This window comes from Cyanobacteria bacterium QS_8_64_29, from assembly GCA_003022125.1.
In the GTDB taxonomy this organism is placed as follows: Bacteria; Cyanobacteriota; Cyanobacteriia; order Cyanobacteriales; family Rubidibacteraceae; genus QS-8-64-29.
Genome location: PXQH01000063.1, coordinates 1 through 41,099, shown reverse-complemented (window position 1 = coordinate 41,099; position 41,099 = coordinate 1). Strand labels below are relative to the sequence as shown.

43 protein-coding genes and 1 pseudogene are annotated in these 41,099 nt (G+C 65.7%); 20 read left to right on the top strand and 24 right to left on the bottom strand.

What is annotated here, in order from left to right:
- Positions 1-205 (bottom strand): AAA family ATPase (locus BRC58_10290; protein PSP16115.1); only part of this gene is annotated, 205 nt, incomplete at its 3' end.
- Complete coding sequence (locus BRC58_10285; GenBank protein PSP16114.1) at positions 202-684, bottom strand: hypothetical protein; 483 nt, start codon at positions 682-684, stop codon at positions 202-204. The genes BRC58_10285 and BRC58_10290, both read right to left, overlap by 4 nt.
- A 111-nt stretch (positions 685-795) precedes the next feature.
- Between BRC58_10285 and BRC58_10280 the strand changes: the two genes are divergently transcribed.
- Together BRC58_10280 and BRC58_10275 are read left to right on the top strand one after the other, a co-directional pair.
- Positions 796-1,095 carry a hypothetical protein gene (locus BRC58_10280; protein ID PSP16119.1) on the top strand — a complete coding sequence of 100 codons (300 nt, stop codon included), beginning with the start codon at positions 796-798 and terminating at the stop codon, positions 1,093-1,095.
- Positions 1,096-1,303: 208 nt separating this feature from the next.
- Positions 1,304-2,377: an SAM-dependent methyltransferase gene (locus BRC58_10275; GenBank protein PSP16113.1), complete on the top strand. Its 1,074-nt coding sequence runs from the start codon at positions 1,304-1,306 to the stop codon at positions 2,375-2,377.
- Here BRC58_10275 and BRC58_10270 read toward each other — a convergent pair whose 3' ends face one another.
- Complete coding sequence (locus BRC58_10270) at positions 2,378-2,833, bottom strand: TVP38/TMEM64 family protein (GenBank protein ID PSP16118.1); 456 nt, start codon at positions 2,831-2,833, stop codon at positions 2,378-2,380. It abuts the gene before it with no gap.
- 342 nt (positions 2,834-3,175) lie between these two features.
- Positions 3,176-3,847, bottom strand: a complete 672-nt coding sequence (locus BRC58_10265; GenBank protein PSP16112.1) for a plasmid pRiA4b ORF-3 family protein — start codon at positions 3,845-3,847, stop codon at positions 3,176-3,178.
- A 103-nt stretch (positions 3,848-3,950) separates the two neighbouring features.
- On the opposite strand from BRC58_10265, the gene BRC58_10260 reads away from it, so the two are divergent.
- From BRC58_10260 to BRC58_10245, 4 genes are all read left to right on the top strand, one after another.
- Positions 3,951-4,136 carry a hypothetical protein gene (locus BRC58_10260; protein ID PSP16111.1) on the top strand — a complete coding sequence of 62 codons (186 nt, stop codon included), beginning with the start codon at positions 3,951-3,953 and terminating at the stop codon, positions 4,134-4,136.
- Positions 4,136-4,441, top strand: a complete 306-nt coding sequence (locus BRC58_10255; protein PSP16117.1) for a DNA polymerase subunit beta — start codon at positions 4,136-4,138, stop codon at positions 4,439-4,441. Before BRC58_10260 ends, BRC58_10255 begins: the two co-directional genes overlap by 1 nt.
- Entirely contained in the window at positions 4,431-4,787 is a 357-nt protein-coding gene (locus BRC58_10250) for a hypothetical protein (GenBank protein PSP16110.1), read from the top strand. Before BRC58_10255 ends, BRC58_10250 begins: the two co-directional genes overlap by 11 nt.
- 190 nt (positions 4,788-4,977) lie before the next feature.
- The gene (locus tag BRC58_10245) at positions 4,978-5,202 is read left to right on the top strand and encodes a hypothetical protein (GenBank protein PSP16109.1); all 225 of its coding nucleotides are present in this window, start codon (positions 4,978-4,980) and stop codon (positions 5,200-5,202) included.
- On the opposite strand, the gene BRC58_10240 is transcribed toward BRC58_10245, so the two are convergent.
- Positions 5,196-6,281 carry a mechanosensitive ion channel protein MscS gene (locus BRC58_10240; protein PSP16108.1) on the bottom strand — a complete coding sequence of 362 codons (1,086 nt, stop codon included), beginning with the start codon at positions 6,279-6,281 and terminating at the stop codon, positions 5,196-5,198. The genes BRC58_10245 and BRC58_10240 overlap by 7 nt on opposite strands.
- Before the next feature lie 126 nt (positions 6,282-6,407).
- On the opposite strand from BRC58_10240, the gene ilvD reads away from it, so the two are divergent.
- Together ilvD and BRC58_10230 are read left to right on the top strand one after the other, a co-directional pair.
- Complete coding sequence (ilvD, locus tag BRC58_10235; protein ID PSP16107.1) at positions 6,408-8,084, top strand: dihydroxy-acid dehydratase; 1,677 nt, start codon at positions 6,408-6,410, stop codon at positions 8,082-8,084.
- A 19-nt stretch (positions 8,085-8,103) separates the two neighbouring features.
- Positions 8,104-8,680 (top strand): annotated as a pseudogene (locus BRC58_10230) (phosphohydrolase).
- Here BRC58_10230 and prmA read toward each other — a convergent pair.
- Both prmA and BRC58_10220 read right to left on the bottom strand, forming a co-directional pair.
- The gene (prmA, locus tag BRC58_10225; protein ID PSP16106.1) at positions 8,677-9,552 is read right to left on the bottom strand and encodes a 50S ribosomal protein L11 methyltransferase; all 876 of its coding nucleotides are present in this window, start codon (positions 9,550-9,552) and stop codon (positions 8,677-8,679) included. The pseudogene BRC58_10230 and the gene prmA overlap by 4 nt on opposite strands.
- A gap of 8 nt (positions 9,553-9,560) precedes the next feature.
- On the bottom strand, positions 9,561-11,141 hold the full coding sequence (locus tag BRC58_10220; GenBank protein ID PSP16105.1) for a phosphoglycerate dehydrogenase: 1,581 nt from the start codon (positions 11,139-11,141) through the stop codon (positions 9,561-9,563).
- Positions 11,142-11,322: 181 nt separating this feature from the next.
- On the opposite strand from BRC58_10220, the gene BRC58_10215 reads away from it, so the two are divergent.
- The 8 genes from BRC58_10215 to BRC58_10180 all read left to right on the top strand — a co-directional run bounded on the left by BRC58_10215 (position 11,323) and on the right by BRC58_10180 (position 20,700).
- The gene (locus BRC58_10215; GenBank protein ID PSP16104.1) at positions 11,323-11,835 is read left to right on the top strand and encodes a hypothetical protein; all 513 of its coding nucleotides are present in this window, start codon (positions 11,323-11,325) and stop codon (positions 11,833-11,835) included.
- Positions 11,836-11,843: 8 nt separating this feature from the next.
- Positions 11,844-12,623, top strand: coding sequence for a photosystem II S4 domain protein (locus BRC58_10210; GenBank protein ID PSP16103.1), 780 nt, complete (start codon positions 11,844-11,846; stop codon positions 12,621-12,623).
- Between the two features lie 615 nt (positions 12,624-13,238).
- The gene (locus BRC58_10205) at positions 13,239-13,688 is read left to right on the top strand and encodes a hypothetical protein (GenBank protein ID PSP16102.1); all 450 of its coding nucleotides are present in this window, start codon (positions 13,239-13,241) and stop codon (positions 13,686-13,688) included.
- Positions 13,688-15,808 carry a CRISPR-associated endonuclease Cas3'' gene (locus BRC58_10200; protein PSP16101.1) on the top strand — a complete coding sequence of 707 codons (2,121 nt, stop codon included), beginning with the start codon at positions 13,688-13,690 and terminating at the stop codon, positions 15,806-15,808. The genes BRC58_10205 and BRC58_10200 overlap by 1 nt, the downstream gene beginning before the upstream one ends.
- Complete coding sequence (gene csx17, locus BRC58_10195; protein ID PSP16100.1) at positions 15,808-17,952, top strand: type I-U CRISPR-associated protein Csx17; 2,145 nt, start codon at positions 15,808-15,810, stop codon at positions 17,950-17,952. The genes BRC58_10200 and csx17 overlap by 1 nt, the downstream gene beginning before the upstream one ends.
- Entirely contained in the window at positions 17,952-18,896 is a 945-nt protein-coding gene (gene cas7u / locus BRC58_10190; GenBank protein ID PSP16099.1) for a type I-U CRISPR-associated protein Cas7, read from the top strand. The genes csx17 and cas7u overlap by 1 nt, the downstream gene beginning before the upstream one ends.
- Positions 18,893-20,419 (top strand): type I-U CRISPR-associated protein Cas5/Cas6, encoded by a 1,527-nt coding sequence (gene cas5u6u, locus BRC58_10185; protein ID PSP16098.1) that lies wholly within the window; start codon positions 18,893-18,895, stop codon positions 20,417-20,419. Before cas7u ends, cas5u6u begins: the two co-directional genes overlap by 4 nt.
- A gap of 44 nt (positions 20,420-20,463) precedes the next feature.
- Positions 20,464-20,700, top strand: a complete 237-nt coding sequence (locus BRC58_10180; GenBank protein PSP16097.1) for a hypothetical protein — start codon at positions 20,464-20,466, stop codon at positions 20,698-20,700.
- Positions 20,701-20,937: 237 nt separating this feature from the next.
- On the opposite strand, the gene BRC58_10175 is transcribed toward BRC58_10180, so the two are convergent.
- The 5 genes from BRC58_10175 to BRC58_10155 form a co-directional block, all read right to left on the bottom strand.
- Complete coding sequence (locus BRC58_10175) at positions 20,938-21,396, bottom strand: DUF29 domain-containing protein (GenBank protein PSP16096.1); 459 nt, start codon at positions 21,394-21,396, stop codon at positions 20,938-20,940.
- Positions 21,397-21,443: 47 nt separating this feature from the next.
- On the bottom strand, positions 21,444-24,782 hold the full coding sequence (locus tag BRC58_10170) for a nuclease (GenBank protein ID PSP16095.1): 3,339 nt from the start codon (positions 24,780-24,782) through the stop codon (positions 21,444-21,446).
- A gap of 410 nt (positions 24,783-25,192) precedes the next feature.
- Positions 25,193-25,438: a hypothetical protein gene (locus tag BRC58_10165; GenBank protein ID PSP16094.1), complete on the bottom strand. Its 246-nt coding sequence runs from the start codon at positions 25,436-25,438 to the stop codon at positions 25,193-25,195.
- A gap of 60 nt (positions 25,439-25,498) precedes the next feature.
- Positions 25,499-26,980, bottom strand: coding sequence for an FAD-binding oxidoreductase (locus BRC58_10160; protein PSP16093.1), 1,482 nt, complete (start codon positions 26,978-26,980; stop codon positions 25,499-25,501).
- Between the two features lie 43 nt (positions 26,981-27,023).
- Positions 27,024-28,001: a tRNA (adenosine(37)-N6)-dimethylallyltransferase MiaA gene (locus tag BRC58_10155; protein PSP16116.1), complete on the bottom strand. Its 978-nt coding sequence runs from the start codon at positions 27,999-28,001 to the stop codon at positions 27,024-27,026.
- A 157-nt stretch (positions 28,002-28,158) separates the two neighbouring features.
- Between BRC58_10155 and gyrB the strand changes: the two genes are divergently transcribed.
- Positions 28,159-30,090 carry a DNA topoisomerase (ATP-hydrolyzing) subunit B gene (gene gyrB / locus BRC58_10150; protein ID PSP16092.1) on the top strand — a complete coding sequence of 644 codons (1,932 nt, stop codon included), beginning with the start codon at positions 28,159-28,161 and terminating at the stop codon, positions 30,088-30,090.
- On the opposite strand, the gene BRC58_10145 is transcribed toward gyrB, so the two are convergent.
- The gene (locus tag BRC58_10145) at positions 30,087-30,686 is read right to left on the bottom strand and encodes a hypothetical protein (GenBank protein PSP16091.1); all 600 of its coding nucleotides are present in this window, start codon (positions 30,684-30,686) and stop codon (positions 30,087-30,089) included. The two genes, gyrB and BRC58_10145, sit on opposite strands and share 4 nt — an antisense overlap.
- Positions 30,687-30,818: 132 nt before the next feature.
- Here BRC58_10145 and BRC58_10140 point away from each other — a divergent pair, with 132 nt between their 5' ends.
- The 3 genes from BRC58_10140 to BRC58_10130 are packed head-to-tail and all read left to right on the top strand — an operon-like array spanning position 30,819 to position 32,415.
- Complete coding sequence (locus BRC58_10140; protein ID PSP16090.1) at positions 30,819-31,586, top strand: hypothetical protein; 768 nt, start codon at positions 30,819-30,821, stop codon at positions 31,584-31,586.
- Positions 31,587-31,595: 9 nt separating this feature from the next.
- Complete coding sequence (locus BRC58_10135; protein ID PSP16089.1) at positions 31,596-32,273, top strand: NAD(P)-dependent oxidoreductase; 678 nt, start codon at positions 31,596-31,598, stop codon at positions 32,271-32,273.
- A gap of 52 nt (positions 32,274-32,325) precedes the next feature.
- Positions 32,326-32,415, top strand: a complete 90-nt coding sequence (locus BRC58_10130; protein PSP16088.1) for a cytochrome b6-f complex subunit PetN — start codon at positions 32,326-32,328, stop codon at positions 32,413-32,415.
- A gap of 374 nt (positions 32,416-32,789) precedes the next feature.
- Here the strand turns inward: BRC58_10130 and BRC58_10125 are convergent, their stop codons facing one another.
- The 11 genes from BRC58_10125 to BRC58_10075 all read right to left on the bottom strand — a co-directional run.
- The gene (locus tag BRC58_10125) at positions 32,790-33,458 is read right to left on the bottom strand and encodes a hypothetical protein (GenBank protein ID PSP16087.1); all 669 of its coding nucleotides are present in this window, start codon (positions 33,456-33,458) and stop codon (positions 32,790-32,792) included.
- Positions 33,379-34,134, bottom strand: a complete 756-nt coding sequence (locus BRC58_10120) for a hypothetical protein (GenBank protein ID PSP16086.1) — start codon at positions 34,132-34,134, stop codon at positions 33,379-33,381. The genes BRC58_10125 and BRC58_10120 overlap by 80 nt, the downstream gene beginning before the upstream one ends.
- A 305-nt stretch (positions 34,135-34,439) precedes the next feature.
- On the bottom strand, positions 34,440-34,841 hold the full coding sequence (locus BRC58_10115; GenBank protein ID PSP16085.1) for a hypothetical protein: 402 nt from the start codon (positions 34,839-34,841) through the stop codon (positions 34,440-34,442).
- A 517-nt stretch (positions 34,842-35,358) separates the two neighbouring features.
- Complete coding sequence (locus BRC58_10110) at positions 35,359-35,817, bottom strand: hypothetical protein (GenBank protein ID PSP16084.1); 459 nt, start codon at positions 35,815-35,817, stop codon at positions 35,359-35,361.
- Between the two features lie 82 nt (positions 35,818-35,899).
- A complete protein-coding gene (locus tag BRC58_10105) occupies positions 35,900-36,442 on the bottom strand; it encodes a hypothetical protein (GenBank protein PSP16083.1) in 543 nt (180 codons plus the stop codon).
- Between the two features lie 439 nt (positions 36,443-36,881).
- Positions 36,882-37,262 (bottom strand): hypothetical protein, encoded by a 381-nt coding sequence (locus BRC58_10100; GenBank protein ID PSP16082.1) that lies wholly within the window; start codon positions 37,260-37,262, stop codon positions 36,882-36,884.
- A gap of 61 nt (positions 37,263-37,323) precedes the next feature.
- On the bottom strand, positions 37,324-38,559 hold the full coding sequence (locus BRC58_10095) for an S-layer protein (GenBank protein ID PSP16081.1): 1,236 nt from the start codon (positions 38,557-38,559) through the stop codon (positions 37,324-37,326).
- Positions 38,560-38,957: 398 nt separating this feature from the next.
- Positions 38,958-39,236, bottom strand: a complete 279-nt coding sequence (locus tag BRC58_10090; GenBank protein ID PSP16080.1) for a hypothetical protein — start codon at positions 39,234-39,236, stop codon at positions 38,958-38,960.
- On the bottom strand, positions 39,167-40,537 hold the full coding sequence (locus BRC58_10085; GenBank protein ID PSP16079.1) for a hypothetical protein: 1,371 nt from the start codon (positions 40,535-40,537) through the stop codon (positions 39,167-39,169). The genes BRC58_10090 and BRC58_10085 overlap by 70 nt, the downstream gene beginning before the upstream one ends.
- Before the next feature lie 40 nt (positions 40,538-40,577).
- Complete coding sequence (locus BRC58_10080; GenBank protein ID PSP16078.1) at positions 40,578-40,868, bottom strand: hypothetical protein; 291 nt, start codon at positions 40,866-40,868, stop codon at positions 40,578-40,580.
- A 146-nt stretch (positions 40,869-41,014) separates the two neighbouring features.
- On the bottom strand, positions 41,015-41,099 hold an 85-nt coding region (locus BRC58_10075), incomplete at its 5' end, for an IS5/IS1182 family transposase (GenBank protein ID PSP16077.1).

Here is a 41,099-nt window from a genome sequence, read left to right as displayed (position 1 = left end):
GCGCCTGCGTGGTGCGGGCAATGACCTCGGCGAGGGTGGTTTTGCCCGTTCCGGGCGGGCCGTAGAAAATCAGTGAGGTCAGTCGATCGGCCTCGATGGCCCGCCGCAGCAGCCGCCCCGGACCGATGATGTGCTGCTGCCCGGCAAACTCCTCCAGCGTCTGGGGGCGCAGGCGCGCCGCTAGGGGCTCGGATCGGGCACTCATGGCGCTTCGGCTAGCGCCCTAGGCTGCGTCTGCCGCGGCAGGTAGAGTGAGTGGCGCGGGCAGCCGCGCTGTGTCAGGCCCAGACAGCTAAGCGGCCCGGCCGCCTGCAGCAGCGCCGTTACCTGCCGGTCGCGGCCGTTGAGGTCCCCGCGGTTGCCCCAAGCAACGACAGTGGGGGCGGCGCGGCGGTGGCTGGCTGCCAGGTAAGCATCGTTATTTGGCCCTACCGGCGAGCGCACCCAGTGCAACCGCTCGGGGTGGGGGCTGCTGTAGGCAAACAGGTTGGTGACCTCGAGCGCGCCGTAGCCCCAATCCCGGGCAAACTGCAGGCAGCGCCGGATGGTGGGGTTGTCGCGCTCGGCATTGGCGGTGCTGGGGTTAAGCATGATCACGTGCAGGCGCGGCTGCCTCTCGTCCCAGGCGCGCTCCAACCAGTAGCGGTACGCCCCGCTGGCGTCCCAGGTCGCCGCTCGCCGCATGCGCTTAGGGTCCTGCGCGAAGTGCCCTTACGCTAACAACAGCGGAGCCGCCGCGATCGCGCGGTACGATAGCAAGCAAAGGCGTGCCGAGTTCTAGGGGTCACCATGGCCATGACGCTAGCGGCGTTCAAGCAGCTCACCGAGTGCCCGAGCTCGCTGCCCAAGCCGCTGCAGGCGCTCTGGTACGACCGGCAAGGCGACTGGGACACGGCCCATCAAATCGTCCAGAACGCTCCTGGGGCCGATAACGCCTGGGTGCACGCCCACCTGCACCGCGAGGAAGGGGATCTGGGCAACGCTCGCTTCTGGTACGGCCGCAGCGGCCGGTCCATGAGCCAAGCCAGCCTGGAGCAAGAGTGGGAGCAAATCGCCGGCGCCCTGCTCGATAAGGTGCCCACGCCAACGGCCTAACCGCACCCGAGCTGCCATGGATGCCGCTCGGCGCGTTAAGCTCAGCAAGCACCTGCGGCACCGCCCCGAGCGCTCCGGTGCCTGGAAGCGCGCATTCGCGAGGCAGGCTTGCCCCCCATGGGCCGCAACTACGTCCACCTCAGCGCCGAGCAGGCCGCGGCCCAGCGCGTCGGCGCCCGGCGCGGGCAGCTCGAGCTAGCCTCTGCCTATGACTGCCCTATGCTTGACCACCAACCCGGGCCTCGAGAGCGTCGTTGCGGCAGAGTGGCGCGAGCGAGCCCAGGCAGCGGGCTGCCCGCCCGCGACCCCCGAGTGCCGGCCGCTGGGCATTGACGGGCAAGTGGCGATCGCCAGCGAAGCCCCCACCCGCCCCCTGGCTGCCCTGGCGGGGCAGATGCGCACCATCTACCACGTCATGCGGCACTGCCACCAGTTTGAGCTGCCCGCCACCGAGCCGCTGGCGGCCATCCGGCAGCAGCTGCTGCAGCTGACCATCCCCGAGATGCAGGCGGCCGAGCGCTTTCGCATCACCACCCAGCGCAGCGGCGATCACGCCTTTAGCAGCATGGACGTGCAGCGCGAGGCGGGCGCAGCCCTGGTGGAGCGCTACGGCAAGACCGTGGATTTGGAGCACTACGACACCGAAATCCGCGTGGATGCCTTTGATCGCGTCTGCCTGGTGAGCGTGCAACTGACGCGCTCGCCGCTGGATCGGCGCCATCCCCAGCTGTACGCCCCGCGGGTGGCGCTCAAAACCGTGGTGGCGCACGCCATGCTGCGCTTGAGCGGGCTGGCGGCGCCGCAAGGGCGGCTGCTGGATCCCTGCTGCGGCTCGGGGACCCTGCTGCTGGAAGCCGCCCAGCTGATGCCGGCGTGGCGCTGCTACGGCAGTGATCGCGATGCCCGCTGCGTGGCCGGCGCGCGCCAGAACCTGGAAGCGGCTGGGGTGGCCGAGCGCTGCCCCCTGCAGCAGCTGGATGCGCGGGATTTGGCGCGCCACTTCCCGCCGCAGGGCTTCGAGGCCATCGTCACCAACCCGCCCTGGGGCATCCGCCTGGGGCGCAAGATCGATCTGGTGGGGTTCTACCGCAAGTTGCTGACCGGGGCCTGGACGGTTTTGGTGCCGGGCGGGCGGCTGACGCTGCTGGTGGGGCGCAAGCGCGCGGCCTTCAACCGCCTGTTGGACCAGTTGGGCCTGTTTGAGGTCCGCCATGCCCGCGCCATCGAGACCAACGATGTCCACCCGATGCTGTTCGTGCTGGAGCGCCGCGATCGCCCATAGCTAGCGGCGATGGGAGCCGCGGTGGGTCCCTTGGCGCATTGGGAGCAACACGGGCAAGAGCGCGATCGCGGCAAGCAGGCTCAGTGCAAGCCCAAACGGCCACAGCTTACCGCCCTGCAGGGCCCGCTCGCCGGTGGCACCCAGCCAACTGCCCGCGATCGTTCCGGGCAGAATGCCCAGAACCGTGCCCAGCGTATAGGTAATCCAGTGGATGGGAGTGAGCCCGAATAGGTAGTTGGCGAGGTTGAACGGAACCAGCGGCAGAAAGCGTATGCCGATGGTAAACCGCAGGGGCATGTGCCGTACCGCTCGCTCGAAGCGGGCCATGGCCGCATCGCGCCTCGCGCGTTGCAGCGCCCGCTCGGGCAGCACGTAGCGGGCGAGTCCGAAAGCGGCCAGTGCGCCTGAGGTCACGCCCAGCAGCGAAAGCAGCGTTCCCCCCACCGGGCCGTACATCACCCCGCTGCCGATGGTGAGCGCGATGCCGGGCACTCCGGCCACGGTCAGGACGGCGTAGGCCAGCGGAATAGCAGGACCGGATAGGGCGCCGTACTGCTGCAGCTGCGCGACGACGAACTCGGGCTCGAGCGCTGCCCGCAGCGGGCCGAGCGAGATTGCCGTCAGCGCTGCCAGCAGCGCGAATCCGATCCAAGCCCGGTACCCCAGCCGCGCGGGGAACCGCCGCCGGAGCGCAAACAACTTCGGGCGCCGTAGCCGTCGCAATCGCCGTATCGCCCTAAGAACGCCTTCGCCGAGGCGCGCGATCTGCTGGGACGCTCCCAGTTTAGCGGCGGCGGGCTAGCGCCACTGTCGCGCCGAGCGAGACGAACTCGAGCGCTGCTTTTGGGGGCCCTTGCGCAGCTGCCTCCGGATGCGCTGCAACTTCGCCTCGATGGCGTCGGCATCCATGACCTCGGGCTGGAACTCGTTGCCGCCGTACCACTCCAGAAACTCGTCCCGATCGGGGTGGTTGGGATCGCTCACGGCTTCCAGAAAAGCCTCGAATCCCGGGGGGCCGCCAATGTCTTCCGGGGGTGCCCGCCGGGCGCCATCGACCAAAACGGGGTACTCGGTGCCGGCCTCGGGCGTTAGGGCTTGCTCAATGGCGAGCCCGTGCACCCACTCGTCGCCCAAGTCGTAAACGTAGGCAAATTGCTCGACGCCGCGCTGGAGTAGCTGGTTCAGGCGGAGGTTGGCGCTGCTGTAGAGGCGATCGCCGCCCAAAGTCTCGCCGGCTTCCTCGGGCGGGGCGTAGCGGCAGCCGTCAACCTCAAACTGGTACAGGTGGCAATCTTGCCAGTCGAAAATAGCCTGAATGACGCCGTGCAGGCGGTGCAGCGTCAAGTCGCTCGGGACCTGCACCCGGCGCCAGATGGCCGGTTCCAGCTCGACCAGGGCGATATAAAGCTGGACGACTTGCTCGGGGGAACCTGCCATTTCGCCAGCGCGAGAGCGCGTTGCTGCCAGCATCCTAGCAAGGCCGGTGCGGGCAGATGGAACGGGATCCTTGGGGGATGGGCCCTACACCGCACTAACCTTCGGCGCGTGGACGCCAAGCAACTGGCAAGCCGCCATGGCAAATCGGGCCGATCGCGAGCAATTCCTGCAAGCCTTGCAAGCGCTGGGATGGGCGAGGGAGATGCCGCGCCCGGTCGCGCAATTGAATGAGCAGTTCGCCGATTCGCAGTGCCCGGAGCAGAAGATCCGGTCCAACCTGGCCAGCCTCGGATACGATGCTGATGCGGAGGTGAACCCGTGATTCCGCTTCTCGAACGCCATCGAGAGCAACTGGCTGAGTTGTGCCGGCGATACCACGTCGCCCAGCTGGAAGTCTTCGGCTCCGCCGCTGAGGGCGAGGCCGACGCTGATGCGCGCGATATCGACCTGCTGGTCGAGTTCGCCGATGCGCCCAATATGGGCCCGGCCGATCGGTACTTTGGCTTGCTGGCCGAATTGCAAACCCTACTGAACCGGCCCGTCGACCTCGTCTGCGCCGACGCTATGCGGAACCCCTACTTCATCCGCGAGGTTAACCGCAGCCGGAGCCCGCTCTATGCCGCATAGCTCTGCCAAGCTTTTGCAGGACATCCTCGACGCCGGCCGGGCTAGCCGCCAGTTCGTCGCCGATCGCACCCTGGCCGATTATCGCGACGATCTGATGCTCCGCTCTGCCGTCGAGCGCCAGTTCGAGATTGTCGGCGAGGCCATGAATCGCCTCGATCGGCTCGACCCCGATAGGCTCCAGCGCATCGAAGGCCACCAGAAGATCGTTGCTTTTCGCAACATCATTGTCCACGGCTACGACGCGCTAGACAATGCCATCGTCTGGCAAGTCATCACCGACTATCTGCCCACGCTGCTAGCCCAGGCCGAGCAACTGCTGCAGGAGGTGGAGGCTGACAGCCAATGATTCGCGCTCGACACACAGCCAAGCCCATCCCCTGTGTTATTCGCCAAGGAGAGGACAGTGGTTCCTTCGCCGAATCGCAGCGGCTAGAGCAGAAAATCCGGTCCAACCTGGCCAGCCTCGGGCACGATGCTGATGCGGAGGTAAACCCGCGATCGCGCTGCTCGAACGCCATCGCGAGCAACTGGCCGAGTTGTGCCAGCGATATCGCATCGCTCGGCTGCAAGTCTTCGGTTCTGCAGCCGAGCGCCAGGCCGACGCTGATGCGCGCGATATCGACCTACTGGCCGAGTTCGCCGATGTGCCAAACATAGGTCCGGTCGAATCGGAGCAAAATAGCCTCGTCCAGCACTCGGTCGGTACTAAAGGGCGGCGCTTCGCGCCATTGCGACTGGCACTCCTAGCACCGGCTTACTGAGCCGACGAGGCGATCGGCTGCGGGGCGCTGCCGTTGAGGTAGAGCACCTGGGTGGGGTAGGCAAATTCGATGCCGCGCGCGTCGAAAGCCTGCTTGAGCGCGAGGTTGATCTGCTGCTGGGCGTCCATGTAGGCGCCGTAGTCGCTGCTGGTGAGGTAGTAGACCGTCTCGAACGTCAGGCTGAAGTCGCCGTAGGCTTTGAAGTGGCAGCGCTCGAAGCGGACGTTGTCGGTTTGCGCCAGGATCTGCTGCATGAGCTCAGGGATCTCGCGCAGGCGCTCCAGCGGCGTTTCGTAGGTAACGCCGATGCTAAAGGCAATGCAGCGCTCCTCCATGCGCCGGTAGTTCTGGATGCGCGAGCTGAGCAAATCGGTATTGGCCATGACCAGCTCTTCGCCGCCCAAGCTGCGCAAGCGCGTGGTCTTGATGCCAATGCGCTCTACCGTGCCGATCGCCTCGCCCACAATAATGAAATCGCCCAGCTGAAACGGGCGATCCAGCAGGATGGAGACGTAGGCAAACAGGTCCTGCAGCACGCCCTGGGCCGCCAGCGCGATCGCCAGGCCCCCCACGCCCAACCCGGCGACCAGCGCCGAGACATTGAGGCCCAAATTGGCCAGCAAAAAGATGGCGCCCACCACCCACAGCAGCCCGCGCAAGACCGGAACGGCCGTATCCAGCAGCTGCTGCCGGCCGGCATCGGTCTCGCCGGTGGCCCAGTAGGTGCGCAGCAAGCCATCCAGCAGGCTGACGATAGCGTCGATGCCCCAAAAGGTCACCGCCACTAGCGCAATAACATCGATCGCCCGCGCCAGCGCCGGGTGCAGCGCCAGGCTGCGGACCGCCAAATACAGCACGCCCACATAGCCCAGCGGCAGCAGTGCGCGCCGCAGCGGGCGCCGCAAGGCCTGCTCGAAGGGCAAACCCGCTCGCGCCGCCCACCGGCTCAGCCCGCCCAGCACCGGGCCGCGCACCAGCCAATTGAGCGCCAGGAGGCCAACGACCGCAACCGCCAGCACCAGCAGGTAATCGGCAATGCGGTTGCCCAGGACTTGGGCTTGCAGTGCCTCAGGGAGCATGGCGACCTCTCAAGCGGCCCGTGCGGTTACCGCCGGCGATGCTACCAAATCGGGCCAGCTGGCGCTCCCGGCGGCGCCGCAACGTCGCATAATGGGAGCCACGATGGCCGGGCAAGAATAGCGCCGATGGCAGACAACCGCAGGAGCCAAACCGTCACCCAGGGGATGCAGCGCACGCCCAACCGGGCCATGCTGCGCGCCACGGGCTTTGGTGATCGCGACTTTGACAAGCCCATTGTGGGGGTGGCCAACGGCCACAGCACCGTCACCCCCTGCAACATGGGGCTCAACGCCCTGGCCGAGCGGGCGCAAGCCGGCATTGCCGCTGCCAACGGTATGCCCCAGACCTTCGGCACCATCACCGTCAGCGACGGCATCTCCATGGGGACCCCCGGCATGAAGTACTCGCTGGTCTCGCGCGAGGTCATTGCCGACTCCATCGAGACCGTCTGCCGCGCCCAGAGCATGGATGGCGTGCTCGCCATTGGGGCCTGCGACAAAAACATGCCCGGGGCCATGCTGGCCATCGCGCGCCTCAACATCCCGGCCATTTTTGTCTACGGCGGCACCATCAAGCCCGGGCACTACAACGGCGAGGACCTGACCATCGTCAGCGCTTTTGAGGCAGTGGGCAAGCACAGCGCCGGCCGCATCGATGGCGAGGAGCTAGCGGCCATCGAGCGCAACGCCTGCCCCGGCGCCGGGGCCTGCGGCGGCATGTTTACCGCCAACACCATGTCCTCGGCCATTGAGGCCATGGGGCTGAGCCTGCCCTACTCCTCCACCATGGCGGCCGAGGATGCCGAGAAAGCCGACAGCGCCGAGCGCGCCGCCCGCACCCTCTGCCACGCCATCGAGCAGCAAATCCTGCCCAGCCAGCTGCTGACGCGCAAGGCCTTTGAGAACGCCATCGCGCTGGTGATGGCGGTGGGCGGCTCCACCAACGCCGTGCTGCACCTGCTGGCGATTGCGCGGACCGCCGGGGTCGAGCTCACCATCGACGACTTCGAGACCATCCGCCGGCAAGTCCCGGTGCTGTGCGACCTCAAGCCCTCGGGGCGCTACGTCATCACCGAGCTGCACCAGGTGGGTGGCGCGCCGCAGGTGATGAAAATGCTGCTGGCGCGCGGGCTGTTCCACGGCGATGCGCTCACCATCACCGGCGAGACCATGGACCAGGTCCTGGCCGATGTTCCCGAGGCGCCGCCGGCGGACCAGGCCATCATCCGTCCCTGGTCGCAGTGCCTCTACCCGCAGGGACATCTGGCTGTGCTCAAAGGCAACCTGGCCCCCGAGGGCGCGGTGGCCAAAGTCAGCGGCATCAAGCAGCGCCAGATTGCGGGCCCGGCGCGCCCGTTCGATTCGGAGGAAGCTTGCCTGGAGGCCATCCTGGCCGGCGACATCCAGGCCGGCGATATTGTCGTCATCCGCTACGAAGGGCCCAAGGGCGGCCCGGGCATGCGCGAGATGCTGGCCCCCACCTCGGCCATCATCGGGGCCGGGCTGGGCGATGCCGTGGGCCTGATCACCGACGGGCGCTTCTCCGGCGGCACCTACGGCATGGTGGTGGGCCACGTCGCCCCCGAGGCGGCGGTAGGCGGCCCCATCGGCCTGGTGGAGCCCGGCGATCGCATCGCCATCGATGCCGACACCCAAACCCTGCAGCTGCAGGTCTCGGATGCGGAGCTGGAGCGCCGCCGCGCCCAGTGGCAGCCGCCGCAACAGGACGGCGTGGGCGGCGTGCTGGCCAAATACGCCCGGCTGGCCAGCTCCAGCAGCCAGGGGGCCATCACCGAGGTGTGAGCGAGGCAGCCATGAGCGCCTGGAGCGATCACTTGAGCGCGGCGTTTGCCTACGCCCACCACTCCACCGCGACCAGCGGCGCAAGGGGAGCGACATTCCCTACATCGCCCACCTGATGGCGGTCGCCAGCCTGGCGCTGGAGTACGGCGCCAGCGAGGACGACGCGATCCCGGCGCTGCTGCACGATGCCGTCGAGGACCAGGGCGGCGAGCCCACCCTGACCGCCATTCGCGAGCGCTTTGGCGAGGGGGTAGCCGCCACCGTCGCCGCCTGCACCGACTCGCTCGCCACCGGCGGCGACCCGGCCCGGGACTGGCAGCAGCGCAAGCAGGCCTTTGTCGCCCGCATCCCCCACGAGCCGGCCTCGGCCCAGCTGGTGAGCGCCTGCGACAAGCTCCACAACGCCGGCTCGCTGCTGCGCGACTACCGGCAGCAGGGGGAGGCGCTCTGGGACCGCTTCCGCGAGCGCAAGACGGGGACGCTGTGGTACTACCGCGCCCTGACCGATGCCTTATGCCCGCGCGGGGGCCATTCCGGCGCCGCTGCAGGCGGAGCTGGAGGCCACCGTGTCGGCGCTGGAGCAAGCCAGCGCCTAGCCGGTGCGCGCCACCGTCAGCCCGCTCCAGTTCAGCCAGTCCCGGCGGTGCCGGATGCGCCACCCGTGCTGGGCCAGCGCGTCGCGCACCCGCGGCACTTGCTCGCCCAGGATGCCGCTGAGCGCGCCCCAGGTGCCGGCGTGGGCGATCGCATCCAGCTCTGGCAGCAGCTCGATGATGGTGGGGGCCAGGATGTTGCAGGCAATGCCGTCGGCCGGCGCGGCTATGAGCGAGCGCAGCTGCGCCACGCTGCCCTGGGCCACGCGCAGGCGCTCGGGGGCAAGGCCGTTGGCATCGCGATTGGCCTGGGTGGCATTGGCCGCAATCGCGTCGGTATCCACCGCGCAGGCGGACTCGGCCCCCAGCAGCAGGGCCGCAATGGCCAGGATCCCCGAGCCGCAGCCCACATCGGCAAGGGTGCGGCCGCGCAGGTCCTGCTGCTCCAGCAGCTCCAGCGCCAGCTGCGTGGTGGGATGAATGCCCGTGCCAAAAGCTACCCCCGGATCCAGCCGCAGCACAATGCGCTCGGTGGGGGGGGGATCCTGCCACGCGGGGCAAACTAGCAAGCGCTCGCCCACGGCTTGCGGCGCCCAGTACTGCTTCCAGTCGCTGGCCCAGTCCGCCTCGGCCAGCGGCTGCCAGCTCAGCTCCGGCGGCGCCAGATCCAGCGCGGCGGCATCCTGCTGCAGCTGGTGGGTCAGGGCCACCAAATCGCCCTCGCTGGCGTCCGCTTGGGGCAGGTAGGCGCGCACGCACTGCCGCTGCCCCTCGGCCTCGGTGGCCGTGCCGCTGCAGCCCCAGGCCGTCAGCCGCCAGAACGCGCTTTCTTCAAACGCCGGATCGCCGCGCAGCCGGATCTCCCACCAGGCCATGGCCGCGCCTAGAGCTTGACCGTGTAGGCGTCGCTGACCCCCGAGACCTTGGTGATCTCATCCAGCAGGCCTTCCGGCAGCGGGTCGTCGATGCTCAGCACCATAACCGCATCGCCGCGCACGATCTTGCGCCCCACCTGCATGCTGGCGATGTTGACGTTGAAGCTGCCCAACAGCGAGCCGATCTGGCCGATGATGCCGGGCATGTCCCGATGGACCGTAAACAGCATGTAGTTGCTGGGCGGCACGCTCACGGGGAAGCCGTCAATGTTGGTAATGCGGACCTCGCGATCGCTGAGCAGCGCGCCGGTGACCGAGTGATCGCCCTGCGCGCCCCGCGCCTCCAGCCGCAGCGAGCCGGCGTAGTCGTGGGAGGATTCGTCCTTAGTCTCGACCACGCGAATGCCGCGCTCTTTGGCCTCAATGTTGGCGTTGACGTAGTTGACCCGCTCTTGCAGCGCCGGGGTGAGCAGCCCCTTGAGCGCGGCCGTGACGATGGGCTGGCTGCGGTCCTCGGCAATCTCGCCCTCCATGCGCACGTTGAGCAGATCCAGGCGGCCGCCGGCCCGCTGGCCCACCAGCTTGCCCAGGGTCTCGGCCAGGTCCATGTAGGGCTTGATTTTTTCGATGACATCGGGGCTGAGCCCGGGGATGTTGACCGCCGAGCGCGCCGGCAGCCCCAGCAGCACGTCGCGGATCTGCTCAGCCACATCAACGGCCACGTTGGTCTGGGCTTCCTCGGTGGAGGCCCCCAGGTGCGGGGTGAGCACCACTTTGCCTGCCAAATCCCGCAGCGGCGAATCCGCCAGCGGCTCGCTATCGAAGACATCCAGCGCCGCCCCCGCGATGCGATCGTTGCGCAGGGCCTCGGCCAAATCGGCCTCGTTGACGATGCCGCCGCGCGAGCAGTTGATGATGCGGGCGTGGTCTTTCATCTTGCCCAGGGTCTGGGCATCGATGAGGTTGGCGGTTTCGTCGGTTTTGGGGACATGCAGGGTGATGTAGTCCGACTCGGCGAACAAAAACTCCAGATCCACCAGGCGGCACCCCAGCTGCTCGGCGCGCTCGGCAGAGATGAAGGGGTCGTAGCCCAGCAGCCGCATCCCCATGGCCCGCGCCACGTGGGCAACGTGGGCCCCAATTTTGCCCAGGCCCACCACGCCCAGGGTCTTTTTGTAGATCTCGGAGCCCACAAAGCGCTTGCGCTCCCATTCGTGCGCCATGACGGACTGGTGGGCCTCGGGGATGTGGCGCGAGAGCGCCATCATCATGGCCAGGGTGTGCTCGGCCGCCGCCACCGTGTTGCCCTCGGGGGAGTTGACCACCATGACGCCGCGGCGCGTGGCAGCCTCAACGTCAATGTTGTCCACGCCCACGCCAGCGCGGCCCACGATTTTGAGCTGGGTACCGGCATCGAGGATGGCTGCGGTGACCTGGGTGCCGGAGCGCACCATGAGGGCGTCGTAGTCGGGGATGAGCTGGACGAGCTCGTCTTCGGACAGGCCGGTTTTGCAATCGACTTGCGCCACCTGCGACAGGACATCAAGCCCGGACTGGTCGACGCTATCGGAAACGAGCACCTTGGACATGGGCATCAAACATTGAAATCGGCTTGCGCGGGCGGCGCGGGCGACCCCGTTCGTGACGGGCACTGCGCCATTCTCCCACCTTGGGCGGATGCTGGCAGAACGGCCGGCGGCGGCTGCGCGGGCGCGCGAATTGCTACGCTAACAATTATTGCGCCCCATGCGAAGCGCTGCCAGCGCGCCCATGAGCTACCTGATTGCCGTTCTACCCAGCCGGGTCAAAGCCGAGGAAGCCTACGTTGCCCTGGAAAAAGCCGGCCTCCCCACCGAGCAGCTCGCCATTGTGGGCCAGGGCTATCAGAGTGCCGACGAGTTCGGCCTGATTGACCCCAACGAGCCCGCCAAGCGCCAAATCCGGCTGATGGCGCTGTGGCTGGTGCCGTTTGGGTTTGTGGCGGGGGCCACCTTCAACGCCCTCACCGAGATTACGATTTGGGCGCAAGCGGGCGCGCTGGGTAACCGGGTGCTGGGCGGGATGTTGGGCGTGATCGCGGGCGCCATGGGGGCGTTTGTCGCCGGTGGCGGCGCCGGCCTCCTCATCGGCGGTGGCGATGCCCTGCCCTACCGCAACCGCCTCAACGAAGGCAAGTACCTGGTGGTGGTGCGCGGCTCGCAGGCGGCCAGCGAGCAGGCCCGGCGCGTGCTGCAACCGCTGGAGCCGGAGAACTTGCAAGGCTATACCGAACCCGCCTCGTGACGGCCGGTATGCTACCACGCGAGGAACTGCTGCACGGGTCCCAGTGGCCCGATTCGTTGGCGCAGGCGCTGGATGGGGCCGAGCGGGCGCTCAAGATCTGGGAGGTCAGCGTCACGGACTTTCTCTCGCCGCCGGCGTGCGCCGAGATCCAGCAGCGGTTGGAGCGCCTCAGCGACATTCAGACCCTGGCGCGCGGCGGCTTTGCCCAAGCCGAGCGGCAGCGGTTGGGCATCGCCCGCGCCCAAGTTCCGCTGGATGCGGCCCAGGTGCCGCTGGCGGCGCTGGATCTGGGGGGCAACTTCCTGTTCGATACCGCCACCCACCGCGACTTTTTAGAGGCCATTCTGGGGGCCGGCGTCGCGCGCGAGCAAGTGGGCGACATTCTGGTGCTGGGCGAGGGTGGCGCCCAGGTGGTGCTGGCGCCCGAGGGGGTGCCGGTTTTGGAGGCCGAGCTGGGCTACGTGCGATCAGTGCCGGTCAAGGTGCGCCCCATTGGACTAGATGAGCTCAAGGTGCGCCCGCTCCAAACCAAGGAACTGACGGCGGTGGAGCCCTCGCTACGCCTGGATGCGGTAGCATCGGCCGGGTTTGGCCTCTCGCGCCGCAAAACCGCCGCCGCGATCGAGCGGGGCGAGGTCCGCCTCAACTGGCGCGAGGTCACCCAGCCCAGCCAGGCAGTCAGCCCGGGCGATGCGATCGCGCTGCAGGGTAAGGGTCGAGTTGTGGTGGGCGAGGTCTCTACGACTAAAAAGGGCCGCTACCGCATTGCCCTAACGCGCTACCGATGATGAATCGAGTGACTGAGCTACCTCAAAGGGGCCGCACCCGGAGGGTGCGGTGAAACTCGAGTAAGGCAAAGAGGAAAGTGACCGTGAGTGCTTCAAAGGGGCCACGCCCATAGCTAGGCGTGGAGGCGCTTGACTGGTGTAGCCGGAAGCGTCCCCAGCTAAGATTTGCTTCAATAGGGCCGCTGCTATACGGAGCGGAATCGACTCTGACTTAGGCAGATAGAGTTTTATCTAGCTTTTCAGCTATCCCTTAAAGCCGTCAAATCGTCGCTAGGCTCTCTGCATTTAGAGTCGTCAAATCATATTTAGGGACGCTAAAGCTACAGGTTGACGGCCAAACTGCAGCAAAATAGGTTAGTAACGGCTTTGGGAGGCAGCCCAAAGCCGTCGAACTCGATGGAGTCGATATGGAATTGTACCTCAAGGCTACCCCTAGTGAGGGGGCGGAGCTCGAGCTGCAGCTGCATTACCAGGCCCCGCCCTCTGAGGAGTTGCAAGCGTTCAAAGCGGAACTAGCCGGCGAGCGCGAAGCACGCCAGTGCCTCGAGGATCGCCTCAGCAATTGCTGGGAAAAGCTGCGCGCGTGCCAGGCGGCTGCCGATCCGCTTTCTGCGGATGGGGACGCGCTTTGCAATTCGTGGGAGCGCTCTAATGAGCGACTTTGATAGCTGGTTTCGCCGCATAACAGGCAACGAGCGCTTCCCTTACCAGCACCGGCTGGCCACGGCACCAGCGCTGCCTTACCTGCTGGATGTCCCCACCGGTGCTGGCAAGACGGCAGCTGCCATCCTGGCTTGGCTCTGGCGCCGCCGCTATGCCGCGCCTGAAACTCGCGCGCGAACGCCCCGGCGGCTGGTCTACTGCCTGCCCATGCGCACGCTGGTCGAGCAGACTTATCGGGCGGCTGAGCGGTGGTTAAAGGCTGCCGGGCTGCGCGACGAGGTGGGCTTGTATCTGCTGATGGGTGACTCTGTCGCCAACCACTGGGATCTCGAGCCCGAGCGCGACAGCATCCTCATTGGCACTCAGGACCAGCTCATTAGCCGCGCCCTCAACCGCGGCTAATGAGCCGCTACCGCTGGCCGGTGCATTTTGCCCTGCTCAACAATGACTGCCTCTGGGTTATGGATGAAACCCAGCTTATGGGGATTGGGTTGCTCACCACCGCCCAGCTGCAGTGGTTCCGCCACAGCTTCCAAACTTACGGCCCCACGCATTCGCTGTGGATGAGCGCAACGCTGGAGCCCGAACGGCTGCAGACGGTAGATTGCGATACCGATCTGGGGCCAGCCGAGTCGCTCAATGCTGATGACCTGCAGAACGAGCGGCTCGGCGCCCTCGTTAGCGCTCGCAAACCGCTTGCCCAAGCCCAGGTCACTTGCCCGGTCCAGGCCAACGCCCAACGCCGGTACACCCGCGATCTGGCAGCAGAGGTAGCTCAAGTTCACGTGCCAGGGTCGCTAGCGCTGGTGGTTTGCAACCGCGTGGGCCGGGCGCAGCAGGTGTATCAGGCCCTGCAAAAGCAGGATGCCGTCAGTCCCGCCGAGCTGCACCTACTGCACTCGCGCTTTCGGGCGGCGGAGCGCCAGGCGCTCAATGAGCAATTGCTAGGGGAGGAGAGCCCCGCTCCCACGGGGGTCTGGGTGGCGACCCAGGCGGTTGAGGCCGGCGTGGATATCTCGGCCGATCGCTTGTTTACCGAGCTGCCGCCCTGGTCATCGTTCGTGCAGCGGGTGGGGCGTTGCAACCGCCAGGGCACTCAGAACGAGACGGCCGCCGTTTACTGGATTGATGTTGAGGACAAAGCTTCAGCCCCCTACAACGCCCAGGAACTGGCGGAGGGGCGCCGATTGCTACAGCAGCTGACCGAGCAATTTGGCGATGCCGGTCCTGAAAGCTTGGGGCAGGCCAAGACAGCCCTCGAGCCGCTGCAGAGTGCGGTGGAAGGGCTCATTCCGCGCCAGCACGACTTGCTGCAGCTATTCGAGACGGCAACGGACCTGGCCGGTCACGACATCGACATCTCGCCGTTCGTGCGCAACACCGAGGACAGCGACGTTGCCATTGCCTGGCGCAACTGGGAGGACGAAGGCAAGCCCCCGCCTAGCGATCCCACCCGCGCCGACAACAGGGAAGCCCTGCAGTCGGCAGAGCTCTGCCGCGTTCCCATTGGCCAAGCGCGCGAGTTGGTCAAAAAACGCTCTGCTTGGCGCTGGAATGCCATGCAGGGCGAGTGGCAGCGCGCCAACCCGGCCGATCTCTACCCCGGTCTGTCACTGCTGATGGCTTGCTCGTCAGGGGGCTATTCCTCAGAGTTGGGCTTTACGGGCGGCAAGGAGAAACCCGAGCCCGTCTCGCTCGAGACGCTCCTAACCGCCGATCGCGACAGCGGCGATGCGCCCAGCCAGGGCGCCAAGCAGTTCGTCACGCTCCGGCAGCACGCGCAGGATGTCTGCGAGCAGGCCCAACGCTTGTGCGATGCGTTGGCCGCCCTCGATCTGCCCGAGCAGGCCGTAACGCGCGCTGCCCGCTGGCACGATGCCGGCAAGGCCCATCCCCACTTCCAGGCAATGCTGACCCACCAGCGCCCCGATCGCAATTGGACCGACTTTTGGGCCAAATCGGACCACCAGCGGGGCGAGAACCAGTACGCCATGCCCTCCGACCGCCGCGGGTTCCGCCACGAGCTCGCCAGCGCGCTGCTGGCACTCCAGCAGGATGGTGACTTCCTAGTGGCCTACCTGGTGGCCTGCCACCACGGCAAGGTCCGCACGGCCATCCAGCCGCGCCCCAACGAACGGCCGCCGCCAAGCAAAGCTGCCCGATTGCACACTCTCCGACAGTATGCTTTGAACCCCAAAGATCGAGGTATTGAGGAGCCGCCCCCAGACGAGACAGCCGAGCGGTATGCCCTGGGCATTCACGAAGGTGACTGGGTGCTGGGCAAACCGTTCCCGGTGCTGGATCTGGGCGACGGCCTGCGCGTGCCGCCGCAAGCGCTCTCGCTCGCTTGCATGGAGCTGGGCGAGAGCGAGATGGGTCCTTCGTGGGCGGCACAGGCTGGCAAGCTGTTTTCGCCGGCGGGGTACGGGCCATTCCGGCTGGCATTTTTGGAAACCTTGGTCCGCGTCGCTGACTGGCACGGCTCGGCCCAGGGCGGCTGCACCCCACAGGTGGAGAACTGATGCCCGACATTGCCCTACCCGGCTGCAAGACCCAGCCCCTGTCTGACTACCTCAAAGGTTTGGGCGTTTTTCGCCTGCTGGCCGAGCAGCAGGACCCCCAGGCCCGGGCGTTCTGGCAGGACCGCGCGTTGGTCGTTCGCACCCAGCTCGAGCGCCCGGATTTAGAGCAGTTCCTACTCCACCACTACCGCCCAACCCCACTGATTGCACCTTGGAATGGCAGCAGTGGTTTCTATCCCAAAGACAACAAAAAGACACTGGCTGCCTTTGAGGGGGCGGCAACCGAGCGGTTGCAGGGCTACCAACGCGCCATTGCCGCGGCGCGCGAGCAGGTAGCGGCCCTAGGCCTAACTGCCAAGCCCAACCAGGCGCAAAAAGAGCGGTTGCTGGTGCATCTGCGCGCCAACCTGCCCTATGAGGCTGTCCCCTGGCTCGATACCTGCGTGGCAATCTCGGACTCGGACGATGCCACTGGGGTGTCGTTGAACTTTCCGCGCCTGATGGGCACGGGGGGCAACGACGGCAACTTCGATTTCAGCCGTACCTTCCAGCAGCAGCTGCTGTTACTGCTCGATCCGGACTCGGGTGAGCCCACGGCCGAAGCGGAGGCGCTCCTACCGCCGGCGCTGTTCGACACCGTCCGACCGGCTACGCTGTTTGCCGGCAAGATCGGCCAGTTCAATCCCATTGCAGCTGGGGGTGCCAACGCTGCCCCCGGCTTCCAAGCCGGCGCGCGGGTCAACCCGTGGGACTACGTGCTGATGGTGGAAGGAGCGTTGCTGTTCAACGCCAGCGCCACGCGCCGTTACGAGCGCGCCCAAGCGGGCAGTGCTGCTTACCCGTTTATGGTGAATCTGTCCAATGTGGGCTATGGCAGTGCGACCGAGCAGGAGCAAGCCACGGCTCGAGCTGAGCTATGGGTGCCAACTTGGTCCCAACCTGCCGAGCTGCTGGAATTGCGATCACTGTTTGCCGAGGGCCGGGCCAAGGTGGGGCAGCGGGCCACCCGGACGGGGGTCGATTTTGCCCGCGCTATTGCCACGCTAGGCGTCAGCCGCGGCCTGGAGGCCTTCGAGCGCTACAGCTTTCAGCAGCGCAACGGCCTATCCTACTTTGCCGTGCCGCTAGGCCAGTTCCGGACGCGCCAGCGCCCATCAGTCAATCAGTTGGTTGAGCTCGATGGCTGGTTGCAGCAGCTTCAGCGCCATCGCAGCAGTGCCCCAGCCTCAGTGCGGCGCGCGCAGCGGCAGCTCGAGACCGCCATTGTTGCTCTCAGCCAAGGCAAAACAACGCTGCTGGCCGTGCTGGTTGCCCTCGGTCAGCTGGATGGGGTCCTCTCGAATGCCCGTCGCAGCTTTGCACTCCCCAACGCGATCACGCCTCTAAGACCGCTGAACGCAACTTGGCTGGATGCGTGCTACCAGCAAACCGCGCCGGCTGAGGCCACAGAGTTCCGACTGGCACATGCCCTCGCCGGTAAGTCCCTGCGCCAGCGGCTGACTCTGGCGCGGCCGCCCGAGCCGCAAGCGCGCTTCTGGCACTGGATGGAGCAGAACGACGGTAAGACCACCTGGCAGGCTGGATCCCTAGCTGACAATTTGGTAGCGCTCCTGCAGCGCGAGGCCATTGAAGCCGAGCAACAAGCAGCGGGAACGGCCAGCGCGTTCGAGCCCAAGCCGCCGTTTGCCTCACCCAGCGACATCGCCCGCTGGATTGACGGCCAAACCAACGACGCCCGGTTGACGGCGATCGCGCGGGGGCTTTCCCTAATCGACCTGCCGCGCCGTTACTTCCGGCCCGACCGAGCGGAGGTAGCGCAGGCCTCGGCGCTGCCGGCCACTTACGCGCTTGCGGCCCCCGTCCACCGCCACGTGCTCGATCGCCAAAACGAGCTAACGCTGCCGCGCGTGCCGCAGCTACTGGCACGCCTGGCAGCTGGCGATAGCGCAACGGCTACCCGGCTGGCAGGGCAGCGCTTGCACGCCAGCGGCTTGCGTCCGGCCGTCCGCCAAGCCTACGAGCCGCCCGAGCGCACCCACCGGATTGCGGCGGCGCTGGCCTTTCCGCTGTCGGAAGGCAGCATCCAGAACGTTTTGCAACGCGTACAACGACCGCCCGAGGAAGAACAGGAGGAACCGGCCTGATGGATCTGAGCCCGCTCAAAACCGAACCGCGTTTGCTGATCGAGGCCGATCTGGCCCCGCTGCAAGGGCATACCTTCCAACCCACGGGTTTCCCCGACTTGGGCGCTGCGACCTACCAACTGCCTGATGGCACCGAAATGCTGCTGTTGGAATCAGCCCAGAGCGTGGCCAACCGGCTGGAGAACGCAGCTTGGGACGAAGCGGCCGAGGAAGTCGTGGAACCGCTGCGCGGCATTCCCTACGTCGCCGTCGAGCGCGACGGTCGGGTGTTGACCAACTCGCTGCTGGAAGCCCACCGGCTCAACTCAGCCTACATCCTCAGTACAAGCTTTTTTGACCAGCTGCAGCAAGAGCTCAACGCGCTCGATGATGGCCCGGTCAACTTCCAGCAGCTGGCCCGCGTGCTGGCCAAATACGACCTCAACTGCTTGCTGCACGGCGTCTTTCTGGCCAACAGCAAGTTAGCAGGCGGTCGGTTCAAGCTCTCGCGCGCCCTATCTGGGTTCGAGGCCTACAACGCCGAATTCGTCCCGGCCGGCGGCGTTAAAAACGACCGCGTCGATCCCTCGGGTAAGGAACGAGGCGGTGCCCAGCAGGGGGGTGGCAACATCCCTTACCACCGCGACTACTACACGGCCGAGGCCATCACAGCCTATTTCAACCTCGACCTGAGCCAAATTCGGGGCTATCGCTTGGGCGAGGCCATCGAAGATCTGCTCGTTGCGCTGGCGCTGTGGAAGATCCAGTGCTTTTTGCAACAGGGACTGCGCTTGCGGACGGCCTGCGACCTGCAGTGCAAGCAAGTCACGGTGACGCGCCCCGAGGGCTATACCTTACCGGAGCGGTCCGAGCTGGAAGCGGCACTGCCGTCGCTGGTGCAGCAGGCAGCTCCCTACTTTGCCGATCCCCCGGTTACCCGCGTGAGTGCAAAGTCCGGTTCATGAGCGTCACGCTTGCCATCCGGTTTTTAGCCGGCCAGTTCCACGCCACGCCCTGGAACCACCAAGTCAACGAGGGCGTTGTGGAGTGGCCGCCAGCGTCCTGGCGCCTGCTGCGAACGCTGGTCGCCGTTGCCCACCGCATGCCTGAGCCGCCCCAGCGGGCTTTGCTGGGTGGCTTGGTGGCCAAGCTGGCAACCGCGCTCCCGGCCTACCAGCTCCCACCAACGCAGTCAGCCCACACGCGGCACTACATGCCGCTGGTCAGCGAGGGGGAATGGACCACCACCCAGGTGCTCGATACGTTCCGGGTCATGGCCAAAGGGGCAGCCATGCATGTTTGCTGGCCGGAGCTCGTGCTGGATGCCACCGAGCGCAGCTTGCTGGCGCAGCTGTGCGAGCGGGTCAATTACTTGGGCCGCGCCGAGTCCTGGGCCGAGATGAAGCTGCTGGAGGAAGCGGTTGGCGAGTACCATGCCGTGCCCCGCGAGCGCGCGCCCGAGAGCAGCGACGGAGACACGATTGAGGTCCTAGCGCCGCTGACACCGGAAGGAATGGAAGGTTTTCAGGCGGCGGTTGAGGCCATGCCGCGCCCCAAAGGCAAAAAGCGCAAGTGGCGCGTGCCCACCGACGTGCTCTCGGCACTCGAGGTGGATGTGGGCGAGCTGCATGCGCAAGGTTGGAGCGGCGTGCCCGGCGCGCGTTGGGTGTCCTACTCGGTGGCGGAGCCGGCGCCTCGGCGATCGCCTGCATCGCGGCATGCAGTTAAGGTAGCGCCTAACTTTGCCCGCTACGCGCTGGCAGCCAACGTGTTGCCCAGCCTCAAAGAGGCGGTATCGCTAGGGGAGCGCTTTCGGACCAGCTTGATGAGCCGCAGTGATGGGGCTTTTGTCTTTGCCGGGCGGGAGGCCAATGGCGAAAAATCCCAGAGCAACCACCGGCACGCTTGGTACCTGCCCGAAGATACGGACGGTGACGGCCGCATCGACCATGTGGCCGTCTACGCGGCGCAAGGCTTCTGCCACGAGACCGAGCGCCGGGCGTTGCAACACCTGTCCCAAGTCTGGGGGCGCGAGGGCTTTGACATCCAGACGGTCCTCGTTGCGCTGGGCCAAGCCCATGACTATGGCGCCAATTTGAGCGCTCCGGGCGCCACTGAGGGCCGCTCGCCGGCGGTAGGCACCAGCCGTCTTTGGCAAAGCCTGACGCCCGTGGTGCTGCCGCGGCATCCCAAGAAAAGGCGCGGCGTTTGGGTGGAGACGCCCGAAGCGCAGGTCAGACGCATGCTGGCGCAGTTGGGCAAAGACGAGCCGGTGGCAGTACGTCCCATTGAGCATGGGAAGGCTGTGGGCCATTACCCCTGGTACGCGTTCCAGCGCGATCGCTCCCAAGGGCACGGGTCGCAGGGGCCGCGGCGCGGCTACGGCTTTGAGCTGGCGTTCGAGCGGCCGCAGCAGGGCCCCATTGCCCTCGGCTACGCGGCCCACTTTGGCCTGGGAACGTTCAGACCGGTCGCGGAGCGAACGTAGGCGGGGCAAGCTGGCGCGATGGGGTGGCTGTCACACGGCATGGGATGGCTGATGGGCTCGGATTGCCCAGCTGCGGCGAAGTTAGGCTAATAGGCTGGTTGGAGGGGTTCGCGCAAACGATGGAGGCCGCACGGCGAGCGGCTTGCAGCCGCTTTGCTACGATTGCGGCAACTGCGCTTGCGCCCGTTTGGGTGCCTGCCCGCTTGGGTTCGCGCAACTGGACCTTGAAAATTCCCTATCGTGGGTGGTTTGGCTCTCCGCCGTTCCACCGCTCCGATTAGGAGCGGCCCCATTGAAGCACGCAATCGCGGCCTGAGCGATGCCCAAATCGATGTTCCACCGCTCTTACTAGGAGCAGCCACATTGAAGCGATCCCACCGATCCCAGCGATCCGGCTCAGGCCAAAGGTTCCACCGCTCTTACTAGGAGCGGCCCCATTTATCGAACACAAGAACCAAGCAGTCGTTGGGAGCGCTCGACTGTCCGCGGTTGCCACCAGTCGTGATCGCGGCCAGCGGTTAAGACTGGGGCCAGAAGCGATCATCAAGGGCCTGCTCAATACCGAATGGTGGCTGGGTTGGGAACCAATCTAAGGATAGCCCCGTTTCATCAGCGGCTAGCTCGCGTGCATTCGCATACTCTTCGGGCAGTCGCCGCTCTAGTTCGGGCTTGAGGCTGGAACTGTCGCGCAGCAGGCGGCGAATCTGCTTGCGGCGTTCTCGAATGGTAAGCCGCCAGCTAGGGGTTTGCTGGGTGGGTTGGTACTTCCACTTGAGCAAGTGCCGCAGGAGCAGCTCTAGGTTGCTAGCAAGAGCCTGCTTTTGGCTGCACCCCATATCGGCCAGCTCCTCGATCAGGTTGGATAGATCCAGCGCGTCGAACTCGCGCGCTTTAAGCTGCTCGATGGTTTCATCTAGCCAGCGAGCATAGTCTGTTTCGTAGAGCTGGGCTAGGTTGGGGCTTTGCGCGTTTTGCATGGGCTCGGACCGGCAACTACCGCGATCCTAGCGCCGGCTCACGGGGCTCAATGCGCCCTGGCGTAGTCGCGCAGCCAGCACAAGGTATTGACCGGGCGGATCTGTTCCACGGTGGTGCAGGGCAGATCCAGCAGGGCCGGGTTGGCAATGGTGACCGCCAGGCAGCGGGCGCGCGAGATGGCCACGTTGAGCCGGTTGCGGCTGTAGAGGAACTCCACCTGCCGCGGCAGCTCCTGCGGCGAGGAAGTGGTCATGGAGACCAGCACCACCTCGGCTTCCTGGCCCTGGAAGCGATCCACCGTTCCCACCTGCGCGCCATCAGGCAGGACTCGCTCCAGATGCGAGACCTGGAGGTTGTAGGGTGCGGTGACCAGGATGTCGTTGAGCGTCAGCGGGCGTTGGCTGCCATCGGCATGGCAAACGCGGGCGGTCAGCAGGCAATCGATGAGCCCCTTAATGATGTCGGCTTCGGCCTCGCTTTTTTGCTGGCAGCCACTGTGATGGGCGTCCACAAAGCGCAGGCCGCGCGGCGCCAGGGCCGCTGGGGCATCCGGAGGCAGCACCAGGTGGCGCGTTGCGGTATCGGGGTGCGCTTGCAGCCGCCCCTCGTAAATGGCCGAGGAGACAAAGCAGCAGATCTCGGGGGGCAGGCGCCGCGTCGTGTCCAAAAATACCCCCCGCTCGGGCGGGATGGTGGCGCGCTCGCCCAGCAGGTAGTCCAAGCTGGATTGCCCCGCCTCGCCGGGGTGGGTGCCCTGAATGGGCTGGCCTAGCTGCATGCGATCGCCCACCAGCACCAAATTGCGCCCGGCCGTGCCGGCCGCGACCAGATTGCCCAGCGAGACCTGCCCGGCTTCATCGACAAACAGCGCATCGCAGCTCAGATCGAACTCGGGCCGGGCAAAGAGCCAGGCGGTTCCGGCGATCAGCTGGTGCTCGGTGCCGATCTTTTTGGGCTCGCGGACCGTAGCAATCTGCTCCCTGTTCAAGGCCTGCCGGTCGCTGCTGGCTTTTTGGGCGCCGCAGAAGCTCAGGCCCTCAGCCCGGGCAGCCGCCTCCACCTTGGCCAGCAGGTTGTTAATGGCCTTGTGCGTGGCGGCCATGACCCCCACGCGATCGCCCCGCTGGAGCAGCGCCACAATGGCGCGAGCGGCCGTATGGGTTTTGCCCGTGCCGGGCGGCCCCTGGACGACCAGGTAGCTCGCCTGCAGGCCCAGGGCCAGGTCCCGAACCGCCGCTACCGGATCCGAGCCGGGGGCCACCAGCGGCTGTTGCGGGTCGCAGCCTGCGATGCGCGGCGCCGCGCGGGCCAGAAAGGCCTCCACGGCGGCGTAGCGCCCCGCCCGAGCCGCCGCCGATTGCGCCAAGCGGCCTACTGCCGCCTTGAGCGTCTGAGTTTGGATGGGGCGGCCGGGAATCAGCGACAGGCGCTCGGGGAGCGGGTCGCTGGTTTTGCCGCGCTTGAGCTGCACGCGCCGCTCGGTTTCATTGAGCGCCGCGATCGCGTGCGTGGCGTTCAGGTTGGCGGCGATGGCGGGGCGATCGCCGGGAGCCAGCTTGGTTTCCTGGGCGGGGTAGCGATAGGTCACCAGCACCGAGCGCTGGTGTGCCGCCAGCGGGCAGTCGGCATCCCAGACCAAGCCCGCCAGGCACTCGGGATCGTCAATGAGATCCTCTTCCAGGCTGTTGGCCCGCTCGAACAGGGCCCACCACTGGGGCTTTTCCTCGCGGCGGTGGAACTCGAGCAGGTGGCCGATGAGGGTGCGCGCGCGCTCGGGCAGGTGCGTGGCGCCGGTGCTGACGGCCTGGGCCAGGGTGTCGCTCTCGGTGGGGACCGCCGCGATCACCGCTGGCGGCTCCTGGGCCTCTGCTGCCTGGGCTGGGGGCGGCTCGGGGCGCAAGCTCAGCAGCCAGTCGCGCAGCTGGCCCGTGGAGCGGCAGTCGACCTGGTTGTAGTCGGCAATGTCCCGGAGCTTGGTATCGTCCCTGCTTTGGCGCCAGTGCTCGTACCAGAGGATGCTGTCAACCGCCGTTTCCACGGCATCGCTGCGCTTGTCAGTATAGAACGCCTCCAGCTCTTTGAGGGAGTAGCTGGGCCGCGAGACCGCCAGCCCCTCGCGCACCACCCGGTAGAGATCGACAAACTTGCGCTCGCGCAGCAGCTGGTCCAGTTCCGCTTCGCGGGTGCCGTGGGCTGAGCTCAGGCGCTTGAGCGCCGAGAACTCGTAGTGGGCGTAGTGGTAGATGTGGGCATGGGGGCGCTGCTGCAGGCGCGCGACCAGGCAGTCAATCGTCTGCTCCAGGGCCTGGCGTTCCTGGTCGCGATCGTGGGCCCAGAAGCAGCGGAACTCGGGCGGCTCGAGCGTTTGGTAAACACCAAACAGGTACTCCAGCCCGCCCGGGTAGAAGGGATCGCCCTCAATATCAAAAAACAGATCGCCCGGGTCCGGCGGCGGCAGCCGCTCCAGGCCTTGGCCGGGCGCCACCTCGAGCAGTTGGTAGGTATCTTGGCCGGTTTTGCGCTGGTGGCACTGCAGCGCGGCTTGGCGGCGCAGGCGCGCCAGCGTGCCGGCGCTCATTCCCCGGACTGTTGCCTCTTCGGGGAGGGCGGCGAGCTGGGCCACGGTCGTAACGCCAGCGGCGCGCAATTTGGCGATCTGGCTCTGGCGGATGTCGGCGACGTGGGTGAGGTGGTCTTGCTGCTCCCAAACGGCCTCGCAGTGGCTGTGCCAGTCGCACTGATCGCACATGGGGCAGGGCTCGGGCTGAGAGGGCTGGGCAGCCTGGGGCAGCTGGGCCAGAAAGGCCTCGAAGCGGTCCCGCACGCGGGTGTAGAAGTTCCAGAACTCGGCGCAGCGATAGACCAGATGGCGCTCGTCGCCCAGAACCAGGTGCAGGCGCTGGGGGAGGGTGCCCTGCTCGCTCGCCAGCAGATCGGCATAGGCCGCCAGCTGCAGCAGGTGCTCGGGCTGGGGGTGGCTCGCCAGTTTGATATCGCCGGGCTCGTAGGCGTGGGCGCCCAACGCCGAGGGCTGCTCGATGCGCCAGAGCAGATCCGGCATACCCTGCCACGGGCCCCGCTCCAGCACGGCCTGGGCAATGGCCGGCGTGCCGGCGCGCATGGCTTGCTGCGTGCGGGCCGCTCGCTCGGCAACCCCCCCTGAGGCAGCAATCTCCACCAAGCTGTATTGGACCCGCACCTTGTCCAAGTAGGCCCACTCGTGATCGCGCCCCTGCTGCTGGATGAAGGCCGATTGCGGATCGGGATCGTCCGGACGCAACCCCCCATCGAGCGCGTGCCAGTCGAGGTAGCTCGCGTGGCGGCAGCCCAGAAAGCGCAGCAGGTCTGTGGGCGCGCAGCGGATTTCGCCGCGATCACGATGCATAGCCCCTCCACTGTGCGAGCCACCTCCATGCTGCACGCCACCCCAGCTGGGATCGAGCCGGGCGGGCTGCTGGTACCCCCCAAGGCCCCCAGCAGGCGCTAGGCTGAAAGCAGCCCCGCGCAACTTGCCTTATGTCCCAGCTGCCGTTCGGTCGCACCAGCCTCGCTGTTTTTCTGGCCATCCTCGGGCTCTATGCGGTCTTTAGCGCTGTGGGAATGGCCCTGCGCGACGATGCGCCCGTGCGTGAGGACGTGCAGAACCCCAGCCGGCGATCGCCGGCGGCCATCCAAACCTTTGTCGAGCGATCAATGGCGCAGGGGGTGAGCGCTGCCTTTGGCGGCGAGCCGCAAGCGGGCGAGCTGCCGTTCGCCCAAGCCCTGCGCGCGCCCCTGCTGCAGGATCTGCACCAGCTAGCGCCGGCCGGGGCGCCAGCGGATCGGCCCCCCGAGCTCCAAATCCAGCGCATCGGCGAGCCCCACAAGGTCAAAGCCGGCACCTGGCAAGTCCCATTTGAGGCCCAGCTGGCCTTTGGCAGCGATGCGATCATCCCCCTTGAGCGGCAAGTGACCGTCCGTGCCATCTATCCCATGCAGCTGCCCAAGGCCAAGGATCTCGATCTCGTCGCCGATCGCGCCACCAGCGAGCGCGGCCTGCAAGTAACCGATGTAGCGCCGCTCGCCCAGCGCGCCCGCGAGGAGAGCGCCGCCGCAGGCCTATCAGTACAGCTGGGCGCCTTGGGTCTCGACCCACTGGTGCGCGTGGGCTGCTTCGCCGCAGGTGCGCGGGGTGGGGAAGAGTTTTTCCGAGTTGGCCAGCTGGTTGGGATCGAAGGCCAGGCGCACGCGCCGCATGGTCTCGAGGTCCGCGGCACTGAACATATCCGGCATGAAGCAGTTTTTGTCCGCGCCAATGCCGTGCTCGCCCGAGATGCTGCCGCCAGCCTGGACGCAGCGCTTGAGGATCTCGCGCCCTAGGGTCTCGACCTCCGCGAGCTGGCCCTCGACCGAATTGTCGTAGAGGATCAGCGGGTGCAAGTTGCCATCGCCGGCGTGAAAGACGTTGGCGATGCGGTAGCCAAAGCGCTGGCTCAGGGCTTCAATCTCGCCCAGCACCCAGCTCAGCTGCGTGCGCGGGATAACCCCATCCTGAATGAAGTAGTCCGGGCTGAGGTTGCCGGCCGCGGCAAAGGCGGCTTTGCGCCCCTTCCAGAATTTTTGCTGCGTGGCTGCATCCCAGGCGGTTTGGGTGCTGCGCGCGCCGGCGCGCTCGCACCGATCGGCCACGCGGGCTACATCGGCCTCGACTTCCTCGCTCAGGCCGTCCAGCTCCACCAGCAGCACGGCCGCGGCATCGCGCGGGTAGCAGCCGCTGCCGACGACATCCTCCACCGCGTTGATGCTGAGGTTGTCCATCATCTCCATCCCGGCAGGGATGATGCCGGCCCCCACAATGTCGGTCACGGCCTGCCCGGCGGCCTCCATGCTGGCGAAATCCGCCAGCAGCACGCAGGCCGATTCGGGGGTTTTGAGGATGCTGAGCGTAATCTCGGTGGCCAGGCCCAGGGTGCCTTCCGAGCCCACGAACAACCCGGTGAGGTCGTAGCCGGGCATCTCGGGGACCTCGCCGCCCAACTCGACGATCTCGCCCTGCGCGGTGACCGCCTTGAGCCCCAGCACGTGGTTGATGGTTACCCCGTACTTGAGGCAGTGAACGCCGCCGGAGTTCTCGGCAATGTTGCCGCCGATGGTGCAGACCGACTGGCTGGAGGGATCGGGGGCGTAGTAAAACCCGGCCTCGCTGACTGCTTGCGTCACCCAGTTGTTGATCGCGCCCGGCTGCACCACCACGCGTTGGTTGTCGGTGTCCGCCTCCAGGATGCGGTTCATGCGCGAGGTGACGATCAGTACCCCTTCCCGGATGGGCAGGGCCCCACCCGAGAGGCCCGTCCCCGCCCCGCGGGCGACCCAGGTGATGCCATAGTCATTGCAGAGGCGGATCGCTTGCGCTACCTGCTCGGTGGTGCGCGGCAAGACCGCCAGCGCCGGCCGCTCGCGGTAGCAGGGGAGGCCGTCGCTTTCGTAGGTCAGCAGCTCTTCTTGCTGCCGGATGAGGCCGTCTTGGCCTACAGTTCGCTCGAGCTGCTTGCAGAACTGCTGCCAGGGACTCTGCCGGAGCGCAAAGGGATTTTTGAGTTGCATGGGAACTGCCGGGAGCGCTTGGCCCTATATTTTGGCAAGCCAGCTAGGGCCTTGCAGGCAGCTGCGATGGAGCGATCGCTGCCCGAAACTGCCGGATCCGCGCCTCGAGGCGATCCAGCAGATCCGGCGCCTCCGCATGAAACCACTCGATCTCGGGATAGGCTTGGAACCACGTGCGCTGGCGCTTGGCGAACTGGCGCGTGCGCAGCACGATAGCATCGCGCGCGGCCTCCAGCCCCAGCTCCCCGCGCAGGTGCGCCCGCATCTCGCGATAGCCCAACGTCTCCAGCAGCGGCAGGTCCCAGCCGTAGCGCTCGCCCAGGGCCGCAACCTCCTCGGCCAGCCCGGCGGCCAGCATCTGGCGCGTGCGGCGCTCGATGCGGCGCGCAAGCGCCTCGGGCGGGGCATCGAGGCCCAGGGCCAGGATGGGGTAAGCCGGTGGGGCTTCCCCCTGCTGCTGCGAGATGGGGACGCCGGTGGTATAGAGCACCTCCAGCGCGCGCCGCGTGCGGACGTGATCGTTGGGGTGGATTTTGGCGGCGGCATCGGGGTCGGCGCGCGCCAGCAGGGCGTGGCACTGCGGTTGGCCCAGGTGCTGGAGCTGCGATCGCAGCGCCGGTTGCGGCGGAACGCGCGGGATTTTGAGCCCGCGCGCGATGGCCTGGAAGTACAGGCCGGTACCGCCCACCAGTAGCGGCAGCTCGCCCTTGGGCCGGCTGGGATCGGGCGGTGGCAGTTGCTCGAACTGTGCCAGGACGGCCCAAGCGCGGTCCTGGTACTGCGCCAGCGTGAGCTGCTTGCGCGGATCGCAGATGTCGATCAGGTAGTGGGGCACGGCCGCGCGCTCGGCTGGGGTGGGTTTGGCCGTGCCGATATTCAGCTCGCGATAGACCTGGCGCGAGTCCAGGCTGAGGATGGCGGTGTTGAGCTGGCGCGCCAGGGCCAGCGCCAGCCCCGATTTGCCGGTGGCCGTGGCGCCGCAGAGGGCGATCGCGCCGGGCAGGGGGGCGCTGGCGTCCATGCCATCGTCCATCGCGTGGCGGGGTTCACCTATGGCCCGAGCGGCCGCTTCAAGGGTGCTAAAATGAGCCAGAAAGCGTTTTTGGGGCTTTTGGGGTCTGTTTTGCCGTCGCGCCAAATGATTCGCTTTCTAGCCGCCTTTATTTGCGAGCGATTTCATGACCGCAGGATACAGCGCCGAACAAATTCAGGTCCTAGAGGGGCTAGAACCGGTCCGCAAGCGGCCGGGCATGTACGTGGGGTCGACGGGCGCCCGCGGGCTGCACCACCTAGTTTATGAAGTCGTCGATAACGCCATCGACGAGGCCATGGCGGGCTACTGCGATCGCATCACCGTCGAGCTCGAGGCCGACGGCTCGGTGTGCGTGACCGACAACGGCCGCGGCATTCCCGTGGAGCGGCACGCGCGCACGGGCAAATCGGCGCTGGAGACCGTCATGACCGTGCTGCACGCCGGGGGCAAATTTGGCGGCAGCGACAGCAGCTACAAGGTCTCGGGCGGCCTGCACGGCGTCGGCGTCTCGGTGGTCAACGCCCTCGCCGAGTGGCTGGCGGTTACCGTCTGGCGCGACGACCGCCGCTACAACCAGCGCTTCGAGCGCGGCCTCCCCGCCGGCGAGCTCACCCAAGAGCCGGCTGAGGCCAGCGGCACCGGCACCGTGATCGCCTTTCGCCCGGACCGCGAGATTTTTGCCAGCGACACCACACTGGACTACAATACCCTCAGCGGCCGCCTGCGCGAGCTGGCCTTTCTCAATGCCGGCGTGCGCATCACCCTAACCGACAACCGCCCCAGCGAGCCCCAGCAGGAGAGCTACTGCTACCAAGGCGGCATTCAAGAGTACGTCGCCTACATGACCCGCGAGAAGCAGCCGCTGCACAAAGACATCGTCTACGTCCAGGGCGAGCGCGAGGGCATTCAAGTCGAGGTGTCGCTGCAGTGGTGCGCCGATGCCTACAACGACAACCTGCTGGGCTTTGCCAACAACATCCGTACCACCGACGGCGGCACCCACCTGGAAGGCCTCAAAACGGTTCTGACGCGCACCATCAACGCCGTCGCCCGCAAGCGCAACAAGCTCAAAGACAAAGATCCCAACTTGGGCGGCGAGAACGTGCGCGAGGGGATGACTGGCGTCATCTCGGTTAAGGTGCCCGACCCCGAATTTGAGGGGCAAACCAAAACCAAGCTGGGCAACACCGAGGTGCGCGGCGTGGTGGACTCGCTGGTGGGCGAAGTCCTGACCGAGTACCTGGATTTCAACCCCGGCGTGGCCGACGCCATTATCGATAAGGCCGTTCAGGCGTTTAAGGCGGCCGAAGCCGCCCGCCTCGCCCGCGAGCAGGTCCGGCGCAAGTCAGTGCTGGAGTCCTCGCCGCTGCCGGGCAAACTCGCCGATTGCAGCTCCCGCGATCCCGGCGAGTCCGAGATCTTTATCGTTGAGGGGGACTCGGCCGGCGGCAGCGCCAAGCAGGGGCGCGACCGGCGCTTGCAGGCCATCATGCCCCTGCGCGGCAAGATCCTCAACATTGAAAAAACCGATGACAGCAAAATCTACAAAAACAACGAGGTTCAATCCCTCATCACCGCGCTGGGCCTAGGCGTCAAAGGCGAGGAGTTCGACCTGTCGCAGCTGCGCTACCACCGCATCATCGTCATGACCGATGCGGATGTGGATGGCGCCCACATCCGGACGCTGCTGCTGACGTTTTTCTACCGCTACCAGCAGGCGCTCGTCGATGGCGGCTATGTCTACATAGCCTGCCCGCCGCTGTACAAAGTCGAGCGGCGGCGCCAATCCTACTACTGCTACAGCGACAGCGAGCTGGACCGCCTGGTGCGCCAAGAATTCCCCGAAAACGCCAACTACAGCATCCAGCGCTTTAAGGGCCTGGGCGAGATGATGCCCCAGCAGCTGTGGGAGACTACCATGAATCCCGAGACGCGCATTCTCAAGCGCGTTGAGATTGAGGACGCCGCCGAGGCGGATCGCATCTTTACCGTCCTAATGGGCGATCGCGTGGCGCCGCGCCGCGAGTTCATTGAAGCCTACGGCTCGCAGCTCAACCTAGCCGAGCTCGATATCTAGACGCCGCTGGGCGGGATGGCGGCCAGCCAGCTGGGATAGGCGTAGGACTGCCGGGCCTCGAGCGCTAGTTCAGGGTAGCTTCGGGCCAGCTTAGCGGCGGCTGCCTGCAGCGGCGCCTGCAGTTGTGCGGCCGCTCCCGACGCTTCCAGCGCCAGCGTCCAGCCCCAGCGATCGCCCGCCTGCAACTGCGTTAGCTCCAGCTCGCAGCTAGTTCCGCTCGCCAGCGACAGGCGGCGCAGCGATCGCGATTTGCGCACGGCCACCCAGGGACCGCGGGCCTGCATGGCTGGGGTCAGCGCAATTGCCTCGGGGCGCTCGGCCTCGCAGCGCCATTTGACCCACTGCTCTAGCTCGCCCTGCCAGGGCGTGCCGGCAGGTAAGGCACCCAGTTGCGCTTGGCGCCACTTCAGCTCCCAGGCCCCTTGACGCTGTTTGAGGTTGAGCGCCGGGCAGGGCGGGGCGGGGGCCAGGTACCAGTCCGTGCGCTCGGCGTCCGCTTGCACCAGCTCGCCCGGGGCCTGCTGCCGGAACCACTGGCGGATGGCTGCCGGCAGCAGACCGCTCAGGAACCAGCGCAACTCGGTGGTGGTAAGCATGGGCGAGGCGGCCGCGCGTCTTTACTAAGTGTAAACGAGGCGCGACCGCGCGGCAGTTAGCTGGCATTATTGATATGTATTTTCAATACAGCAACCGCAATTGCTCCAAAACGACCGGGAGGAACGCCCCCCATGTCCCTTTGGCCCAATGCCATCTGGCTCAATGTCAGTCCCGCCCTGCAACACTTCGACCGCCCGCTGCTGCGCTACTTTAGCGGTCGGGCTGCCATCCGGCAGTGGCAGTACCGGCAAGACCCGGACGCAGCCAGCTCGCTCGATGCCGCGATCGCGCTGCTACATGACTTTCTCAAAGCCGCACCGCATCCGGTCCACCTGGTGGGGCATGGCACCAGCGGGCTACTGGGCTGGTGCTACGCACGCAAGCAGCCCGAGCGCGTTCGCTCGCTAACGCTGCTGGGAGTGGGCGCCGAGCCGGCCGTTAACTGGCAGGCGCACTACTACGCCTACTACCGGCAAGTGCCTTGCTCGCGCCAAATGGCCCTGACCCAAATGGCGCGCGCGCTCGTGGGCAACCGCAGCCGGCGCGAGCTGGCCGGATTGGTGCAGTGCCTGCAGCGCGATGCTATTGCCTCTCCTTCGCCGCATTCGCTGCTGCAGCGGGCGAGCTTGCCCCGGGGTGGGGTTGCGGTTCCGTTGCTCGCTTGCGGCAGCCAGGATGATGCCATCGCCGATCCCTCGGCCTTGCAGCGCTGGCAGCCTTGGCTCAAACCCGGCGATCGCCTCTGGCAGTGTCCGGGCGGCGCTCACCTGTTTCACTATGCCTACCCGCAGCGCGTGGGCGCGCGCATTCTGGAGTTTTGGCGGGCGCAGGCGAACGCGGCCAGCCCCCCAGCCGCAAGTGCTGCCAATGCGACAATGGCAGCGCAGGAGCGCGGGTAGCACCCAACAATGGCCGAGGCGGACGGAGCAATCTGGCTGGCTGGGGCCAGCCGCGGCGTGGGTTACGAAATCGCTCGCTGCTTGCGGGCGCAAGGTCAGCCGGTCTATGCCCTGCTGCGATCACAGCAAGCGCAGCCCGAGCTCGAGGTCATGGGGCTGAGCGTGACCGTGGGCGATGCCCTTGATCGCCAAGCCGTGATGCAAGCCTTAACGGCAAGCGGGCCCGTTCGCGCCGTCATCTCCACGATTGGCGGCAGCCCGCAGGACGAGCAGCGGCCCGATCGCGCCGGCAACCGCAACCTCATCGATGCAGCCGTGCAAGCCGGGGCCGAGCGCTTCATTCTCATCTCCTCCATTGGCAGCGGTGAGAGCCAGCAGGCACTGCCGCAGCGCGCGCTGGAGGCACTGGGACCGGTACTGGCCGATAAAGAGCAGGCCGAGCGCCACCTGATTGCCAGCGGCCTGCCCTACACCATCATCCGGCCGGGCGGCCTGAGCTCGGAGCCTGCCACCGATCGCGGCATCCTCACCGAGAGCGCTGCCGTTGCCGGCAGCATCACCCGCGCCGACGTGGCGCGCCTGGTCTGCCGCGGCTGGAATGCGGACCTCACCCGCAACCGGGTGCTGGCCGTGATCGATCGCGATACGGCCTACGGCGATCCCAACTTTGAGGTCCTCCCCCTCTGAGAGGCGGGGTTGGTACGATAGAGGCCCGAAGTGGGTTTAGTGGCAAGCCGCTATGGACATTCTGACGCTGGGTTGGGTCTCGGTCATCGCCTTTTTTACCTGGTCGATTGCAGCCGTGGTTTGGGGACGCAGTAGCTTCTGAACCGTGCTGGGCACCTCGTTTCTCAACCTGCTGTTTCTGCTGGCGCTGGGCCTGCTAATTGTGGTCAGCGGCGGCGTGCTCTACCTCACCGCTGCCGAGTGGCGCGATCGGCGCCGCCGCCGCCGCGATCGGCAATAGTGCCAGTGGCCGGGCAAGCGAGCGACTTGCTGCGCGATCCCGCTAGACGCCAGCAATGCTAGGCAGGGCAAGTCGTTCAATCGGGGGCAGCACGAAGAAACAGTCACTAATGGCAAAGAAGCTCTAGAGTCCCCAATCGCCTCTTACGAAAGCGATGTCTTTACCATCCCTTTGACTTGCCAAACCAACTAGTTGGGAGTTCTTGCAGGAATCGCCCACCCCATCCAAGCGCGCAGTTAAGCCTTGCAACAACCGGCGAGCTGTAAGGCAATCCCAAGCGAATTTTCTTGCCGTTTTTTAGCGCCTTGTTTCCGATCGTGCAGGGATTCGAGCGTCGATTGCGTCGGCCAACTCGCTGGCAAGGTCTCGGCCAAAAACCGTTTGGCAGTACCGCTCGCGTTCGGTCGCCGAGCGGAAGGCAACGTGCCGAAGTGCCATCCGCTGGATCCAGTCAACCCAAGGGCGGCGAAACTGCTCCACCTGGCGGAAGGCTTGAGCGATCGCCCCATCGCGCCATCGTCCCAGCGTTCGAGAGCGGCAAGGGCCGTCGCGATGGTGGCAGCATCCTCAAACCCTTGATTGGTCCCCTGGGCGAGAAATGGCGGCATACCGTGGGCGGCATCGCCAATCAGCATCTTGCGCCCTAAGTGCCAGGGTGGCTGCACTCCCGTTTCCGGGGCTGTCGCCCAATGAACGTAGTAGCGCCGCTTGATGAGACTGTCCGCAGGCGCTTGCCGCACCAGCTGCTGCAATGGCCCGGGGAACTCTGCTTCGGCTAGTCCCTGTGCGGTACGCTCGAGCGCTTCTGCCGGGCTCTGGAGCGCGTCAAACAGCAAAGGAAGGTGGATGTAGAACCCGGCGCGACCGTCCGGGCGGCGCACTAGCATCGCGCGCGCCGTCCTCATGCTCGGGGTTGAAGACGGTTAGCAGCCTGGCGTCGTGCGTGTAGTGCTCGTCTAGCTGGGCCAGCAGCTCATCCGATAGCTGGCCGATATCCAGGCACCCGACGGCACCATAGCCAGCGTAAGCCGGTTGCGCGCAGTCTTGGTGGGGCGTGCCGGCGTACAAAACCTGCCGGACTGCAGAGTTGATGCCATCAGCCGCGATCGCGACTCGGGCGCGAACCGGCGAGGTGAAAACGCCCTGCTCGTCAGCCGCCTTGTCTGATTCCTCGTTGCTCTGCCAATGGGCGTAAGGGTTCGCGCCTTCCCCTAGGCGCGATATGCCCTCAATGCGGACGCATCCAGTGGGCGCCTCAGCAAGGTTAGTACAGCGGAAGTCGAGCCGAACGGCTTCCTCGGGCAGGCACGCCCGCAGGGCCTGCTGCAGCTCGTACCAGCGGACGGGGGCACGTCCCTCACCGTAAGCCTCCGCCCAGTCCCGATTGGCCAGCGAAAGCCGGTAGAGTTCTCGACCGGCGACATCCTTGTTGAGCATTTGCTGGGCCCCCGAATCGCTCAGATCGGCAGCTTTCACGCTGTCGTAGGCTTGCCGGCTCAGGTAGCGCAAGGCCTGGAGGCCGTTGGGGAGAAGGTCAACATTTTGCCCGGCCTGACGGAAGGCTCGCGCTTGCTCCAGCACGATTAGGTTAGTGATGCCGCGCTCATACAGTCCAGTAGCCGCTGCAAGGCCGACTGGACCGGCGCCAATAGTCGTACATGGCCGCCCCTGCGGGTTGTTGGCCCCCCCAGTCATGGCGGCCGAGTGCTACTCGCGTCAAGGTTGTCGCTGTCGTTCTTTTCCAGGTGAGCTCAACGAGCGATGCACGGCGGCATGGCTCCCGAGCTAGCGCAGCCGCGAATTGATGGCCGAGCACGCTGGCAGCGGGTGACGCAGGACTCAGTCGGTAGCAAGCCTCCGGCACGGTCTGCGCAGCTCCGCTCCTTTCACGGTCGCGGCTGCAATACTTCGGCCTCCAATTCTGATGCCAGATCCCAATCGAATAGTTTGCGGTTGAATCTTTCGCGCGCCTCGGGCGCGCAGAAAACTGCATTTTGGGCAATGGGCTGCTGCACCCACGCCACCCAGTGCTTGCGATAGCGCTCGTAACGCCTCAGGGCTGCTTCCACTGTATTGCTATCACAGCCGTCGCCCCGCGCGAGTAGCGGCGCGATCGCTGCCACCACAGCCGCTGCATCCTCCAGGCCCTGATTGCCACCTTGCCCCAGAAAGGGGGGCATGCCGTGAGCAGCGTCGCCCACGAGCGCGACCCGGCGCCACGCCCAAGGCGGATCGGCCTCACTAGCCTCCTCTGCAACTCGATAGATGTAGTAGGGGCGCGAGACCACCCCCTCGGACGGGGCCGATCGCACCACCTGCTTGCAGCACGCTCGGATATTGCGCCCGGGCTAGAGCCTCGGCAGCCAGCGCCGTGGCTCCTGCGCCGTCGCTAGCCTGTAGCGATGCGAGCGGCATGGGGGCATGGACCAAGTAGCCGGCGCGGCCGTCCGAGCGGCGGAATAGCAGCATGCGGGCGTTCTCGCGCATGGGAGCGTTGGCTATCTTGTCGGGGTTAGCTATCCCGACAACGTTCTCCTCAGCCGTGTAAGTCGCATCCAGCACTGACAGAACCTCGTCGGGCACGCCAAAATCCAGGCAAGCCACCGCCCCAAATCCCGAATACGCCGGGCGCGCGTAGGAGGCGTATTCTGAATGGGAGTAGAGCGAGTGGCGAACGCGCGAGCCAATTCCATCTGTGGCCAGTACGATCTGAGTGTGGATGGGGGGAACGGGCTCGCCGCTGCCGTCTCCCTCAGCAGATCCGGGGCTGCGGCTAAAATCCCAGTGCCCGTAGGGATTGCTCGCCTACTCCGAGCGCGAGCAACAGTTAACCCGAACGTAACCGCTGTCGGGGGCTTCCGCGACACTAACACAGCGGCGATCCAAGCAAAGGGTTCCTTGGGGCAACTGGTCCTTAAGCGTTTGCTGGAGGACGTACCAACGCATGGGCACTCGCCCGATGCCGTAGGCCGCCTCCCAATCTTCGTCGCGCAGCGAAAACGAATCGAACTCGCGGCCGTCGGGTGTTTTTTGCAGCCACCGCTGCGCGCGGCTCGAGCGATTTGCCCTGACAGCTTCCAAGGCGGATGGGCTCAGGTAGTGCAGCGCCCACAGGCCATTGGGCAGCAGAGCGATTTGCTGGCCGACAGCGCGCAGCTCCCGCGCCTGCTCGAGAACAACGAGGTTGGTAACGCCGCGCTCGTACAAGCCAATGGCCGTTGCAAGGCCAACTGGGCCAGCGCCAATGATGGCAACGTCGTACATGGCCGCTCCTACGGATCGTTGGCTTCCCCCAGTGATGGCGGCCGAGCGCTGCCGGCGTCAAATTTGTCGCCGTTGGCCGTCGCTAGACTGGCTTTTCCGGGCCAGCCCATTGCCAGCTCAAAATGGCATAGCGCAACAGCCGCAGCCGAGTGATGGCTGCCAGTCCCCGCGAGGCGCGATAGGTCGTACTATCGCCATTGCGGCGCAGCAGTGGGTTGATGGCCGAGTACGTCGGCAACGTGTTGCGCGTAATGTCTTCGGTGTGGTGAAGCTCAAACCCCGCTTGGCGAGCCAGTTCGCAGTAATCGGCCAACGAGCAGAACCGGGCCGGGAGCTGCCCGTAGCTGCGCGCGATCGCCGGCTGCATGCGCTCCTCCACCTGCTTCCAGAGCGCAGCAAAACCGCGCGCAAGCACAAAATCGCACAGTGCCAGCGTTCCCCCCGGTCGCAAGACCCGGCGGGCTTGCTGGAAAAAACGCGCCCGGCTAGGGAAAGCAAAGGCGCACTCCAGGGCAAGCACGGCGTCGAAGCTGCCATCGGCATGCGGGAGCTCGCTTTGCAGGCATCGGCCCACTCCAGACTGATGCGGTTGCCATTCACCCCAACCAGCGACTCGCGCGCCCAAGCGAGTTGCTCGGCATCAACATTAATGCCCGTTAGGGCCATGTCCCGGTGGCGCTCGTTCAAAAAGGCGATCATCCCGCCCAGGCCGCAGCCGGCATCGAGAACGCGCATACCATCGCGGATGCCGGCAGTCTCGCAAACGCGCTGCGTCAGGGCCTCGGTGGCTTGCCGAAAGTCGGCCAGCGACCCATCAATACCCCCAATGGACGTGGCGCCCAAACGCCGCCTGCGCCAAGGCTATCGCGAAGCGCAGGCGGCGCGGGAGGTCGTCGAAGTAAGCAGTTTGCGTACGGCTCATACCAATTTGAGCAGCGGATGCACGCTAACCAAAGGACATAACTCCCATATTGAAGGAGTTTTGAAGATCGCAATCTAGTGCACAAGCCACGAGAATTGGTATCATCCGGCGGCTGCTTGCCGAACGCTGCAATCCTGTCTGCTCAAAACTTAATGCCAACTTGACCGTTGGCCCCGCGAACGGAGTGATACCCCACGCCTAAAAAGAAATTGCCGTGCGGCCGGATCTGGACGCCACCCGAAAAAGCCACGCTTTCATTATCTGAGTACAAGCCCAATCCGAGGTACGGGGATACCACAGGCGTACTGATAAAGCGCATCAAATCGACACCAGTGGAACCGTCGATCGTGCCCAGCTCGGCGCCAAAGTTGAAAAAGCGCGCGCCCACTGAGAAGCTAGTCTCAGCATTTTTGCGCCCCACTGAGATCCAAGGTTGGGGCTGGATTTGCGCGTTGGCCGCCTGGGGGATGGCAAGGGCAGTACTGGTTGCAATACCCAATGCGATCGCAAACCGCGCGAGCACAAAAACCTCCTAAAGCAACCTCGCTTGCAGCTGTCATTCGGCGGATGCGGCGCAGCCCATCTCACTGCACCGTCAGTGGGGACTTGAGGGTTAGCGCCAAGTCCCGATCGGGCTGGATGGCGATTAGCTCGACCTGCTCCCGACCGACAAAAACGCCACCTAGCGCACCGGCGGCGGCACCGCCTAGGACCTCTTCGGTAGCGATCGCTTTATCGCCCGTCACGGCCGTAATGGCAGCGGCTGCTCCGGCACCGACAGCTCCCCCCTTCAAGATGTCGCCCGCACTAGCCCCGCGTTGGACTGTCTCTTTGCTAGTAATGAGGTTGGAGCTGGCATCTAGCGAAACGGTCCGTCCGTTGGCCCAAACGAGCTGCCGCGCTACAAAGCGCGCGCCTTGCTGGCCATTGGCCTTGACGGTGCGGAGCTCACCTTTCACAGAAGCGCCGCTCGGAATCAGGATTTGGCCGCGATCATTCGTGACGGCTTGCGACACGGTTAACGTTACCGGGACGGGCTTGGGCTCCTGAGGCGCCAGATAAATAGTTTCGGCCTGCTCGTACCGCGTTGCCAGCGTCGTCCCCGCCGGAACGACTTTGGCTTTGCCTTGGCGCTGCGCCACGTAACGCGAGTTGATCGGTTCGGCTTTGCCGGCACTGACGAGCGCTTGATAAATAAAGGCTGCTACCTCGGCGCGCGTTGCAGCTTGGTTGGGCTGCAGTTGGCGGACATCGGGATGGTTGACAACGAGCTGATTTTGCGTTGCAGCCGCAATGCTGTTGCGCGCCCAGTCGGGAATGGCAACGGCATCGGTATAGTAGTCGAGCGTTGAGCTGACAGAACCGCTCGTGTCATAGCCGAGGCCGCCGGCTAAGGAGGCCAGGGCCTGAACGCGGGGAATGCTTTGGCCCGGCCGGAAGCGGTTGTTGGGGTAGCCGCTTAAAAAGCCGGTGGCGTATGCCTGCCGGATGGCCTGACGCGCCCAGTGGTCCTGGGGAACGTCTTGAAACTGAGCGGGATCGCGACTGGCGGCTTTGGAGAAAGTTTGCTCCAGCATGGCGGCGAACTGCGCTCGCGTTACTGGCTCGTCGGGGCGGAACGTTCCATCCGGGAAGCCGCCAACAATGTCGCGCTCCGCCATGGCCCGAATGTAGGGCTGAGCCCAGTAATTGCTCGAGACATCGGGGAAATTGGGCTGGGCGGCAGCAGGCGCTGGCGCAACCAGGGGAGCAGCTGCCCCCGCCACCGTCCCCAACGCGGCAGCTACCGATCCCGCAGCGTAGCTAGAAGGTAGAGACATCACACGCAAGCAGATGGCTTTGAACGACTCGGACCGCCCCCAAGGACGCAATCGCACCCGATGGGGTTCCCGCGAGCCGACCGGCTGTTCCGCGCAACGCTAGCTGCAAGCAAGTTCACCACTGGTCGAACGGCCGGATGCCGGTAGGGGCAGCACGGGGGCCATGGCAACCGCTCGAATTGCCCTGCTGGTTCGGAGCAGACCTTATCTATAGCAATCGTAGAGTGCACATGAACGGAGCCAGCCTGTCGAGCAAAACCTTAGGATCCCCTCGAACTGGGGATTAAGCTTCTTAGATGCAGGCGCACTTATCCGTTCACGATTCATTTGGCTTTGCTATAGTTCTCGTCAACCAACCGCTGCTCGAAGGCAGCCGCCGACAGCGCCGGGGCAAACAACTAGCCCTGAGCCTCGGGGCAACCGTGGTGCGCCAAAAACGCCCGCTCGGCCTCGGTCTCGACGCCCTCGGCCACTACCCGCAGCTGCAACTGCTGCGCCATCTGCAAAACGGCGGTGACGATCGCCGCGTTGCGCTCGTCGCTGTCGACATGCCGGACGAAGGCGCGGTCGATTTTGAGGATTTGAAACGGGAATTGCTTTAAGTAGCTCAGCGAGGAGTAGCCCGTGCCGAAATCGTCAATGGCAATGCGCAAGCCCGCGCCCACCAGCTGCTGCACAGCGGCGGCTGGCCCAGCGCGGCGAGCTGCTGGACTAGCTGCTCGCTCTCGAACTGGCGCCCCGAGAGGTTGACGGCGAGCGCCAGCGGGTGACGCAGACGCTGGTTCCAGGCTTGCAGCTGCCGGGAGGCGGTGCGGGCCACCCACTCGCCAATCTCGAGGATGGTGCCGGTTTCTTCGGCAATGGGGATAAAGCGCCCGGGCGGGATGTTGCCCCATTCGGGGTGGAGCCAGCGCAGCAGGGCTTCGGCGCCTACGGTTTGGCCGGTGGCGAGGGCGATGCGCGGTTGGTAGTGGAGCTGGAACTGCTGACGGTCGAGGGCGTAGCGCAGGGCGGTCTCGAGGGCGAGGCGATCGCGGCTGGCGGCGGCTTGCTGGGGCTGGGCGTGGCGGTACTGGTTGCCGCCGGCGGCGGCGCGCTCGGCGGCTTGGCTGGCTTGGGCGAGCAGCCCGTCCAGTTGGGTGCCGTTGTCGGGGTAGTGGGCGAGCCCGGCGCTAGCGGTGAGGGCTACTTCTTGCCCGGCGAGGGCCGTTAGTCGATTGAGGCAAGCCAGCAGGTGCTGGGCGCGCTCTGGGCCGGCCCGGCCATCTCCCACTACCACGGCAAACTGCCCCTCACCTAGGCTGGCTAACAGGTCGCGCTCGCTCACTTGCGCCTGCAACCGTTGGGCAGCGTTCTGGGTGAGCGTGTTTTGGGTCCCGGTGCCAAAAGTGGCTTCTAGAGCGCGACCCCGATCCAGGTGCAGGCATAAGACTGGCAATGTTGTGCCCTCACCGCGATCGGCTAGCAAGCGCGCGAACTGCTCGTGCAGCGCCAATTGGTTGGGCAGCCCCGTGATGCCATCGCCGTGGGTCAGTTCCTCAAGTTGAGCTTGATGGGCCTGCTGAGCCTGGGTGCGCTCGCGTTGCCGCACCTGGTGCTGGGTCAAGGCCATTTTGACCGTGGTGCGCAGCTCGCACTCTCGATAGGGCTTGGTCAGGTAGCCGCAAGCACCGCCGGTGGCTTCGGCCCGGGCCAAGGTAGCATCATCGGCATAGGCCGTTAGATAGATCAGCGGAATGTCAGCGCGCTCGCGAATGCGGGCGGCTGCCTCAATGCCGTCCCACTCGCCCGGAAGGGCAATATCCATCAAGACCAAATTGGGCTGGCAGCGCTCGAAGTGCTCCAAGGCCGCCTGACCGGTGGTACAAATGTCGGCAATGCCGTAGCCTTGCTGCTCGAGCTGGCGCGCTACTCGCTTGGCGAGGATGAGTTCGTCTTCGACAATCAGGATCTGGTTTGGGTTTTGGGGGGATGTCACGGTAGTGCCGCTGCTGGCGGCCTCCTTTCGATTGCGGCAGTCATGGCGCTATAGCCCATGTGGGGTTCCCGCCGGTCAGCTCAATTTGCCGGGCAGAGCGGTTTTTTAGGTACTGCACGACCGCCGACCGGAGGGCTGCTAGGAGCTGCCAGGACCAGCCCGATGGAGCGGTGATAAAGGCGCTCAGAGCTCCGCCGCTATCAGTGGAGAGAACCTTGAGGTCGCCTTCGGCAGGCGTTCGGCCCGCTTGCTGGAAAGCAGCCTTTAAGTCTTGGGCGAGTGCCGGCGGGTCACTGGGTTCGGTGCCGACTAAATCGATGCAGAGTTGCACGGTTGCTGCTTGCCAGCTTGGAAATACGATTACCTGTACTTATAGCCGTTTTTCTCTGCAATCGCAATGTCATCCACCCAATAAGTTCCGCATCTTGATAAACCTTGGCCTTAACTTTAAAAGCATTTAACCGTAACTTAGAACGCCTAACAGAACTTCTGCAGGTGGTTGAACAGGATGAGCGCGCAGCCCAGCTTGAGAAAGGCTTGGTGCATATCAGCACGCCGCTCA

Coding starts and splice junctions, on each gene's coding strand:
- BRC58_10215 (PSP16104.1), top strand. CDS start 11,323: ATGAGCTACCTGATTGCCGTTCTACCCAGCCGGGTCAAAGCCGAGGAA.
- ilvD (PSP16107.1), top strand. CDS start 6,408: ATGGCAGACAACCGCAGGAGCCAAACCGTCACCCAGGGGATGCAGCGC.
- BRC58_10110 (PSP16084.1), bottom strand. CDS start 35,817: ATGTACGACGTTGCCATCATTGGCGCTGGCCCAGTTGGCCTTGCAACG.
- BRC58_10130 (PSP16088.1), top strand. CDS start 32,326: ATGGACATTCTGACGCTGGGTTGGGTCTCGGTCATCGCCTTTTTTACC.
- BRC58_10280 (PSP16119.1), top strand. CDS start 796: ATGACGCTAGCGGCGTTCAAGCAGCTCACCGAGTGCCCGAGCTCGCTG.
- BRC58_10205 (PSP16102.1), top strand. CDS start 13,239: ATGGGGACGCGCTTTGCAATTCGTGGGAGCGCTCTAATGAGCGACTTT.
- cas7u (PSP16099.1), top strand. CDS start 17,952: ATGGATCTGAGCCCGCTCAAAACCGAACCGCGTTTGCTGATCGAGGCC.
- gyrB (PSP16092.1), top strand. CDS start 28,159: ATGACCGCAGGATACAGCGCCGAACAAATTCAGGTCCTAGAGGGGCTA.
- prmA (PSP16106.1), bottom strand. CDS start 9,552: ATGGCCTGGTGGGAGATCCGGCTGCGCGGCGATCCGGCGTTTGAAGAA.
- BRC58_10170 (PSP16095.1), bottom strand. CDS start 24,782: ATGCATCGTGATCGCGGCGAAATCCGCTGCGCGCCCACAGACCTGCTG.
- BRC58_10145 (PSP16091.1), bottom strand. CDS start 30,686: ATGCTTACCACCACCGAGTTGCGCTGGTTCCTGAGCGGTCTGCTGCCG.
- BRC58_10285 (PSP16114.1), bottom strand. CDS start 684: ATGCGGCGAGCGGCGACCTGGGACGCCAGCGGGGCGTACCGCTACTGG.
- BRC58_10210 (PSP16103.1), top strand. CDS start 11,844: ATGCTACCACGCGAGGAACTGCTGCACGGGTCCCAGTGGCCCGATTCG.
- BRC58_10155 (PSP16116.1), bottom strand. CDS start 28,001: ATGGACGCCAGCGCCCCCCTGCCCGGCGCGATCGCCCTCTGCGGCGCC.
- BRC58_10125 (PSP16087.1), bottom strand. CDS start 33,458: ATGAGGACGGCGCGCGCGATGCTAGTGCGCCGCCCGGACGGTCGCGCC.
- BRC58_10175 (PSP16096.1), bottom strand. CDS start 21,396: ATGCAAAACGCGCAAAGCCCCAACCTAGCCCAGCTCTACGAAACAGAC.
- BRC58_10095 (PSP16081.1), bottom strand. CDS start 38,559: ATGTCTCTACCTTCTAGCTACGCTGCGGGATCGGTAGCTGCCGCGTTG.
- BRC58_10220 (PSP16105.1), bottom strand. CDS start 11,141: ATGTCCAAGGTGCTCGTTTCCGATAGCGTCGACCAGTCCGGGCTTGAT.
- BRC58_10275 (PSP16113.1), top strand. CDS start 1,304: ATGACTGCCCTATGCTTGACCACCAACCCGGGCCTCGAGAGCGTCGTT.
- BRC58_10265 (PSP16112.1), bottom strand. CDS start 3,847: ATGCTGGCAGCAACGCGCTCTCGCGCTGGCGAAATGGCAGGTTCCCCC.
- BRC58_10240 (PSP16108.1), bottom strand. CDS start 6,281: ATGCTCCCTGAGGCACTGCAAGCCCAAGTCCTGGGCAACCGCATTGCC.
- BRC58_10260 (PSP16111.1), top strand. CDS start 3,951: ATGGCAAATCGGGCCGATCGCGAGCAATTCCTGCAAGCCTTGCAAGCG.
- BRC58_10160 (PSP16093.1), bottom strand. CDS start 26,980: ATGCAACTCAAAAATCCCTTTGCGCTCCGGCAGAGTCCCTGGCAGCAG.
- csx17 (PSP16100.1), top strand. CDS start 15,808: ATGCCCGACATTGCCCTACCCGGCTGCAAGACCCAGCCCCTGTCTGAC.
- BRC58_10140 (PSP16090.1), top strand. CDS start 30,819: ATGTCCCTTTGGCCCAATGCCATCTGGCTCAATGTCAGTCCCGCCCTG.
- BRC58_10135 (PSP16089.1), top strand. CDS start 31,596: ATGGCCGAGGCGGACGGAGCAATCTGGCTGGCTGGGGCCAGCCGCGGC.
- BRC58_10250 (PSP16110.1), top strand. CDS start 4,431: ATGCCGCATAGCTCTGCCAAGCTTTTGCAGGACATCCTCGACGCCGGC.
- cas5u6u (PSP16098.1), top strand. CDS start 18,893: ATGAGCGTCACGCTTGCCATCCGGTTTTTAGCCGGCCAGTTCCACGCC.
- BRC58_10200 (PSP16101.1), top strand. CDS start 13,688: ATGAGCCGCTACCGCTGGCCGGTGCATTTTGCCCTGCTCAACAATGAC.
- BRC58_10270 (PSP16118.1), bottom strand. CDS start 2,833: ATGTACGGCCCGGTGGGGGGAACGCTGCTTTCGCTGCTGGGCGTGACC.
- BRC58_10180 (PSP16097.1), top strand. CDS start 20,464: ATGGCTGATGGGCTCGGATTGCCCAGCTGCGGCGAAGTTAGGCTAATA.